The organism is Shewanella seohaensis, from assembly GCF_023283775.1.
Taxonomy (GTDB): Bacteria; Pseudomonadota; Gammaproteobacteria; order Enterobacterales; family Shewanellaceae; genus Shewanella; species Shewanella seohaensis.
Genome location: NZ_JAKILE010000007.1, coordinates 173015 through 230685 on the forward strand (window position 1 = coordinate 173015; position 57671 = coordinate 230685).

Annotated in this window: 54 protein-coding genes (2 of these 54 running past the window's edge); 30 read left to right on the top strand and 24 right to left on the bottom strand. The window is 49.5% G+C overall.

Annotation, left to right across the window (positions count from 1 at the left end; genetic code table 11):
- The 5 genes from L2713_RS10270 to L2713_RS10290 all read left to right on the top strand — a co-directional run.
- Window positions 1-241 carry the final stretch of a hypothetical protein gene (locus tag L2713_RS10270; protein WP_248967813.1) on the top strand. The gene continues 581 nt to the left of window position 1, outside the view, so only the last 241 of its 822 coding nucleotides appear in the window; the start codon falls outside the window, past its left edge; it ends in the stop codon at window positions 239-241.
- A gap of 274 nt (window positions 242-515) precedes the next feature.
- The gene (locus tag L2713_RS10275) at window positions 516-692 is read left to right on the top strand and encodes a hypothetical protein (RefSeq protein ID WP_248967814.1); all 177 of its coding nucleotides are present in this window, start codon (window positions 516-518) and stop codon (window positions 690-692) included.
- 3 nt (window positions 693-695) lie between these two features.
- Window positions 696-2192: a sodium/proline symporter PutP gene (putP, locus tag L2713_RS10280; RefSeq protein WP_011627647.1), complete on the top strand. Its 1497-nt coding sequence runs from the start codon at window positions 696-698 to the stop codon at window positions 2190-2192.
- 9 nt (window positions 2193-2201) lie between these two features.
- Window positions 2202-3308, top strand: a complete 1107-nt coding sequence (gene proB, locus L2713_RS10285; RefSeq protein WP_011624569.1) for a glutamate 5-kinase — start codon at window positions 2202-2204, stop codon at window positions 3306-3308.
- Between the two features lie 11 nt (window positions 3309-3319).
- Window positions 3320-4567 (top strand): glutamate-5-semialdehyde dehydrogenase, encoded by a 1248-nt coding sequence (locus tag L2713_RS10290; protein WP_248967815.1) that lies wholly within the window; start codon window positions 3320-3322, stop codon window positions 4565-4567.
- Window positions 4568-4690: 123 nt separating this feature from the next.
- Here L2713_RS10290 and L2713_RS10295 read toward each other — a convergent pair whose 3' ends face one another.
- Together L2713_RS10295 and L2713_RS10300 are read right to left on the bottom strand one after the other, a co-directional pair.
- Complete coding sequence (locus L2713_RS10295; RefSeq protein WP_248967816.1) at window positions 4691-5698, bottom strand: hypothetical protein; 1008 nt, start codon at window positions 5696-5698, stop codon at window positions 4691-4693.
- A gap of 55 nt (window positions 5699-5753) precedes the next feature.
- Window positions 5754-7283, bottom strand: a complete 1530-nt coding sequence (locus tag L2713_RS10300; RefSeq protein WP_248967817.1) for a DUF3612 domain-containing protein — start codon at window positions 7281-7283, stop codon at window positions 5754-5756.
- 208 nt (window positions 7284-7491) lie between these two features.
- On the opposite strand from L2713_RS10300, the gene L2713_RS10305 reads away from it, so the two are divergent.
- Together L2713_RS10305 and L2713_RS10310 are read left to right on the top strand one after the other, a co-directional pair.
- Entirely contained in the window at window positions 7492-8055 is a 564-nt protein-coding gene (locus L2713_RS10305; RefSeq protein ID WP_248967818.1) for an aldolase/citrate lyase/malate synthase family protein, read from the top strand.
- 265 nt (window positions 8056-8320) lie between these two features.
- Window positions 8321-9271, top strand: coding sequence for a YeiH family protein (locus tag L2713_RS10310; RefSeq protein ID WP_248967819.1), 951 nt, complete (start codon window positions 8321-8323; stop codon window positions 9269-9271).
- 49 nt (window positions 9272-9320) lie between these two features.
- Here L2713_RS10310 and L2713_RS10315 read toward each other — a convergent pair whose 3' ends face one another.
- On the bottom strand, window positions 9321-9467 hold the full coding sequence (locus L2713_RS10315; protein ID WP_083758005.1) for a hypothetical protein: 147 nt from the start codon (window positions 9465-9467) through the stop codon (window positions 9321-9323).
- A gap of 112 nt (window positions 9468-9579) precedes the next feature.
- Complete coding sequence (locus L2713_RS10320) at window positions 9580-10125, bottom strand: helix-turn-helix transcriptional regulator (protein WP_011627653.1); 546 nt, start codon at window positions 10123-10125, stop codon at window positions 9580-9582.
- 144 nt (window positions 10126-10269) lie between these two features.
- Here L2713_RS10320 and L2713_RS10325 point away from each other — a divergent pair, with 144 nt between their 5' ends.
- Genes L2713_RS10325 through L2713_RS10340 form a run of 4 tightly spaced genes read left to right on the top strand, consistent with a single transcriptional unit; the run spans window position 10270 to window position 15854 of the window.
- A complete protein-coding gene (locus L2713_RS10325; RefSeq protein WP_248967821.1) occupies window positions 10270-11472 on the top strand; it encodes a metal transporter in 1203 nt (400 codons plus the stop codon).
- Complete coding sequence (locus L2713_RS10330) at window positions 11469-12497, top strand: efflux RND transporter periplasmic adaptor subunit (RefSeq protein ID WP_248967822.1); 1029 nt, start codon at window positions 11469-11471, stop codon at window positions 12495-12497. The genes L2713_RS10325 and L2713_RS10330 overlap by 4 nt, the downstream gene beginning before the upstream one ends.
- A gap of 1 nt (window position 12498) precedes the next feature.
- Complete coding sequence (locus L2713_RS10335) at window positions 12499-15552, top strand: efflux RND transporter permease subunit (protein ID WP_248967823.1); 3054 nt, start codon at window positions 12499-12501, stop codon at window positions 15550-15552.
- Entirely contained in the window at window positions 15549-15854 is a 306-nt protein-coding gene (locus tag L2713_RS10340) for a DUF3240 family protein (RefSeq protein WP_248967824.1), read from the top strand. The genes L2713_RS10335 and L2713_RS10340 overlap by 4 nt, the downstream gene beginning before the upstream one ends.
- A gap of 300 nt (window positions 15855-16154) precedes the next feature.
- On the opposite strand, the gene L2713_RS10345 is transcribed toward L2713_RS10340, so the two are convergent.
- From L2713_RS10345 to L2713_RS10380, 8 genes are all read right to left on the bottom strand, one after another.
- Window positions 16155-16790, bottom strand: coding sequence for a paraquat-inducible protein A (locus L2713_RS10345; protein ID WP_248967825.1), 636 nt, complete (start codon window positions 16788-16790; stop codon window positions 16155-16157).
- A gap of 104 nt (window positions 16791-16894) precedes the next feature.
- Window positions 16895-18085, bottom strand: coding sequence for a cyclic di-GMP phosphodiesterase (locus L2713_RS10350; RefSeq protein ID WP_248967864.1), 1191 nt, complete (start codon window positions 18083-18085; stop codon window positions 16895-16897).
- Between the two features lie 219 nt (window positions 18086-18304).
- On the bottom strand, window positions 18305-18547 hold the full coding sequence (locus tag L2713_RS10355; RefSeq protein WP_248967826.1) for a hypothetical protein: 243 nt from the start codon (window positions 18545-18547) through the stop codon (window positions 18305-18307).
- 7 nt (window positions 18548-18554) lie between these two features.
- Window positions 18555-19292: a DNA-binding protein gene (locus tag L2713_RS10360; protein WP_248967827.1), complete on the bottom strand. Its 738-nt coding sequence runs from the start codon at window positions 19290-19292 to the stop codon at window positions 18555-18557.
- Window positions 19293-19307: 15 nt separating this feature from the next.
- The gene (locus L2713_RS10365; RefSeq protein ID WP_011624585.1) at window positions 19308-19850 is read right to left on the bottom strand and encodes a hypothetical protein; all 543 of its coding nucleotides are present in this window, start codon (window positions 19848-19850) and stop codon (window positions 19308-19310) included.
- A complete protein-coding gene (locus L2713_RS10370) occupies window positions 19847-20530 on the bottom strand; it encodes an energy-coupling factor transporter transmembrane component T (RefSeq protein ID WP_089068838.1) in 684 nt (227 codons plus the stop codon). The genes L2713_RS10365 and L2713_RS10370 overlap by 4 nt, the downstream gene beginning before the upstream one ends.
- On the bottom strand, window positions 20520-21887 hold the full coding sequence (locus tag L2713_RS10375) for an ATP-binding cassette domain-containing protein (RefSeq protein WP_248967828.1): 1368 nt from the start codon (window positions 21885-21887) through the stop codon (window positions 20520-20522). The genes L2713_RS10370 and L2713_RS10375 overlap by 11 nt, the downstream gene beginning before the upstream one ends.
- A 1-nt stretch (window position 21888) precedes the next feature.
- Window positions 21889-24072, bottom strand: a complete 2184-nt coding sequence (locus L2713_RS10380; protein ID WP_248967829.1) for a TonB-dependent receptor plug domain-containing protein — start codon at window positions 24070-24072, stop codon at window positions 21889-21891.
- Window positions 24073-24480: 408 nt separating this feature from the next.
- Here L2713_RS10380 and L2713_RS10385 point away from each other — a divergent pair, with 408 nt between their 5' ends.
- Window positions 24481-25839 carry an isochorismate synthase gene (locus L2713_RS10385; RefSeq protein ID WP_248967830.1) on the top strand — a complete coding sequence of 453 codons (1359 nt, stop codon included), beginning with the start codon at window positions 24481-24483 and terminating at the stop codon, window positions 25837-25839.
- An 8-nt stretch (window positions 25840-25847) separates the two neighbouring features.
- Here the strand turns inward: L2713_RS10385 and L2713_RS10390 are convergent, their stop codons facing one another.
- Window positions 25848-26573, bottom strand: coding sequence for a type 2 periplasmic-binding domain-containing protein (locus tag L2713_RS10390; RefSeq protein WP_248967831.1), 726 nt, complete (start codon window positions 26571-26573; stop codon window positions 25848-25850).
- A gap of 242 nt (window positions 26574-26815) precedes the next feature.
- Between L2713_RS10390 and L2713_RS10395 the strand changes: the two genes are divergently transcribed.
- Together L2713_RS10395 and L2713_RS10400 are read left to right on the top strand one after the other, a co-directional pair.
- Window positions 26816-27475 carry a 7-cyano-7-deazaguanine/7-aminomethyl-7-deazaguanine transporter gene (locus tag L2713_RS10395; protein ID WP_039977624.1) on the top strand — a complete coding sequence of 220 codons (660 nt, stop codon included), beginning with the start codon at window positions 26816-26818 and terminating at the stop codon, window positions 27473-27475.
- A 99-nt stretch (window positions 27476-27574) separates the two neighbouring features.
- Window positions 27575-28042 carry a GNAT family N-acetyltransferase gene (locus L2713_RS10400; RefSeq protein WP_248967832.1) on the top strand — a complete coding sequence of 156 codons (468 nt, stop codon included), beginning with the start codon at window positions 27575-27577 and terminating at the stop codon, window positions 28040-28042.
- 255 nt (window positions 28043-28297) lie between these two features.
- On the opposite strand, the gene L2713_RS10405 is transcribed toward L2713_RS10400, so the two are convergent.
- Both L2713_RS10405 and L2713_RS10410 read right to left on the bottom strand, forming a co-directional pair.
- Window positions 28298-30433 carry a sensor histidine kinase gene (locus tag L2713_RS10405; protein ID WP_248967833.1) on the bottom strand — a complete coding sequence of 712 codons (2136 nt, stop codon included), beginning with the start codon at window positions 30431-30433 and terminating at the stop codon, window positions 28298-28300.
- The gene (locus L2713_RS10410; RefSeq protein WP_011718787.1) at window positions 30434-31816 is read right to left on the bottom strand and encodes a sigma-54-dependent transcriptional regulator; all 1383 of its coding nucleotides are present in this window, start codon (window positions 31814-31816) and stop codon (window positions 30434-30436) included.
- 284 nt (window positions 31817-32100) lie between these two features.
- On the opposite strand from L2713_RS10410, the gene L2713_RS10415 reads away from it, so the two are divergent.
- From L2713_RS10415 to mutM, 8 genes are all read left to right on the top strand, one after another.
- The gene (locus tag L2713_RS10415) at window positions 32101-32925 is read left to right on the top strand and encodes an ABC transporter substrate-binding protein (RefSeq protein WP_011624595.1); all 825 of its coding nucleotides are present in this window, start codon (window positions 32101-32103) and stop codon (window positions 32923-32925) included.
- The gene (locus tag L2713_RS10420) at window positions 32922-33629 is read left to right on the top strand and encodes an ABC transporter permease (protein WP_011624596.1); all 708 of its coding nucleotides are present in this window, start codon (window positions 32922-32924) and stop codon (window positions 33627-33629) included. Before L2713_RS10415 ends, L2713_RS10420 begins: the two co-directional genes overlap by 4 nt.
- 3 nt (window positions 33630-33632) lie before the next feature.
- Window positions 33633-34340 (top strand): ABC transporter ATP-binding protein, encoded by a 708-nt coding sequence (locus tag L2713_RS10425; RefSeq protein WP_248967834.1) that lies wholly within the window; start codon window positions 33633-33635, stop codon window positions 34338-34340.
- Window positions 34324-34917, top strand: a complete 594-nt coding sequence (gene mobA / locus L2713_RS10430) for a molybdenum cofactor guanylyltransferase MobA (protein WP_023266178.1) — start codon at window positions 34324-34326, stop codon at window positions 34915-34917. Before L2713_RS10425 ends, mobA begins: the two co-directional genes overlap by 17 nt.
- 30 nt (window positions 34918-34947) lie before the next feature.
- Complete coding sequence (locus L2713_RS10435) at window positions 34948-36747, top strand: bifunctional molybdopterin-guanine dinucleotide biosynthesis adaptor protein MobB/molybdopterin molybdotransferase MoeA (RefSeq protein WP_248967835.1); 1800 nt, start codon at window positions 34948-34950, stop codon at window positions 36745-36747.
- A gap of 16 nt (window positions 36748-36763) precedes the next feature.
- Entirely contained in the window at window positions 36764-37747 is a 984-nt protein-coding gene (moaA, locus tag L2713_RS10440) for a GTP 3',8-cyclase MoaA (protein WP_248967837.1), read from the top strand.
- 81 nt (window positions 37748-37828) lie between these two features.
- Window positions 37829-38284 carry a hypothetical protein gene (locus L2713_RS10445; protein WP_248967838.1) on the top strand — a complete coding sequence of 152 codons (456 nt, stop codon included), beginning with the start codon at window positions 37829-37831 and terminating at the stop codon, window positions 38282-38284.
- Between the two features lie 24 nt (window positions 38285-38308).
- Window positions 38309-39124, top strand: coding sequence for a bifunctional DNA-formamidopyrimidine glycosylase/DNA-(apurinic or apyrimidinic site) lyase (mutM, locus tag L2713_RS10450; protein WP_011624602.1), 816 nt, complete (start codon window positions 38309-38311; stop codon window positions 39122-39124).
- A gap of 63 nt (window positions 39125-39187) precedes the next feature.
- Here mutM and L2713_RS10455 read toward each other — a convergent pair whose 3' ends face one another.
- From L2713_RS10455 to L2713_RS10465, 3 genes are read right to left on the bottom strand one after another with little or no spacing between them, the layout of a single operon-like run.
- Entirely contained in the window at window positions 39188-40912 is a 1725-nt protein-coding gene (locus L2713_RS10455) for an ArnT family glycosyltransferase (RefSeq protein WP_248967839.1), read from the bottom strand.
- Between the two features lie 13 nt (window positions 40913-40925).
- A complete protein-coding gene (locus L2713_RS10460) occupies window positions 40926-41585 on the bottom strand; it encodes a TVP38/TMEM64 family protein (protein WP_023266183.1) in 660 nt (219 codons plus the stop codon).
- Window position 41586: 1 nt separating this feature from the next.
- Entirely contained in the window at window positions 41587-42318 is a 732-nt protein-coding gene (locus L2713_RS10465; protein WP_248967840.1) for a glycosyltransferase family 2 protein, read from the bottom strand.
- A 232-nt stretch (window positions 42319-42550) separates the two neighbouring features.
- Between L2713_RS10465 and L2713_RS10470 the strand changes: the two genes are divergently transcribed.
- The gene (locus L2713_RS10470; protein WP_248967865.1) at window positions 42551-43714 is read left to right on the top strand and encodes a nucleotide sugar dehydrogenase; all 1164 of its coding nucleotides are present in this window, start codon (window positions 42551-42553) and stop codon (window positions 43712-43714) included.
- Between the two features lie 24 nt (window positions 43715-43738).
- Window positions 43739-44746, top strand: coding sequence for an NAD-dependent epimerase (locus L2713_RS10475; protein WP_248967841.1), 1008 nt, complete (start codon window positions 43739-43741; stop codon window positions 44744-44746).
- A gap of 57 nt (window positions 44747-44803) precedes the next feature.
- Here the strand turns inward: L2713_RS10475 and L2713_RS10480 are convergent, their stop codons facing one another.
- Together L2713_RS10480 and coaD are read right to left on the bottom strand one after the other, a co-directional pair.
- Window positions 44804-46276, bottom strand: coding sequence for a capsule assembly Wzi family protein (locus L2713_RS10480; RefSeq protein WP_248967842.1), 1473 nt, complete (start codon window positions 46274-46276; stop codon window positions 44804-44806).
- 66 nt (window positions 46277-46342) lie between these two features.
- A complete protein-coding gene (gene coaD, locus L2713_RS10485; RefSeq protein WP_011718800.1) occupies window positions 46343-46834 on the bottom strand; it encodes a pantetheine-phosphate adenylyltransferase in 492 nt (163 codons plus the stop codon).
- Between the two features lie 276 nt (window positions 46835-47110).
- On the opposite strand from coaD, the gene L2713_RS10490 reads away from it, so the two are divergent.
- Window positions 47111-48181 (top strand): glycosyltransferase, encoded by a 1071-nt coding sequence (locus L2713_RS10490; RefSeq protein ID WP_248967843.1) that lies wholly within the window; start codon window positions 47111-47113, stop codon window positions 48179-48181.
- A gap of 314 nt (window positions 48182-48495) precedes the next feature.
- Complete coding sequence (locus tag L2713_RS10495) at window positions 48496-49668, top strand: glycosyltransferase family 4 protein (RefSeq protein WP_248967844.1); 1173 nt, start codon at window positions 48496-48498, stop codon at window positions 49666-49668.
- 35 nt (window positions 49669-49703) lie between these two features.
- Here the strand turns inward: L2713_RS10495 and L2713_RS10500 are convergent, their stop codons facing one another.
- From L2713_RS10500 to L2713_RS10510, 3 genes are read right to left on the bottom strand one after another with little or no spacing between them, the layout of a single operon-like run.
- Window positions 49704-50780: a CDP-glycerol glycerophosphotransferase family protein gene (locus L2713_RS10500; RefSeq protein WP_248967845.1), complete on the bottom strand. Its 1077-nt coding sequence runs from the start codon at window positions 50778-50780 to the stop codon at window positions 49704-49706.
- A 19-nt stretch (window positions 50781-50799) separates the two neighbouring features.
- A complete protein-coding gene (locus L2713_RS10505; protein ID WP_248967846.1) occupies window positions 50800-51885 on the bottom strand; it encodes a glycosyltransferase in 1086 nt (361 codons plus the stop codon).
- A 52-nt stretch (window positions 51886-51937) separates the two neighbouring features.
- Window positions 51938-52981, bottom strand: coding sequence for a glycosyltransferase family 9 protein (locus tag L2713_RS10510; RefSeq protein WP_248967847.1), 1044 nt, complete (start codon window positions 52979-52981; stop codon window positions 51938-51940).
- Between the two features lie 88 nt (window positions 52982-53069).
- Here L2713_RS10510 and L2713_RS10515 point away from each other — a divergent pair, with 88 nt between their 5' ends.
- Window positions 53070-53822, top strand: coding sequence for a 3-deoxy-D-manno-octulosonic acid kinase (locus tag L2713_RS10515; RefSeq protein WP_248967848.1), 753 nt, complete (start codon window positions 53070-53072; stop codon window positions 53820-53822).
- A 14-nt stretch (window positions 53823-53836) separates the two neighbouring features.
- Here the strand turns inward: L2713_RS10515 and waaA are convergent, their stop codons facing one another.
- Window positions 53837-55111 carry a lipid IV(A) 3-deoxy-D-manno-octulosonic acid transferase gene (gene waaA / locus L2713_RS10520; protein WP_248967849.1) on the bottom strand — a complete coding sequence of 425 codons (1275 nt, stop codon included), beginning with the start codon at window positions 55109-55111 and terminating at the stop codon, window positions 53837-53839.
- A 245-nt stretch (window positions 55112-55356) separates the two neighbouring features.
- Here waaA and L2713_RS10525 point away from each other — a divergent pair, with 245 nt between their 5' ends.
- The 3 genes from L2713_RS10525 to tdh all read left to right on the top strand — a co-directional run.
- The gene (locus tag L2713_RS10525) at window positions 55357-56004 is read left to right on the top strand and encodes a TetR/AcrR family transcriptional regulator (RefSeq protein WP_011624620.1); all 648 of its coding nucleotides are present in this window, start codon (window positions 55357-55359) and stop codon (window positions 56002-56004) included.
- Window positions 56005-56274: 270 nt separating this feature from the next.
- The gene (locus L2713_RS10530; protein ID WP_248967851.1) at window positions 56275-57468 is read left to right on the top strand and encodes a glycine C-acetyltransferase; all 1194 of its coding nucleotides are present in this window, start codon (window positions 56275-56277) and stop codon (window positions 57466-57468) included.
- Between the two features lie 11 nt (window positions 57469-57479).
- Window positions 57480-57671, top strand: the 5' portion of a protein-coding gene (gene tdh / locus L2713_RS10535) for an L-threonine 3-dehydrogenase (protein ID WP_011624622.1). 834 nt of this gene lie beyond the right edge of the window; 192 of the gene's 1026 nt are visible here — the first part of the coding sequence; it begins with the start codon at window positions 57480-57482; its stop codon lies beyond the right edge, outside the window.

A 57671-nucleotide genomic window follows, 5' to 3' on the forward strand; every position in this document is an offset into this window, starting at 1 on the left:
GCTCAAGCTCACCGACAAAATCTGGTTGAATTACAATCCCTTCTGGTTGACGACTATTTCGGGTTCTGACAATTACACCGACAACTATTATGGCTTAGGCAAGAGCCATATCTTAACCCACGAGCTCGCGCTCAGTTACCAAATCAACCCACGAATGAACCTGCGCTACTTTGCCAACTTTAATGAAAACGTTAGCTTTATGGACGGCGATCATAGGATAGAGTTTAACTACCAGCTCTAGTGATCCTGCTCTGTAAGCCATCCCCAGTCGTTTGATGAAGAAGCCCCTTCGAAAGGGTTTCTTCCTCTTTCTGCCACGACCTTTCTCACGCTAAATCCTCAATTGCAAACGCAAAATTGCTATCAACTCAAACTATAAAAATCAGTCAAAAGCGCGAATTCGCCCTATTAAATTGTGATTTAAGCGGGAAAATTAGATTTATATATGTTACGGTAATTAGAGTACTAACTAAATCACACTCTCATTTTTGTTTGAGAAAAATCAAGGAGGCATTATGTCAGCTAAGCATACTACAGATGAAAACCCCATCTCACAGATCATCCGCTCCACCCGAGCACGTCTTCATGGAACACTACAATATTTCTGCCTGTTCGCCATTCTAAGTACCTATCTCTTTGTCATTTTGAAACCGAGCTTCATTCAAAATAACAAAGCGTTAGGAGGAAAATAATCGATGAATTCCCTCTCTTACGTTTCATTGGCAATTTACTTTATTGCCATGCTCGCTATTGGTTTGTTCGCCTATCGCAAGTCGACCGATGATGTCTCTGGCTACATTTTGGGTGGCCGCCAAGTGAGCCCACAAGTCACGGCACTCTCGGCTGGCGCCTCGGATATGAGTGGCTGGATGCTGATGGGCCTGCCCGGCGCTATGTTTCTGGTGGGGTTTGAAACCCTGTATATTGCCCTCGGATTATTAATTGGTGCTCTAATCAATTATCTGGTAGTCGCCCCTAAATTGCGGGTCTACACCGAGGTCGCCGATAACGCGCTGACTATTCCGGAGTTCTTCGCTAAACGCTTTGGTCAGGCCGATAACAGCATTCGTATTATTGCCGCCGCCATCATAGTGATCTTTTTCACCCTCTATACCTCGGCGGGATTAGTCGCGGGCGGCAAGTTGTTCGAATCCGCCTTTGGGTTGAACTACGATATTGGCCTAGTGGTCACCTTAGCCGTCGTGGTGTCGTACACTCTGCTGGGGGGATTTTTAGCCGTTAGCCTTACCGACTTTGTGCAGGGCTGCATTATGTTTGTCGCCTTGGTCTTAGTGCCTTTCGTGGCATATCAAGAATTTACCAGCGCAGATCGCATGATGAACTTTGCCTATCAGTCGATCCCGCATTTTACCGACGCGATGCAAAATGTGACTCTGCTTGGCTTAATTTCTAGCCTCTCATGGGGACTTGGGTATTTCGGCCAGCCGCATATTATTGTGCGTTTTATGGCGATCCGCTCGGTCGCCGACATTAAAACCGCACGCCGAATCGGCATCAGTTGGATGACAGTGACCATTATCGGCGCCTTAGCGACGGGCTTAGTCGGTATCGCCTACGCCAATAAATTTGGCATGAAGCTTTCGGATCCTGAAACCATCTTTATCGTGTTTTCAGAGTTGCTGTTCCATCCCTTAATCAGCGGCTTCCTGCTGGCAGCGATTCTCGCGGCCATTATGAGCACGATTTCATCGCAGTTATTAGTCTCGTCGAGTTCGCTGACCGAAGATATTTATCGCACGCTGTCGAAGAAACAAGCGAGCGAGCAAGAGATGGTAAAAATGGGTCGTTACGGGGTCGCAGGTGTCGCCATTGTCGCAACGCTGCTGGCACTCGACCGCTCGAACAGTATCCTCTCCCTCGTGAGTAATGCGTGGGCAGGCTTTGGTGCCGCGTTTGGCCCACTGGTGCTGTTTAGTTTGTATAAGGCTAACCTCACCCATAAAGCGGCGATTGCGGGGATTATTTCAGGCGCGCTCACGGTACTCTTTTGGATTTATGCCCCCGTGCTTGCCGATGGTAAGGCATTGAGTAGCTTAGTGTATGAGATGATCCCAGGCTTTGTTGTCAGCAGCACTGTGATTTATCTGGTGAGCAAATTCGATACCGATCCTTGTCCTAAAACCACTAAGCAATTCCATCAGGCTGGTCGTGTACTGGCCGAGGAAAGCTAAGGAGGCGTTATGACAGACTCTCCCCGTAAACGTATCGTCGTCAAAGTGGGGAGCGCCTTAATCGCGCCCCACAAGCAAGGTTGCAGTAGCCATTATCTCTTGGGTATCGCGCAGTTTATTACTTACTGTCGCGTCCAAGGTATCCAAGTGGTACTGGTTTCATCCGGCTCGGTTGCCGCTGGTTGGCATCATTTTGAGGGCCAAACTCAACCGAGTGTCACAGTGAAAAAGGCCATGGCGGCTGCGGGTCAGGCGGATATGATGGCGACGTGGAATAAGCTATTTGATTTTCCCACTGCCCAACTGCTGCTGACCCATGGCGACTTACGTAATCGCGAGCGTTATATCAGTATTCGAGACACGATTTTTAGCCTGCTCGAGCACGGTTTAATGCCGATCATCAATGAGAATGATGCCGTTACCGCCGACAAACTTAAGGTTGGCGATAACGATAATCTCTCGGCCATGGTGGCAGCAGCGGCCGATGCCGACACCTTAGTGATTTGCTCGGATGTGGATGGACTCTATGATCAAAATCCCCACGAACATCCCAATGCCAAGTTGATAAAGCAAGTCACTGAAATCAATGCCGATATCTATGCGATGGCGGGAGGCGCCAGCAGCGATGTGGGTACAGGAGGCATGCGCACTAAAATCCAAGCCGCCGAGAAAGCCATCTCCCACGGCATTGAGACCTTTATTATCAATGGCTTTAATGCCGACTCCTTTAGCCAACTGCTAAAGGGGCAAAATCCGGGCACCCTCTTTACCCCCTACGAAAAACCGATGCAGGAGCATTTGCATTGGATGACCCACACCTCGCAGGCGCAGGGCGAAGTGATCGTCGAGGATGATTTTGACCTCGCACTCGATCAGCACAGCGAGCAATTAACCAGCGATGATGTGGTTGAAGTCAAAGGGGATTTCTCAGTGGGCGACACCATTTTGGTGCGAAAAGGCGATGGCACTAAGTTGGCGAAAGCCAAATCTAACTACAGCAGTTGCCTACTGAGTTTTATTACCGAGCAGGATGATCAGGCGTTTGCCAGTGAATTCCAGCAAAAAACCGGCCCCATCATTTCCGATAAGAATATCGCCATTCTTAAATCCATTTGAGTGGAGAAACTATGAGCCTAATTAAACAAATATCTGCCGATGCCGCCCATGCGGCCCGCACACTCGCCCAACTCGATGAGTCGTTAAAAAACACCGTATTACTGGATATGGCGCGCTCATTAAGGGAAAAAAGCTATGAAATCCAAAGCGCGAACCTGATTGACGTGCACCGAGCGACTCAGGACAACTTAAGCCCTGCAATGGTCGATCGCCTCACGCTGAACCAGCATCGTATCGAGGCGATGGCGCAAGGAATCGAAACCATCGCCGCCCTGCCCGATCCCGTTGGGCGCGAGCGTTTTATTGGTAAACGGCCTAACGGCTTATCTATCAGTAAGATGCGTGTACCACTCGGCGTGGTGTGTATGATTTATGAGGCGCGCCCTAATGTCACCGCCGATGCTGGCGCATTGTGCTTTAAATCCGGCAATGCGGTGATCCTGCGTGGCGGTAAAGAAGCGCTACACACCAGCCAAGTGATCGCCAGCATTTTACAGGCGGTACTGACCGCCTATGGTTTACCTAAAGCACTTATCAGCGTGATCCCCGATCCTGACCGCGCCCTAATGCTCGAACTGATGCAGCAGCGGGAATTTATAGATGTGATCATCCCCCGCGGTGGTGAAGGATTGATTAACTACGTCACTGAAAACAGTAGCATTCCAGTTATTCAGCACTTTAAAGGTGTGTGCCATTTATATGTGGATAAAGACGCTAATCAAGATATCGCCTTGGATTTGCTGCTCAATGGCAAAACCCAACGCACAGGAGTGTGCAACGCCCTCGAAGGCTTGTTAGTACATAAGGATATCGCGCCACGATTCTTGCCCCGCGTCGCTAACGCACTGGCCGAGCATCAAGTAAAAATCAATGCATGCCCTCCGGCCGCCGCGTATTTCGACGCTTGCACTTATATGGCAGAAGAAGATTTTGGCCAAGAATACTTGGACTTAGAAATCGCCATTCGCCAAGTCGACAGTTTTGAAGTCGCCACCCAACATATCGCTAAGTTTGGCAGCCACCATACCGAGGTGATTTGCACCGGCAATGAACTCACCGCCGCCCGCTTTCAACGCGCAGTGGATGCCTCGGTCGTTATGGTGAATGCCTCATCACGCTTTTCCGATGGCAGTGAACTCGGCCTCGGCGCCGAAATCGGCATAGCCACCACTAAACTGCATGCCTACGGCCCCATGGGACTCGAAGCCTTAACCACTGAAAAATATCTGGTTTCAGGCACAGGACAAATTAGGGCTTAGCGATTACCTAGTGATGTGATTTACTAAATAATAAAGCCCCAAGGCATTCTCCCTTGGGGATTTTGATAGATAAATTATATTTATATTATCTACAAGCTATTATATTAATATAACAACTACCCCTTAACTAAATAGATAATTCTTTATGATGTCATACGCAGCATTTGTTGATAAACCAATTAATACCGTACCTACTATACCAGCTATAGCCCAAGCCGCAGAACTTTTATTTCTATCAGAATATTCTTTAATAGCCTTATTGTCACCTTTATTTATTTTCAGATAAGATAATGACAAGTAACTATCTATTGACATCTCAATCCTGCTCAAGAAAAGACCAGACAACATACCTACCATCAGAAAAACAACTGAGTACAAAATTAAAAATTGCATTAAAAATAAGTTTGTCACTTCTATAGAATCATTACGAAAAGATGATGTCATAAAAAATGCCAGTAATATATATATTATTATTTTCCCGAATATAGATAAAAGATGAGACCACTTCTTTACCGTACTAATGTACTTCAAACTTTTCGATTCATCACAGCCTTTTATCCATTCATCAAACATAGCCGTAAAGTGCCTAGCTTTGACATAATCACCATATAAAATAGTAATTTTAGCTGTTTGCGTAACTAAACTAGTTATTAATGCTTTAGATAAAAATGGAGGAGCTTCATTTTCAATTTGCTTTAACTCTGCAACCCTAGAGCGAACCTGAGCTATAACTCTATAATTTTCAAATTCACCAGTTTCGTTATCTAGAATAACAAATTTATAGTCTAAAGATATTTGTGCTGTAGGATTAGGGCTTGTAATATTATGCCTTTTAAAATCTTCAAATGAGTTAAATTTAGCAGCCTCACCTTCATTATGAAACACTGCAACCCTGATAACAATACTATTTCTAATAGGACAGAGTGACTTTATTGATTGAATAGTTTTCTCGTGTAACTCTTCTATGTCAGAAAATTCAACAAGAATATTATTAGTATAGGACTTAGAAATCTCTTCACTTTTCGCATGAACTCTTTGATGTATTTTGAAATACGAATCAAGCTGAGCATCTTCAGCTGTAATTATTTTTTTACCTTCTCCATCTTCCAGAATCTCAACTATTTCACCCATTTAATATCCTCCTTAAAATACATTTTTTAATTACATGCTTAAGTCAATTTTTTATTTAAGCCCCATCACACTGCGATTTCCCCGCTTGATAACAGCTGGGTTGCCGTGGGCAGACGGCGCCGCGGGAACAGATAAGCCGGGCATCATTTTTAATACCGCGTTCAATCCAGTTGATATTCAATATCTTAGCCACGCTGACTAGATCACTTTTAATATGTTTAGGAATCGCGACTGAGCCGCCGCCAGACACACAGGCGGCTTTTAAATCATGGGCGATAGAGAGTGCATCCTTACCTTGGGCTTCAATGGCCGGATTTAAATCGATACCGGCACAAAGCACATGGGGGTTGCCCGCCGAGTCTTCGACCTTAATCGACTCGCAGCAGTAAATCCGTGGTTCATTGCCCACATTTAAAATCGAAATTTGCGCCGAGGTGCCGACCTTGGGCTCGCTGATCATTCTAAACACCGCCCAGTGCTGACAAGGGTCTTCCACCAGCCGCATATTGCCCCAAGGCAGGGGAATGCCATTGCCACGGTAAACGGCCTTGAGTTTGCCCGGCGCATAGGCATCAAAATAATGCCAATGGGGATAAGGCGATACGACCGTCATCCGCCGCATGGCGACCGAAGCCGACACTTGCAGCTGTTTATGCACCTCAATTTCGTAACCGTGGCGGTCGAGCAATTGTCGATACGGCACCTTAGGACATAACAGGGCTCCGGCAAAAAAGCTGGACTCAAAGTCACGCCACGCATGTAAAATATCCTGTGCGTTCAGGGTATTAGACTGCATTGTCACTTCTTCATCCATCTCCAGTTTTCGGCCGGAGATCATCACACTCTTAAGCCCATCTTTGTTGTGCAATACGCAATGACCGATATGGGCGGCGAGATCGTACTTCAGTCGACTGGGGCGATTTTTAAGGACTTTATTGATGTAAATGGTGCTGGGCGGCTCGAAGAAAGAAGTCACTAACTGATGAGAGCTTACGCCGCGCTCGTCGATCACTTCCTGGGGTGTACTATCTATCCATTTGATTTTTAAGCCTACGCCCTTAGCAATATCCAGCATTTCCTCGAGGGATAAGGGCATACGTTTTAACCCAACCTCTTCCGCGGCACGTTCAAGATCGGGGAAATGGTTTTGATGATGTTCCTGATGGGCGCGAATTAATAAGTGGGCGAATTGTCGACCCGAAATCCCAGTCTGGGATAGCATTTCAGGGATGGCTATTTGCAAAATATCATTTGAAAACAAAAAGCTGGGTTCGAGCGCCATGCCGCTGATCCCACCACGGCGGCCTTTCTCCGGCGTGATGGCACTTTCCTCGGGCACATCGTCTAAAAACCAGTCAACATCCTTTTGAAAAACCGTGGCAATCACGGCCAACATTTCAGCACTGGGTACGCGTTTTCCACGCTCGATCATCGACAAATATGACACAGAGGGCGCACTGCCCGCATCGACGCGAATGCAACGTGCAGATAAATCTTCCATGGTTAAATTGTTACGTTTCCGTAGGTTACGTATTTTTGTTCCTAGGAAATGTGACTTTCTCATCAAGCTCTGGTCATTGCGCATTTTGTAAAATTCACATTGTAAAATTTTTATTGTGAAATTGTAGTCAAAAAAAGACTAGACTACAAATTAAGCAATCGAGGCAGGTTATCCACCTGACACTGCTTAACCATTAACTCTGTCGGACAAACCAAATTGAAGACAAACGTTGAACCATTAGAAGTGAAATCAAGGCCCTAATTTTTAATTTGAATGTGTAGAGGATACAGCGATGAATATGTCAATTATCAATAGCCACCAGATCCAACCGAATCTAAACAGCTTCATCGCAGAAGAAGTGCTTGCCGTCGCCCAAGTGAACGTGGCCGAGCATGAAAAACTAGCCCAGGCGAAGCAGTTCCTCGACCGTCATTTCCCGCTGGATGCGGGTTCGCACCAGGATGTGATCAGCTATGTGGTTTACTACCAACACCTACTGGCATTTTTTGCCGACGGCAGCCACAGCGGATTACGCCAAACCAAGCAGTTTGTTGCCTTCAACGGTACTAAAGATGCGCCAAGCGCCATAGTGTTACAGGATCAAGGCTGCCATGTTGAATTGTGTTTCGACCGCACTGGCATGATAGGCGCGCGGGATTTAGCAAATTTGGAAGATGTGCAAATCGAAGCGCCCGTTGAGTTAGCCACCGAACCCACGGAGACACACAACACCACCTCGCGCCACTGGTTAAGCCTGTTACATGCAGGAATGCCAAGCGCTAACGATATTCAAGACAAGCTGTTTACCGCTAAAGATGGCGGCGACTACAGCCTGCAACGTATCGTGAATCTCTAAATTCCGCGAATTATCACGGGAGAGTTGCCATCAGCGACTCTCCTTTTTAAGCCTCAAACCTACCTGCCCATTGAGACTCAATAAAATTGACTTACAAAATAAATTAAATTGATTTTATTGAAGCTGAACGCAATCGTTATAATGCCCGTCTTTGTCAGCGTCCCAATGCTTATTCGATTGGCTTATTCGAGTATCCATGCCTATGTGGATGAATACGACAATCCAAGATTGGAACGATAACACTCAGTCGCAAACCTAAGGCGTTATGAATTTTTCATCGATAGTCTCGCAACTTAAGCAACCCCATCGCCTTGTGTTTATCTGCGCCGCGCTACTGTGTCTCGCGCCTGTTATCTCATCTCCTATGGCGCTTGTGCTCGGTTTTACCTTGGCCAGCCTAGGTTGGGTGCCAAACGGCTGGAATATCGCCGCCCTCACCAAAAAACTACTGTCCTATTCGATTATCGGCTTAGGCTTTGGGATTAACTTCAATGCCGCGATTGAGGCCAGCAGTCATAACCTCGGATTAATTGTCGGCTCGATTATTTTTACGCTGATCTTGGGCTTTTTGGTGACTCGCGCTTTAAAGTTTGACCCGATTACAGGGCACTTAATCGCCTCTGGCACCGCCATCTGTGGCGGCAGCGCCATTGCCGCCGTATCGCCCGCCATTAATGCCAAACCAGACCAAACCGCCACCGCATTAGCCTGTGTATTTGTACTCAACTCGGTGGCTTTGTTTTTATTCCCCGCCCTCGGGCATTTGCTCGATATGAGCCAATACGATTTTGGCGTGTGGAGTGCCATCGCGATTCACGACACTTCCTCAGTCGTCGGTGCGGCCTCTGCCTATGGTGATGAAGCACTTAAAACCGCGACGACCATTAAACTGGCGCGCGCACTGTGGATTATCCCTATCGCCCTTGTCAGTGCGCTGATCTTTGGCGGCGATAAACGTAAGCTTAACCTACCGTATTTTATTGGATTTTACTGTTTAGCCATCGCAATCGCCCATTGGTTGCCACAGTTTCAGCCGCTCTACGACACGTTGTTTATAGTATCGAAACGTACCTTGGTCCTGTGTCTGTTCTTGATTGGTGCAGGGATTACGGTGCAAAAAATGCGGGCAAGCGGCCCTAAGCCTTTGCTGCTGGGTGTGGTTCTGTGGGCGGCGATAGGAATTACGTCTTTAGGTTATATTCTGTATTTTCAATAGATTGGATTTGAGCCTAGCGGCTCAAATTGACGTGCTAACGCGGGATGCATTATTCGGCGTTGGGTTTAATCCGCCAAGCCAACCCCAGTACGCCTAAAAAGGCGGAAAATTCGATCAGCGAGCGGAGTAATCCTGTGGTTTGCGTGGATGCAACCAAGGCAATAAGGCAAAACACAATCAGCAGCGAGTTTTTCAATTGCATCCTCCGACGAACTTAGGGGATGCTCATTATTGTTTAGAACCAAAAAGCCAGCCAATATCGATTTTCAATAACAAATAGCTATAACAACTAAGCCTGAGAGTTTAGCTTAAGCGGCTTTATGGGCGCTATCGGACTCGTTTGCCGCCAGTTCTTGGTTATGTTCTTGAATAAAATCCTCCATAAACCAAGCACAAAAGGTGTGGCGGCCATCCACATCGGCCTTGCCATAAATGGTCGATGCCTGTTGGCGCACGGTTTTCTCTTTTGTCTGTCTTACTTCGGCAATTTCTTTAAAACTCAGCCCTTTAAGCAATAAAAATGCGACTTGCTGCTCGCTCTTGGTAAAACCCCAAGTATCAAACTGGTTCGATACGGCTTGGCTGTATTCCTGTCTGGCGGAGCGCATTTGGGTCGACATATTGTCGATTTTTTTATCGGCGTACTCGAGGCGTTTTGCTAAGGCTTTAACCTCGCGCGAGCGGCGAATTAAATCGTAACTGAGGTAGATGGCCCCAACGGCGGTGAGCACTAAGAGTATGGCTTCCTGCACTAAATGCCATTGCGGGATGCCTAATTGAATGTCGGAACTAATGTCAAAAAGCTTAAAGCACATGATGAGTGCCAGCAGACCAATAATGACAATATCCTTCATCTAAAACTCCTAAATAAAAGCAAAATCAATCAATTATTTTATGGGACATATGTACCATAGGCGGATTTATGATACAGGTCCCCGACGACTTTCAGCCGTCAATCCCTACACTGACAGCATTGTTTAATACCACAGAATCATCTCATGTCTGTCAGTTCGTCTTGTATCAAGTTATGTCTGTTGACCAGCTTAGTCGGCAGTAGTTTCCTGTGTCTTGCGGCGGAAGCCGAACTTTCCCAAGCGCTTTCGAGCAGCCAAGCGAGGTTGACTCATCTCACTTCGTCGAATACCCAAGCGGCAAATTTATCCAGCTCGACCTGGCTCACCGGCCTGCCGAGCATTAGCTTAAGTCACCTCGGGAGCTTGGATAATAGTAACAGCTACGAGCAGGAACTCTCAGTCAATTTGCCATTTAAATCGCCCGCGCTACACAGCAGCGATAAACAAATAAAACAGCTCGCCGAGCAAATTCATCAACAACAAACGGCGTTGCAAGCCTTGTACCTCTCGGGATTATTAAGGCAGAGCCTGTGGGAATATCGCCAGAGCGAAGTCAAACTGGCGCAGCTTGAGCGCAAACAACAGTTGCTCGATAAACTCCATCGCCAGCAAAAACAACTGACCGATGCAGGAGAATTGCCACTGGCCAACACTCTGCTGCTGGAGCGGGAAAGTGTCGATATCGCCTTAAGCCGTGCCGACATTCTGCAGCAACAAGCCCAATCTTTAGCCCTATATCAACAGCTGACGGGCCAAGATCAGATGCCAAGCGCGATAGAAGAAACTGAGCGCCCGCTTGGCAAGGGCGCCGAGACCTTAGCCCAACATCCCCTATGGCAATTGCTAAAGCTGCAACAACAGCAACACCTGCTGCTGATCCAAACTCAGCAAGCGGGTGAGCGCGATCCTTGGACCGTCTCACTCACTGCAAAAAATACCGCGGATACTGGCGTGGATGATCAGCAGTTAGGCATAGCCGTGTCAGTGCCCTTAACCTTGGGCTCGGCGCTGTCCCAGAGCGATTTATCCCAATGGCAACAAGCGAATACCGAGCAAAGTCTCAATCTTGACCGCAGCGCACTCGAGCTTAAAAACCAGTGGGATCAATTAGTCCGCCAGCAAACTAACCTCGTCGAGCAACAGCGCCTACTCACCCAAGCGCTCGCCCTCAGTCGCACCATTACCGAGGAACTCGCCAAGGTAAAAGATCAAGATCAGGTGAGTTATGAAGTCTGGCTGCGCCGCTATATGGAGGCGCTCGACACCGAATCCCGCTTGGCGCTCAACCGCGTCAGCTTGCAACAACTGCATTCTCAACAACTCCAAGCCTTAGGAATTTCATTATGATGGCCAAGTACGGCGCATGCCTTCTCTGTTTATCCGCGAGTGTTGTAGGTTCGGCACAGGCCGAAAGCTTAGCCATTAGCGCCTTAGGCAATCTCGACCTCAGTTACACCCAACCACAAAGAGTCGCCAGTTATGAGGGCAGCCCATTGCCAGCGCAGGTTGAAATCCTCCCCGGCAATGATTACTGGATCAGCACGCCCGAGAATATCCAGCAGGTGCACTTTCTCGTTGGCCAAGGCCAGCGCGTCAGTAAAGGCCAAGCGATAGTCAAACTCACAGGGCCAGAAGTGTTCCACTACCTCGCCCAAGTCGAGGCCGCGGCGAGCCTGTATCAACTCGCCAAGAGTCGTTATGAGCGCAACAAACCTTTGCTCGCCAATGGCAGTATAAGCGCCGAAAAATGGCGTGAGATCAGTCAGGACTATTTCACGACCCACCTCGAATACGAGCATATGCAGCACTTTATGGAGCGCGTCCACAGCACGGATGCGGTTACCGACTCCTTAGTTGTCGCCGCGCCCGTTGACGGTATCGTTAAACTCAATGCCATCAGCGGCCCTTATATGGCCGGGGATCAGCTGTTTTCTCTGGTGCCCAATAACAGCATCCGCGTCAAAGTCAATGTACCGACGGGGCAGTCACATTCCCTATCGGCCATCAACATTAATCAATGCCATATCGCGATTGAGTCATTGTCGGCGATTGCCGAAGGCGCCTTTGTCACGGCTTGGTCATCGGCGGTGCCGCAGGAATGTAACCTGTTGTTAGGCCAGCAAATGACTGTGGTTCCCGAGTATCAAAAGGCCGTGTATCTACTCCCCAAAAACAGTGTGTTTAGTTGGGAGCAAGACAGCCAAGTGTTCACTCGGTCCGATAACCAGCTCAATGCGCTAACGGTCGATATCTTAGGCTCAACCCCGGAGCAATATATTGTCGCCAGCGATCAAGACTTGAGTCAGCTGCAAGTCCTATCCCAGTCGGTTGCCGCGGTGAAAGGCATCATGCTCGGTTTAGGAGGCGAATAAGATGCTCACCTCTGTGATCCGTTTTTCGCTCACTCAGCGACTCTTTGTGCTGATTGTGGCGCTGATCCTCATGTTGGCTGGCGCACGCGCTTGGTTTGCCATTCCCTTGGATGCCTTTCCGGATATTTCCCCAACCCAAGTGAAGATTATCCTCAAGGCTCCCGGCATGACGCCGGAGGAAATCGAGGCCCAGATTACCGTCCCGATTGAAACCGAACTGCTCGGCATTCCGCGGCAATCGATTCTGCGCTCGACCACTAAGTACGCCATTAGCGATATCACCCTCGATTTTGAAGAAGGCACGGATATCTATTGGGCGCGCCAACAGGTGAGCGAGCGCCTCTCGGCGGTCTGGGATAGTTTTCCCGAAGGTGTGAGTGGCGGTGTGGCGCCCATGAGCACGCCACTGAGTGAAATCTTTATGTTTTCACTCGAAAACCCCAATCTTTCCCTGCTGGAGCGGCGTCAATTACTCGAGTGGGAAATTCGGCCGCTGCTGCGCACAGTGCCCGGCGTTGCCGATGTGAATATCCTCGGCGGTTATGCCAAGAGTTTTAGCATCAGCCCCAATCCTGCGGCGATGGCGGCTGCGGGCGTGAGCTTTGCCGCGCTGCAACAGGCGATTGTGGAAAATAATCACAACGAAGGTGCTGGTAAGCTCACCATAGGTACAGACACCATCATAGTGCGCTCCGAGGGACGCATCGATGATATCGACGAGCTTAAACAGCTAGTGATCAAAGCCGATAATGCCAAGGTCTACCGCTTGCAGGATCTCGCCGATATCCAGATTGGCCACCTTGCGCGCTACGGCGCCGTCACTAAGGATGGCAACGAAACCGCCGAAGCCTTAATCATTGCCCTCAAGGACGCCAATACGGCACAAGTGGTTAACAACATTAAGGAAAAGCTGGCGCAAATCAGTCTGACTCTCCCCGAAGGCAGCCAGATAAACACCTTTTACGACCGCGCTAACCTGATCAACACCGCTATTGAGACTATTTCCAATGCGCTATTCGAGGCCGTTGTGTTGGTCATCGTATTGCTGGCACTGTTTTTAGGGAATGTGCGCGCCGCGCTAGTGGTGTCCCTATCACTGCCGCTAGCCGCACTGTTCACCTTTTTGATGATGGATCACTTCAATCTCTCCGCTAACTTGATGAGTCTTGGCGGCCTCGTTATCGCCATCGGCATGTTGGTGGACTCCTCCGTGGTCGTAGTTGAAAACATGGTGAATTTAATCGCCACTAAACAGCGTTTGCCGCGTTTGCACTTGATCTTTCGCGCCACCAAAGACGTCGCCATTCCGGTAGTATCGGGAACGGTTATCGTCATCATAGTGTTCTCACCACTGCTCACCCTCAGTGGTTTAGAAGGCAAACTCTTCACCCCAGTCGCCATCACCATAGTGTTTGCCATGCTGTCGGCGCTGGTGTTATCACTGACCGTAATCCCCGTGATTGCCTCGTACCTAGTCAACGAAAAGGCCGCGAAAGAACCTAAGGCCATCGAAAAGCTCAAGCATCTTTACCTTGGCAGCCTAAAAGCCTGCTTTGGTTGGCAAAAGCCTTTTATGCTCATTGCCTTTAGCTTGCTGATCGTCAGTCTCGGCCTGTTTAGTCTGGTGGGGAAAACCTTTATGCCGACCTTAGATGAGGGCGACATTATTCTCCAATTAGAGAAATCCCCTTCGATTTCCCTCGACGCTTCCATCGCTATCGATAAACAGATCCAGCAAACCCTGCTAAGCCAAATCCCCGAAATTAAGCAGATGGTGGCGCGCACCGGCGCCGATGAGATAGGTTTAGATCCCATGGGACTGAACGAAACCGATGTGTTTTTAGAGCTGGCGCCCCGCAGCGAATGGCGTTTTGCGACCAAAGAGCAGCTTATCGATGCCATCCGCACTGTGCTGCTCAAATATCCCGGCGTGAACTTTAACTTTACACAACCGATACAGATGCGCGTCTCCGAAATGCTCACAGGCAGTATTGGGGATGTCGCGATTAAAGTATTTGGTAATGATATCGAGACCTTAGGCAAACTCACCGGTGAGATAGAACAACTGGTCACCGCCACTCAGGGCAGTGTCGACGTTAAGATGGCGATGATTGAAGGCAGCCCCTTTATCAATCTCACCTTAGATAACGAGCTCGCCCGTGGGTTTGGGATGAGCACTATGGAGTTTGCCCGCTACCTCAAGAGCCAGCTCGAAGGCGTGGTCGTCACCGAAGTGCTGCAAGGGAAGAAGCGCACGCCCGTGCTTATAGCCAATAACCAAGAGCAGATCAGCAACATTAACGAACTGAAAAATCAGCTATTGGTGATGCCAGATCATTCCCTAAAACGCCTAAGTGATGTGGCGGTATTGAGCTATAAACAGGGCCCGATCCTGATCGAGCGGGAACAGGGAAATCGCTTTTCGGTGATCACCACCAACGTCCAAGGGCGGGATATTGTGGGCTTTGTGGAGGAGCTTAACAGCAAAATCGCTAAGGAAATCAAACTGCCCAGCGGCTATAGCGTTAGCTTCGGTGGCGAGTTTGAAAACCAGCAGCGCGCCACCAGCAATTTACTGCTGGTGATCCCCATAGCTATCGCACTGATCACTTTGATTTTATTCACCACCTTCGGCTCTCTAGCAAAATCGGGATTAATCCTCGCCAACGTCCCGTTTGCCATGATGGGCGGTATCGTCAGCTTGTATCTCTCGGGGGAATACCTCTCAGTGCCCGCCTCAGTAGGTTTTATTGCCCTGCTCGGTGTCGCCGTGCTTAACGGCGTAGTGATGGTCAGTTATTACGAACAAACCAAATACTTATTCGGTAGCCTCAGGGAGCGAGTCGAACAGGGCGCCGCGCGGCGACTCAGACCCATTCTGATGACGGCCACTACCGCCATGTTTGGTTTGATCCCCTTAGTGTTCGCCTCGGGCCCAGGTGCTGAAATCCAAAAACCCTTGGCCATTGTGGTGATCGGCGGATTGCTCACATCGACCATTACGACCTTGTATTTACTGCCCATGTTGTATTTTTGGCTGGAGAAACGCCGATGAGCACGGAACAACTGCTAGTCCTGATCGCCCAAAACGATATTAAGGACGATATAGTCGACACCCTGATTGAATTGGAGTTTTTATCCGGCTTTAGCTTGGGCAATATTTGCGGATTTAGCCGCGAGCACAGCCATTTCAATATCAAGGAACAGGTGGAAGGTTATCGGGAGTTTTGTAAGTTTGAGATTATGCACCCTGCAAGCCAGCAAAGCGCCCTGCTTGAAACACTAGCAAAGGTCTGTAAACACAACCCTTGCCGTTATTGGATTATGCCCATCTATCAAAACGGCACGCTTTCCTAACGATAAAGGGCATACGGAACCTGCTGTATGCTAATACCAATCACATCAAATATCTAATCAGTTCAGAGCACCACAGGCATCTCAATCCAAGGCGCATTGACGAAGAAATGGTTATTCCCTTTTAAGTCAATGTAACACGGGAGTGAAATGCCTGTGAGGCTCCCGAAGGGCGGGGTTGAACGGGCTTTATGCTGCGTTTAAGGCTTTCGACAGAGCGCCACTATGCCTTCAAGCCTTCGCCTTGTCTAAAGCCCGTTTAATTCCCGCTGAATGAACAGATATTTAATACGATTGGTATAACTACAGAATCGGTGTTGGACGACGCACTAAGTAACCACTGGCGATTGAGAGAATGCAGTAGGCGGTAAAGAAGTAGAATCCGTTCTCAAACTGCGCCTTGGTCTTGAGCATTTCGCCCATGCCACCCGAGGCATTGCCCGCCAAAAAGGTAATGATCAGGGCCACCACAAACACATCGGCCATCGACCATTTCGCCAGCGCAGAGACGATATGATGAATGCGCCACTGCAGCGCAACCGAACTCACGCTTTGTTGTACCAACATCAGACTGAGTTTCACTGCGGGGATAATGATACTAAACAGCATCACCAGACCGGCCACTAAGCCATTGCCAGAGGTGTATAATTCGGTGACAGTGCTCCAGATACTGCGGGTTTGCTGCAATACTTCGACCTCGCCCTTGAGGTTGTTCAGCCCCAACAGCCCACTGACCATATTCAACATGCCGCGGGCACTGTCGCGCCCCGAGTCCTCATCGAAACTTTGTGCGACCTGCTCAATCCCTTGTTCGGTGAGTTTGGCCTTATCTATGCTGCCATTGAGGCTCAAAATGGGTTGAGTCACGCCGGGAATTAACAGCGCTAAAGACAGCAGAATAACGAGAATCGGAAGGAGAGAGTTGCGTACACTATTCATAACAGGGCCCTAGAAAAACTTTGGCCCAGTGTACGGCCTTTCCCCTTATCGGGGCAATGAATGGCACCTGACAACTTGGCAGATATCAGGCGCAACGGCGCGCATTAGTAGAAGGGTTTAGGGTCGATATCCAGCGAGCTAGGTGAAACGCCGCGTTCAATATGCAGATCCGACTTGAGCAGATCTACCATAACCACCTCGGTGTAACGTTTTGCTTTTAAAGAATAAAAGCATTTTACGATCGGGTGTAATGCGTCCCGGTCCTTCGAAGTCCAGACGATACCCACTCGTCCATCGGACAATTCGACCAAAGAACCGACAGGATACACGCCGACGCAGCGAATAAACTCGTATACCAGTTCTTGATCGAGATGGAACGGTGTCAAACTCAGTAGGATCTTAAAGGCCGCCGCGGGGCTCATGGCCTCTTTGTAACAACGAGTGGCAGTGAGGGCGTCGAAGATATCAACGATACAACTCATGCGGCCATGGAGTGGGATTTCCTCGGCCTTTAATCCCCTTGGGTATCCACGGCCATCGAGCTTTTCATGGTGCATCAGGCAAACGTCTTTACTGACCTGAGATAAGCCTTTTGTTTCGTTCATAATTTCAAGTGCATACACTTGATGCAGCTTCATATGTTCGAATTCTTCTGGGGTCAGCTTACCCGGCTTATGCAGCACCTTGTTATCGACCTTGATCTTGCCGATATCGTGCAAGATACCACCGACCGCCATCTCCCGAAGAATCGAACGGTCGAGCTTTAAATACTTACCAAAGGTCACCAACAGGAAGGCCACATTCACTGAATGTTCAAGCAGATAAGCATCCTTTGAACGCAGTGCAGACATACATCTCAGCGCGTCTTCATCCAACAAGACAGATTCAATCATGCTGTCGGCTAAGGCTTCGAATGGGGCGACTTCTATCGCTTTGCCTTCAAAGGTTTCTGACAAGACTTTGCGGATCAAGTCTTTCGCTTCGGTCAAAATGACCTGTGCCTGCTTTTGTTGATTCTCGCGGGTCGCAAACGGTTTTTTCGGTTCTGGCGGAATGTTGTTGCTGGCTTTACGTTTAAAACCACAATGTTCGGCCGAACGTTCAGTGTCGACCCAAACAAATTTGATCCCATTCTTGGTTAATTTGGCAATCGCATCCTTGTGCTTGATTTGGCCAGCGTTTGCAATGGCGAGTCGACCTTGATCACTTTTGTCTATCGCACAGACAAACATACCCAATGTTAATTGCGACACGGGTAATTTGATTAGCTCAACTGATTCTGCCGACTCACTCATTTCTAGCAACCCCAAGGCATAGAGAAGATTACTGCTACTGACCACGCAACACGCCATGCTAATTTAGCACATTATGAAGCCATTTTTATCTTGGTAGTATAGGACAGTATAACTTGCATTCTAAGCTGGGGAGGTTAAAAGCACCATATGCTTTGATGACAAGCCTCAAAGAACAAGGCAAAAACCAAGCAAAATGATGGGACTCGATTCAAATATAAGCTAATTAGTTAATAATACGGTATTTTTTAGCATCAAACACTCGAAGCTTGTCATCATCCAACGACGATATTGGCAGTTATAACAGGAGCGAAGTTCATCATCGACCTGCTCATCTTCATCATCGGGAGCAAAACGAGAGCACAGTTGTGCCACCCGTCTCGCCTCGGAATATTGCTGTAAACCCGCCCGAAAAATCCAGCGCTCGGTCTCGTATTCAAACTGTTGAAGTAGCTCTTGCTCCATTCTCACCTCAATAGTCCTGTAAGGCTTGCTTACCCGCATTACGCCACAACTCACCGTCCTTCGCGACTAACAATACAAATTGATGCTCAAGGTAAACGGCCTTCACTTTGCCTTTGAGTTGAACCTTTTCATCCGCCGCTAAACGGGTTTTATCTGTGCTAATGACCGCATCGAGGCCAGTCTGCTCGAGAATCTCTGCCACAGTTAATTCGAGGGAGACTTCCTCAAGTTGACCGAGTTTGATTTGACCCTTAACTCGCCCATCGCTCCCCATTAAGCGCAGCCCTAATCCCGCCAAGGCACCGATCACGCCCTGTCCGGTGCCACCGTGCTCGGTGAGTTGGATCTGTAACTGCTCTGCAAGCTGATAGGCGGCTTCTTTGGTAATCACCTCACGCTTGGCGCTGAGTCCGAAGTCTATCAGCGCATGCACATCATAGTCGGAATCGACATCCAAAATCGCAATCCCAGGATCCGCCTTAGGCGCCGATTCGGCCACCAGATGCGCGACCGCAAGACGATGGATTTCCGCCTGCGATAGTGGCGACTGCAGCGCAAAACACATGGCACTGTTGTGTGAGGTGTAGGGAATGTCAGGGTGCACAAACAGTTGATGCCGCGTCACAAAGGAGGCCTTGCCCCGCGAGGTTTGCGCGAGTAAGAGTGCAATTTCCTCGGCAATCTCCCCCGTGCCCTTAGTGCCAATGTCGTCGGTATCGTCGATACAAATAAGCCAATTTTTCATCGGTATTCCTAGCAGTTAAAACTTGTCACGGTGAAGGAGATCATGGGCCTTAAGCCTATGCAGCACGGGAGGCACTAACAGGGCACCTAAGGTGGCAAAGAATCCGCCCTTAAGCACGCTTGCGCCCCATTGGATCAGCACGACATCGAGCGCCATGCCCGCCAGCGCATTGGTCAGTGCCACTTTGACCGCCCACGCCATACAACCAACAATGCCTAAAATCACGCAGCGCCAATGCAGGCTTAATGTGAGCGGTAACAACAAGGCCACCAGATCCATCGCTATAGCAGGTAAGATAAACTTCAATAAAATCATTGGGCCACCCTTACCAACACCGAGCGCCATGGCGACTAAGCCCGCAATGCCGCCGCAGGCAATCATGCTGCCGAAACGCCCAAGCACGCCGTAGCAAATCAAGTAGAAGAAGCTCATTAAAAACATGCTGTGACCAGAAAGCCCAAGCTTGAGCCTTAACATGCCCGTCAATGCCACCAGCAGGGTGGCACAAAAGCCGATAAACAAAGAATCCTGTAAGCTCAGGGGGAGTTTTTTATTCATTTTTTGTCTCTGGGTGAATGCCAATGGGTGGCACGTGAGCTCTTACCAAAGTGGCGGCTCTGGGCCGCAACCGCCATCTGGCGAGATAATTTAAGCAATTGGATTAACACAGGAAACAGCACGCAGTACACCAGTTCTGGCCAGTTTTTGGGATTCCGCAACGCCTTAGGGGTAATGCGTGCACCGCGCAGACACTGGATCTGGTAAATCTCGCGCACTTCGTCCGCCATATAGGGCAGCAAACTCAAAGATGCAGCCACCACAAAGGCCCATTTGCTCGGCAAGAATGCACTTAAGACTTCGCCGATACGCTCAGGCGCCGCCGTGATGCACAACCACCATCCGGGGATAGTCGCTAAAATAATGCGTCCCACCACCACGGCGCCTTGGGCAAGGTGATCAACACCATAGAGCAGCAGATAAAGACTTAAGGTAATCGTCAGTTGGATCACGCCGAGTTTCACCACGCCCATAATACTGCCTCGGCGCGCTAACCCATGGAGTACAAGCAAGCCATTCACGGCCGCCAGCGGTAGCAGTAAATCGGCGGGCAATACAAAAGCGCAGGCGGAAAGTACGCAGACTAAAAACAGCGACAGCGCGCACAGGGTGGTTTCTTGTTTCTCGCGACTCCAACGCCGGCGGGCACGTAGTCGCCATCGACGACAACTAACCCACATAGCGCTCCTCCATCCCCATGGCTTCTTCTGCCAACAGCCCTTGGCGCAGGCTTAACTGCCGCGACACCGCACTGTGTTCCACCAGCCTATGGCTGGTCATCAGAATCGCACAGCCTTGGGCACTGAGACGCTTGAGCAGGAACCATACTTTGCGATAGTACTCTTTATCCATACCCGCGAGCGGGTCATCGAGTAGCAGCACCTTAGGCTGCAAGCAGGCTAGGGATGCCAAGGCAATCAGGTGTTGCTGACCATAGGACAGCTTATGGGGCGACTGTTCGGCCAGAGCGCTCAACTCGAGATCGAGCAACATTTGCTCGGCACGCGCAGTCGGAAGTTCGAAACGATTCAAACTAAACTGCATTTCGGCCAGCACATTGGTTTCAAACAGTTGTCGACTCGGCCTTTGCAGCAATAGCCCTAACTCCGCGCCATACACACCGAGTTTAGGTTTACGGCCTAGCACCTTGAGTGGCAAACGTAGCTTTAAGTGCAGCATGCCCGCGAGGGATTTTAAGAGGCTGGTTTTACCCGCGCCATTATCCCCCACTAAGGTCACTATCTCGCCCGCATGCAGTTGAAACCCTTGCGGACAACTAAACAGGGGCTGACAACCATCGAAGCAAAAATCAAACGCCTCGGCGCTGACCAGCACTTTGCCTAAGTGATGGGCGCCTCCCCAAGCTCTCACTGGCACATCCTGCACTGGGGCATCGCTAACGGTGTATATTCCCTCGGATAAACGGCCAGCCTCTAATTGCCAATAGTGCTGGATAATCTCGGCAAAGGCCGCCGCATTATGTTCCACCAGCACCAATGCCATACCTTCGGCAATCAGATTACGCAGCACAGCCAATAGCTCGCTTACACCGTGATCATCGAGCTGCGCCCATGGCTCATCGAGCAAGAGTAAATGCGGCTCGCACACCAACTGGGCGGCAATCATCAAGCGGTATTTTTGGCCGAGGGAAAGGGTGCTGACAGGGGTATCGAGCCGTAAAAACAGCCCGACGCGTCGCAGCGCTAACTGCACCTTAGGCAACATATTCTCGGCGGGGATGCCGAGATTCTCTAAGGCGAAGGCGACTTCGGCACCCACGGTTTGCCTCAGTAGCTGGGTTTGAGGATCCTGCATCACTAAGCCAGTCACCAGCTCTGGATGACGCCAAATATCGCCCTCATGGGGACGCGACAGCACGCCCGCCAGTAGATTTAATAAACTCGATTTCCCCGAGCCCGTTGGCCCGCTCACACAATGGCATTGGCCTGCGCCAATCGAGAGCTTAAGCTCCTGTAAAACCGGGGCTAATTGGCTGCCATAGTTAAAGCTGACACCGTCGAGCTCGAGTAATTTCATCTTAAATCTGCCAGTTCACACCAACGAAGAACTGACGGCCAGCCTGAGGCAATGCTTCACTCTGGTAGTAGTTCTCATCCAATAGGTTAGTGGCGCGCAGATACACTTCTAACTTATCGGCGATCAGCGGCTGCACTAAGTTGATATCCACTAAGGTGTAGTTATCCAGCGACTGCTGTTGATACTGGTTCTGACCGTTCACTTTCACCTGAGTCGCATAAACCTGATCGAGGATTCGCTCCACATTGAGGTGGACTTGCGTCTCGAATGGGAATTCGTAGCTCATTTGCCAGCGCAGCTGGTGACGAGGACGGTATTGCAGCGCATCTAAGGTATCGTCGCCTTCCATTTCTTTCGAGTCTAGGAAGCTGTAAGAGAAGCTCAGATCTAAATGCTCAATCGCATGGTTGTTAATCTGGAAATCAACCCCTTTGAACTCATAGCGCCCCATATTTTGGTAGAAACCATCGGTATCTTTGGCGATATAGTTCTTCGCATCGGTGTAAAAACCATAGAGCGAGAAGTCGGTGCTGGCTGGTAGGTTTTGATCCAGACCCAGCTCAACATGTTTAGACTCTTCCGCTTCTAACTCACTATTACCCGATGATTGCGAGTACAAATTCACCATAGAAGGGAAACGTACTTTGCGTGCCACACTCAGGCTCAAACGAGAGTCAGGCACAATCTGCCAATAACTAGAGGCCATCGCCGAGTAGTTATCATCCGTACCGTCTGAAGTATCGAGTGAATGGAAAGCCCCGCCCAAGGTGAAGCCATAGTTATGTTCTGACTGATACTGATATTCGGCCGCAGCAGTATACAACCATGCAGAATCATTTAGGTTTTCAGCGCCGCCAGAACCGCCACCGCTACCATTGCCAGAACCTGTTCCACTGCCACTACCAGTACCACCGCCAGAACCTGTTCCGCCGCCGCTACCCGTGCCTCCGCCAGAGCCTGTGCCGCCACCGCTACCCGTGCCACCGCCAGAGCCTGTTCCACTGCCGCTACCTGAGCCGCTGCCAGAACCTGAACCAGTGCCTGTACCCGAGTTATTGCCAGTACCGCTGCCAGCGTTACTGGAGTAAGTGTCCACGACAGACTTCCAGCTCTGCTCTTCAGCAATCACAGAGGTGGTTAACAGCCCTGCTTTATGAAAATCGGTGATTAACTGTAAATTGACCCCTTGCACCACGGAACGGCCATCTTGGGTTTGCGTCAATGCTTGATAGGTTTCATCCGCATAGGCTGCTTCTAAGGTATCGCTTTGATTGTGATAACCAAATCCGCGCAGGGTAAAGGTATCGTCAAACTGATGGGCTAAGCCGAGTTGGAAGGTATGTGAATCATAGTCGTCGGTACGCTCATACTTGAGCTTACCGCTGCCAGTACCATCACGTGAGGGTTTACCCCACTCACCATTACGCAGTGCCATATTGGCGATCAGCTGTGTCTTATCCGATAACCAATAACTGCCTTGGGCATAGACGTTGGTGACTTCTTTATCTGAATTAACTCTCAGCTCACCGTCTTGATATTGGGTCGGCTCGAAATCGTTCGACATCGGGAAACCATCGGTCTGTTGACGGCTCACACTCACCAATCCCTGCCAATCATCACCCGAGCCAGCGGCGCTGATATCGCCATTAAAGGTATTGTCTTTACCCGCTTCTAAACGTCCAGACAAGGCGGGCGCTGTGCTGCCTTGCTTAGTAATAATATTGATCACACCGCCGGCGCCGCTTGGGCCGTACAGTACTGAAGTCGGGCCAACTGACACTTCAACCGAGGCAATTTGGCTGGTTGGGATCACGCTTGGGTCGAACTGGCCATCGTCGGCACTGCTCATAGGCACGCCGTTCACCAACAGAGTGACATGACGGGTCTTAAAACCACGGATATCGACCCTAGGGGTGCCATCGCCACCCACACGGATATAAACCCCGGGTACATTCTTCAGCACTTGATCTAAAGTCTGTGCACCCAGAGCACGAATTTCGGCTTCGTCGATGCTCCAATGGGTGGTTGCCAATTGCTCCGCATCGGCACCTTCACCATGGACGACAATCACTTCATTCACATTCAACAGGGGATCGCGGGCGATTTCATCGGCTGAGGCGGTAAAACTCAGCCCAATTGCCAGCGCTAAGGACGACACTCTAAAGGCGGTATTTCTGGTAATCATATTATTGTTGTCATACAGGAAATTTAAGATGTGCCCCCTATTGTGGTCTGAGGAATTTCCGTCTCAACTGAAATAAAATCAAAAACCAACCCAGATCGACTAATCACAACAAATAGAAAATGCGACGCATCACAAAGAGACAAAATGTCCAACATAGACAACGGTATCGACAAAAAGACCCATCTTGGTCACGTTTTTTAGCGCCGCAAAATGAGACTATGGCAAAAGTCACACACTCGTGGGTTGCATCTTGACACTGACGGCCTCGGCCTTTAATTTGAGCGAAAGATTCTTATTTACACGCTCTCACCCACTCGGTGTAAATAGCTTTAAAAAGAATGGATTAACTTACCGCTGACTGCCGGAACTTCAGCCACCACCTTCATCTCGTTACCTTTGGAGTTTTATTTGCCCGCTCACGCCCTGTCTGAAGACCTTAAGTCTCTCATCGACAAACTCATTCAATTGAAGCAGGTTCCACCGACGGAGCCGATAGTGCAGTTATCCTTAACCACTGTTTCTATCCCTTTGATTTCATGGCTGGCATCCCAAAACCAATACCCGCGCATCTACTGGCATGGACGTGACAAGGTTGAAGAAGTGGCGGCGATTGGTGCCTGTAAAGACTTTAAGTTTGAAACCGGCGTCGATGATGACACCTTAGCGGAAATTTACCAACAGCAACGCGCCTTAACCACGAATCCCGAGATCCGTTACTACGGCGGCGTGGCGTTTGACCGCAGCATAGAGTCCTGGCCAGAGTTTGGTAATAGTCGCTTTGTGCTACCGCGTATCGAATTTAGACGCAGCGCGAACCAGTTCAGTTTGCGGGTCAATCTGAACTTTGCCGATCGGCATCCCGAAGAGGAAATCGACCTCGCCATTGCCGCGATAGAAGCCGTGCTACCGGCTCGTCCGCTCGCACCGCCCAATAAACTTGCGCTGTTGAGCCGCACCGATATTCCCGATTTTCCGCGCTGGAAGACCTTAATCGAGCAAGTGGTTGAGCCCAAGTTTAACCAAGAGACGCCCAAGGTGGTGCTGTCGCGCCACACTGAGCTTGAGGTCAATGCACAGGTCGATCCTTGGATGGTGTTAGCCTGCTGGCAGGGGCGTAATCCGAATAGTTTCCAATTTGGCTTCCAATTTAGCCCTGAGCGCACTTATATCTCCTGCTCGCCAGAGCGGTTATTTCGCCGTCGTCAGCAGGAATTGTTTACCGAGGCGCTTGCAGGCACCACAGTACGTGGCTTAAACCAAGAAGAAGACACGGCACTGGCCAACGCGCTGCTCGAAGACAACAAAAACAGCATAGAAAACCAGCTGGTTCGCCGCCATATCGTCAGTATGCTCTCCCCCTTGAGCCAACATGTGGGCGCCGAAGAAACCGCGACGATTTTTAAGCTAAACCATATTCAGCATCTCCACCGCGCCATTCGCGCCGAGTTAAAGCAGGGCGTGAATGACTTCCAATTGCTACAGGCTCTGCACCCAACTCCTGCTGTGGGTGGCCTTCCCCGCGAGTCTGCCATGCGCTTTATTCGCGAACGCGAAGGCTACATGCGCGGCTGGTACGCCGGTGCCTGTGGTTATTTCAATAAGTACGAGAGTGAATTTTCGGTGGCGATTCGTAGCGCCTTGATTGAACCAGGCAAGATCAATCTGTTTGCCGGAGCGGGGATTATTGCGGGTTCGGATCCCGAGGCGGAATGGCAGGAGCTGGAGAATAAGCTGGCGACGATTATGTCAATTTTGATCGAACTGTAACGGCAAACTCAATAGCCATTGGCCTTAGTCTCTGTGTAGAGTCGTTCTTGCTCACCGGAATCAATCAGCTTTTTATGTTCAATATCAAAATGTTGCTTTAGCATCCGCCCTTTTTCCGTATTGGCAAAGGCGAAATAAGTTTCGGCGGTGAGCACCCCAGGAATAATCACAAACTGCTGCGGCGCCTTCAATTGAGGGACGAGAGTCTCCATATTCTTTCTGTAATCCAGCACGGCATCGGTTCGCCCCGCATTCACGCTATTTAGCATGCTTAAGATATCGCTGCCTTCCTCATAAAACATCGGGGTCGTCGTCAGCATGTTATAGCGATAGGCCAACATGGCCTGCACTTTCTTGTGGGATAGGCTCTCCATCCCCGACCAAGTCGCCGCAATTTGCGGGGTAACGGCGGCATCGATAGAGTCGAGTTCAACGGGGTTTTCACTCAGTAGGCTGTTTTTCACATCCCCCTTGTAAACACTGAGGATCATATCCACTCTGCTGGTTTCAACCATATAAAGCGTGCGGGCAAAGGGCATAAACTGCACATCGAGTTGCCAATCGGGAGCAGGAAAAGCCTTGCGGAGAATATCGAAGTAATAACCCGTCTCATCAGGATTGGAGAAACCCTGCCACGAAGCAGTGACCAGATGGATCACTACGGGCTTAGCCGGTGTCGCGTAGGAACACAAACTCAATAAACTAAAACACAAGGCCGCAAGAAATGATCGCATCGCGTTCTCCTCCCATTTCTTAACAGTGTAGGATAATTTCCCTGCCAGTGCTGTGACCTTATCTACCACTCCTCCTCGAAACTCAAGGCTAAATTGCTTGGAATATAAACAGTAAGCTTGCATCTTCGAACCTGGTCACTATAATGGCGACCCCGATTTCCGCACGCTGATATTGGGTAAAATAACAACAGATCATTTAGCGGGTTCCCTCACCCCGCCCTACACAACTAAAAAGGCCACATATGTTAATGTTAACCCCAGCGCAGCTTCGCCGCGCACTCCTGCTATTAGTGGGATTTCACATACTGATTATTTGCGTCAGCAACTACTTGGTACAACTACCGTTTCAATTGTTTGGTTTTCACACCACTTGGGGCGCGTTTAGTTTTCCCTTTGTCTATCTGGCGACCGATCTCACCGTGCGCATCTTTGGACAAACACCTGCCCGTAGCATCATTCTCAAGGCCATGGTGCCCGCGTTGATGATTTCCTATGTCATGGGTGTGGTATTCCATCAAGGCAGCTTCCAAGGGATTGATTCCTTAAGCCAATGGAACACTTTTGTGTTTCGCATTGCCTTCGCCAGCTTCGCGGCTTATTTGATTGGTCAGCTGATGGATATCACAGTCTTCGCTCGCCTACGCCAAAGCCGTTCTTGGTGGGTCGCGCCTGCGGCATCGACCATTGTCGGTAACTTAGTCGACACCTTAGTGTTCTTCAGTGTCGCTTTTTATGCCTCAACAGACAGCTTTATGGCGGCCAACTGGCCCGAAATCGCGGCCGTGGATTACAGCTTCAAATTACTCGTGAGCTTAGGGTTATTCCTGCCCGCCTACGGCGTCCTGCTGAAGGTCTTACAAGACAAGATCTTGCAAACCAGTCCACAAAAATCATTTTCCTGATTAACTCAACTGGCCAGACCTGTTATAATTTGAGCAGTTTTTAGTTCAGCCCCACTGTGTTTATGCGCATTTGGGGCTGATTTTCTGTGAGAGAAAATTATGTATTCAATTGAAATCAAAGCTCTGACAGCTCTGACACCTGAGTTGACCACACAGCTTATCGAACTGAGCAAGCAAATCCCTGAACTCGACCGCCCGCTGACCAGCGAAACACTGGCAGAACGTCTCTCGGATAAGACTTGCTTGATTCTCTTAGCCTATGTGGAAGGTGAATTTGCAGGCTTTAAGCTGGGATACGAACAGGCTGATGCCGTGTTTTACAGTTGGTTAGGCGGTGTTGCGACCGACTTTAGACGTTTAGGTCTGGCACAAAGCCTATTGGAATACCAAGAAACATGGGCAAGCCGCCAAGGTTATAACTTCATCCAGGTTAAGACCATGAACCGCTTCCCCGCCATGCTCAATCTGTTGATTAGAAACCAGTACTTGATTACTGAACTGAAGGCCGATCCGCAAAGCCTGATCGACCATAAACTGCATTTAAGCAAGTCGATTGCGACTGCTTAAAGGCGATTTACATAAAAATGTGCATTTTTTGCGAGAAATAGCTTGCAAACCTAATTGAGAATGATTATCGTTAACTTGCGTTCCAAAACTCATCTTTAACACGGATGACTGGTAATCTGACGTTGTTAAAGTGCTCCTGAGTTTGCAAGCACGACATTGCTCACACACACTCTTTTGTGGCCGGATTCATCATCCGGCTTTTTTTTGCTTTTTATTCAGTGAATCAATCCTATAGCGTTGTGTGCAGAGTCGCTTCTAAGATGACATTTCGGTGCTTTGGCCGGAAAAATGTAAACCATCGTAGGGGTTGTTTTGCTGATCTTCCTTCGCCTCATGGTACAAACCAATGGTGAAGATAGAGCCCTTACCCAGTACAGAACTCACTTCTATGGTGCCGCCGATGCGCTTGATAATGCCGTAACTTAAGGATAATCCAAGGCCTGTGCCGTCTTTACGCGTGGTGTAGAAGGGATCAAAAATCCGCCCTAGCTGCTCAGGCGCAATCCCCGAACCTTCGTCCTCAACCTCAATTTTCACCCCAATCGGCATATCTTGCTGCAGCCAATCATAGGTTCGCACCCAAATCCTGCCCTTACCGTCCATCGCATGAGCGGCGTTAACCACAAGGTTAATCAGCACTTGCAGCAACTGCGGGCGATTAACCTGCACTGGGCAGCTGGCGTTCAGTTCAGTGATCAGCACCACTTCTTGTTTCTGAATCGAGTGCCGCACTAATACCAGCATTTCCTCGATGATAGGCGTAATAGGATGCATCTCTAAGGGAGCGTTAAACTCACCAGGACGGCTGTATTGCAGCAGGCTGCGGATAATAGTGCTAATGCGGCCAACCTGTTGGATAACAAGGTCGATTTCTTCTTTTACCGACTCGGCATTATCTCCAAGCTCATAACGCAGCAGCTCCATATTGCCGAGGATCACCGCCGTTGGATTATTGATCTCATGGGCAATCCCTGCGGTTAGCTCACCCAGCGCGGTTAACTTTTCATTGGTCACTAACTGCTGGCGAGTCTCATTGAGTAACGCCACGTTGCGCTGCAATTCCAAAGTCTTATCCTGCAGGCTACGAGTCCGCTCCTCGACCTTCATCTCGAGTTGTTCGGCCGCGGATTGGATTTGCGCGTTGCGCCGCTGCAATAAGTCGAGCATACGGTCGAACTGCTCGGCAAGATTCGACAATTCGTTATCCCTGTCCAGCCCCAAGGCGCCAATACGTACATTGCGACCAGACTGCACCGCTTGCACCACATGGTGAATACGCTCAATCGGTTGCAACAAGCTGTAAGCACCGCGGTACACCAACAAGCCGGAGATCAGCAGCACCAGCATCAAAATAGTGCCTAACTCGATGATATTAAGCAGGTAGTTATGGATAAAGGGCGACTCTGAGAATCCGGTATAGATCATGCCAACACGTTGCCCACGGATATCTTCTAAGGGCGCATAGGCGGAAATAAACCAATCGTTAAACACAAAGGCGCGATCGACCCATAACTCGCCGTGATTCAGCACTTTTTCGCGCACTTCCTCCGACACTAAACTGCCGAGCGCCCGCCCTTGGGGTTCATTCGATTGTGGGAAAAAATGCAAAGGCACGTTGGTTGAGACACGAATATTGTCAAGGAAAATGGTCACAGTACCGATGGAACGCTCCGGCAACGTGCCCTTGTCGTACACGAGGTCGCGGATATGGTCGACGATGCGCGTATCCCGATTAAACAGCACGCCGCCATCGAGATACCAAGCCACTTTGCCCTCAAAATCGGGGATCGGCAGCAAGCTGCGGCTCAGTAGACCACGGTCTTCCACTTGTTTATTCGGGCTTTGCGCCCGCAGTGTCGCTAGTAAGGGAATCGCCGCCCTTTGGGCTAAATCCGGATCAACCCGCGCCAAACGTTCAGGTGATAACACCATCAGCCCCGAATAGGGTAAAAGACCACCCATTTTCGGTAAAATTTGTCGCAAATCCGGGTCTGACGCGGCCTCGGCCACACTGACAAGCCTTAGAAAATCCAGATCGAGTTGCTTTTTTTGCTCATTTAAAAAGGCATCGATGCTCGCCCTGTGGGCCAATTCGCCGCTGAGAATGGGCCGAAAATCATTTTGAAAAGTCCATGAGGTCATCACTCTCTCGAGCTGTTTCTCCTGACGAACTTGCACCTGTTGCAGGGTATTTTCCGCCACAGCCAGATCGGCTTTTACCTTCATAAACAGTTGCTTGCCTGTGTAACTGATATTCCAGTAAATCGTGATAAACACTAAACTCACCAAGGTGAGCAAAATCGGCAGCAAGGTGAGGATCAGAATGCGATAACGCACTTTGGCCTGCATTTGCTGCCAACTGACACCAAAAAAGTGAGTAAAAAACGACACTTAGAACTCCTGCTCGTCGCTAACGTCAAACCACTCTTTATATTTGCGATCTAAGGTCTTACGGGAAACGCCTAAGTCCCTCGCCGCCGCCGATTTATTGCCAGAGTGCAGATCCACCACGCTGGTCACATGGTGTTTTTCCACTTCTTTCAACGGCCAATCTAAGGGATAACCTTGGGAGGCCGAAGACTCTGTCTTGACCTGCTGCTTCCAGTATTCCGCAGGCGGCTTGCCAAGCAGAATGCAGCGTTCAATCATATTGCGCAGTTCACGGATATTGCCTGGCCACTCGTGCTGTTGCAGCTTCACCATATCCTCATGGCTCCACACGACTTCGCGCACACCCAATTCGGCCGCTAATTGGCGAGTAAAGTGGTGGGTCAATTCGACCACATCTTCCGGACGCTCACGCAGCGGAGGAATTAAAATATCCAGCACATTCAATCGATAATAAAGATCACGACGGAAGTTACCCGCCTCGACTTCATCCACCAGTGTGCGGTTAGTGGCCGCAATCACCCGGACATCGATATTCACTTCCTTCTCACTGCCGACGGGGCGAATCGCCTTTTGCTCTAATACCCTGAGCAGTGCCGTCTGCATCTTGAGGGGCATCTCACCAATTTCATCGAGGAAAATGGTGCCGCCGGAGGCAAAACTGAATAAGCCTTCGCGATTTCCCTTAGCACCGGTAAATGCCCCCGCGGTATGGCCAAAGAGTTCACTCTCCAGTAGTTCGGGCGCGATAGAGCCGCAGTTAACGGGCACAAATGGCCCTTGGCGGCCGCTGAGTAAGTGTAATTGGCGCGCGACAAGCTCTTTACCCGTACCCGATTCGCCTTGAATTAACACCACGGCATTGGTCGGTGCCACGCGCTCAATCACTTGCTTGACCGACTTCATGGCCTCGCTGCTACCGATAATGGTGGAGGAATAGCCAATAGAGACTTCACGGCGCAGCATTAAGTTTTCGCGGCGCAGCAAACGGCGTTCAATACAACGGTCAACCGCCGACATCATCTGCTCGAGGTGGAAGGGCTTCATAATAAAGTCTGAGGCACCAGCCCGCAGCGCCTTAATCGCGACTTCTAAATCCGCATAGCCGGTCATAAAAATCACATCGGAGCGGCGGCCTTGTTCATCTAAGGCTTCGTGCCACTCAATGCCCGAGCGCCCCGGTAAACGGATATCGACAATCAATAGGTCGAAGTGGCAGCGACTACGTAACTGCTCAGCATCTTCAATACTGCCCGCCGTTTCGACTAAGGCGAATTTCTTCGAGAGCGCCTTATTCAAAAAGCTACGCATCCCGGGCTCGTCATCGACGATCAGGACAGACACAGCGGAAGGAAGGGGCTTGAGGTTATTATCTATCTGGCTCATAGTGCTCACTTCTGGACATTTTGACTCAATTGCGACCAATTCTAGCATTGAAACTAGACAAATAGGTCACTATGAACCATAAGAAGCATGCGCTGAGACAATTTGTCTGCAAACTATTTGTTGAGCCTGAGATCAGGGTCACAATTTAGATCAAGCTGTGAACGTAAATGCGTCATTGTTGGTTTGGCATCCTATTTGCTTTCAATCGAACGCATTACAATTTACGGAACCTCCCACTCAGTAGGCAATTGAGTCGGAACCCTATTTTTCGCCAAGGAGTATCCATGCTAAACGTGAAATCCCATATGAAGTCATTACTGGGCCTGGTTGTTGCAGCCAGCATGCTCACAGTGTTACCCGCTCAATCGGCTGAAGTGATCAAGTTAGCCACCACCACCAGTACTGAAAACTCAGGTCTGTTAAAAGAATTACTGCCTAAGTTTGAAAGTGAATCAGGCTACAAAGTACAAGTTATCGCAACGGGTACGGGTAAAGCCCTGAAACTGGGCGAGCAAGGCGATGTGGATTTAGTGATGACCCACGCCCCAAGTGCTGAAGCAAAATTTGTTGCCGACGGTTTTGGTGTTGAGCCACGTGGCATTATGGAAAACGATTTCGTGGTGTTAGGTCCTAAAAACGACCCAGCAAAACTACGTGAAAGCAAAACCGCCGAAGAAGCCTTCGCAAAAATCGCCAAATCTGGCTTACCTTTCGTCTCTCGTGGTGACAACTCTGGCACCCACATCAAAGAGTTAGAAGTATGGAAAGCCGCAGGCGTAACTCCTGACTTCAAAGGTTACACTTCAGTAGGTCAAGGCATGGGTAAAACCCTGCTGATGGCAAACGAATTACAAGGTTACACTCTGTCTGACCGTGGTACTTTCGTGGCGTACAAAACTAAGTTGGACTTAGGTGTCGATTTCGATGGCGGTAAAACGCTGGCGAACCCATACCAAGTGATTCTGATCAACCCAGCTAAATACCCAGATCTGAACCACAAAGGCGCTAAAGCCTTCAGTGACTGGCTGATCAGCAAAGAAGGTCAAGCCATGATCAACAACTTCAAAGTTGAAGGCGAGCAACTGTTCAAGGCAACCTATAGCGAATGAGCGAAGGCTGGCTAGCACTGTTACAGCAGGCGTTAAGCCTGCTGTTTTCATTGGACCCCGACGTTTGGTCCATCATCTCTGTCTCGTTTTCGGTTTCTTTCGCGGCGCTGCTCATCACCTTAGTCCCCTCTATGGTGCTCGGTTTTGTGTTGGCGTTTGCCCATTTCCCCGGAAAGTGGTTTGTCACTAACTTAGTACAAACATTGCAATCGATCCCCACGGTCGTCATCGGCCTGTTGGTGTATCTCATCTTGACCCGCAACGGCCCGCTTGGGGATTTAAAGTGGTTGTTCACTCAAGAAGGGATGATCCTCGGCCAAATGATGATTTGCGCCCCCGTGATGATCGCCATGAGTCAAGCGGCCTTCACCAGTGTCGATCGCCGGGCATGGGAAACCTCTCGCACCTTAGGCGCCTCTTGGTTTAGCGCGGTCTGGACAGTGTGCCGCGAACTGCGTATGCCATTATTGCTGGCAATTGTCGCAGCCTTTAGCCGTATTCTCACCGAAGTCGGCTGTTCTATGATGGTCGGCGGCAACATTTTAAACGTAACACGTAATATCCCGACGGCTATCGCACTGGAAACCAGTAAAGGCGATTTCGCCCAAGCTATCGCCCTCGGATTAGTGCTGCTAATCTTGGCCTTGATCCTCAACTTTGCCTTAGGTAGTTTACGCGGCAAAGAAACGCCAAGGAGCCATTAACTTATGACCCAAGCCAAACTGATCGCCCGTGACTTGGAAATGTCCTTTGGCTCGCGCTTATTATTCAAAGCCCATAGCCTAGAGTTGTGCCAAGGGAACGTCATTTATTTGCAGGGTGACAACGGCTCGGGCAAGTCGACCCTAATGAAGATCCTCGCGGGTCTACAGCCGCCATCTAAGGGCAAGATTGAAGTCAGCAGCTTTAAAAAGGACCCATGGTGGACACGCAACCCTTTGCTGGGCAAAGCCGTTTACCTCCACCAGCATCCCTATCTATTCGATGGTACAGTCAATTACAACCTGACCTACGGGCTTCCCTTTGCGGCCTCAAAAACCGAAGCCAAACGTAGAATTGGTCAAGCAATTGAGATGGCACAACTGGGCTCGCTATTGCAAGCCAGAGCCAGCAATTTATCCGGCGGCGAAAGACAACGCCTCGCCATCGCCCGCGCTTGGATTTTGCAGCCAAAGTTACTGATGCTCGATGAGCCGACCTCCAATATGGATAAGGACTCCCAAGCCTTAGTGCTGCAAATGATCCAACAGCTCAAACAGCAAGGAACGGGAATGCTATTAAGCAGCCACCAAAACTGTGCGCTCACCGCCATTTGCGAGCAGCAGTGGCACATTGAAGACCAACAGGTGATAACCTCCCGTCAGCAAACGCCCACAAACTCCACACAGGGATCTTTATATGTCGTTGCAAATTGATGCCGTAATTCTTGCCGGAGGTATGGCGCGCCGTATGGGCGGGGACGATAAAGGCCTCGTCGAGCTAAACGGCAAGGCCATGATTGAACACACTATCGAGCGGATAAAACCTCAGGTTAAGGAGATCCTGATCAACGCAAATCGTAACCAAACACGTTATGCTGAGTTCGGTTTTACGGTGTTGAGCGATGAGCATACTGGGTTTCTCGGCCCCTTGGCGGGCATGATCACTGCTATGGGTCACACCCAAGCAGACTATCTGCTCGTGGTGCCCTGCGATTGTCCGCTGCTGCCGCGGGATTTAGTCGCCCGCTTATTGGCCGCCATTGAGGCAAACGATGCTGAACTTGCCGTTGCCAGTGATGGGGAACGTGAGCAACCCGTGGTGATGTTATTAAAGCCGAGCCTGCGCGAGTCGATGACCGCCTTTCTCGAAGCGGGTGAGCGTAAAATTGATTTTTGGTATGCCAAACATCGCTTTGCGGTGGCGGCCTTTGCCGATCAACCCAATGCCTTCGTCAATGTGAACACGCCAGAACAAAAACAACGACTGGCTGCAGAGATAAACCAAAGCTAAGGCTTCAAATTTCCTAGATTAGAGGTGCAAATGAGTACTCCCTTCGTCAATCCGCTATCTATTCCCGTTCTCGGATTTTGTGCCTATAGCGGCACGGGGAAAACCACACTACTCAAGCAATTGATCCCCGAATTAAATCAGCGCGGCCTGCGTCTGGCGGTGATCAAACATGCTCACCACAATTTCGATGTCGATATTCCCGGTAAAGACAGTTACGAGATGCGCAAAGCCGGTGCGCGGCAAATGCTAGTCGCCTCCCATGTGCGTTGGGCGCTAATGACCGAAGATGCCCGCGATGGCGACCCAGAGTTAGTCCACCTGCTCAAGCAAATTGAAGCCGATAAAGTCGATATCGTCTTAGTCGAAGGCTTTAAAAAACTCACGCTACCGAAAATTGAGCTGCACCGCGCCGCCCACGGTAAGCCGTTTATCTATACCCAAGACGACAATATTCTCGCCATCGCTTGCTGTGATGACACAGCGCTGCCGAGCGAGCTAAGAAGACTCGACCTTAACAATGTCGCGCAAATTGCTGACTTTGTGATGGAATATGCCAATAGCTGGCAAGCACCCAACCCCGCATTACCAATAGCGACTGTCGATGCCTGCACCTTGGGCAGCGATAAAAACCTGAGCGTGAGCCAAGGCTTGGCGCAGATTTTATCCCATGTCGCCCCAGTCGCTGAGGTGGAAGAGGTTGGTTTAGATGCATTAGATAACCGCGTGCTTGCGCGCGACAGCATTTCGCCCGTGGATGTTCCGCAGCAAACCAACTCGGCGATGGATGGTTATGCCTTCGCCTATCAAGATCCGCTGCCTGCAAGCTTTACCTTAGTCGGCGAAGTCCTCGCCGGACATCAATATTCGGGCACACTCAAAGCGGGTGAAACCGTGCGCATTATGACGGGCGCGCCCGTGCCCGCTGGCGCAGATACAGTTCAACCTCGAGAGCTGGCTAACGAGGCCAATGCCAAGGTCAGTTTCGATGGCCGCATTCAACAGGGCCAACACGTTCGCCTTGCGGGTGAAGACATAGGCCAAGGCCAAGTCGCCCTCACCCAAGCCACACGCCTAAGCGCCGCCGAACAGGGCTTATTAGCCTCCCTCGGCCTTGACCGAGTGACGGTTTATCGTCGCCCGACCGTGGCCGTGTTCTCCACAGGTGATGAAGTCAGCCAACCCGGCGAGGCTCTGAATCCAAACTGCATCTATGACTCGAACCGTTACACCATCAAGGCGATGGCAAAACGTTTAGGTTGTGAAGTCATTGACTTAGGTATTATTGAAGATTCCGAAAGCGCACTCGAAGCGACCTTAACCAAAGCCGCGGCGCAGGCCGATGTGGTGATCAGCTCAGGCGGCGTTTCCGTTGGCGACGCCGACTACATCAAGGCCGTGCTAGCGCGCCTTGGCAATATCGACTTCTGGCGGATCAATATGCGCCCCGGTCGCCCACTCGCCTTTGGTAAGGTCGGCGATAGCCTATTCTTCGGCTTACCCGGCAATCCGGTGGCTGTGATGGTGTCGTTCCTGCAATTTGTGCAACCTGCGCTGCGTAAACTCGGCGGTGAAACAAACTGGCAGGCGCCGTTATTCCCGGCGATTACCGATGAAACCCTGCGTAGCCGCACGGGCCGCACTGAGTTTATCCGCGGAATTTATCGCCTCGGTAATGATGGCAGACTGCACGTAACCAGCACAGGCAACCAAGGTTCGGGCATGCTCAGCTCTATGGTCAAAGGCAATTGCCTTATCATCATTGGAGATGATGCTGAGGCGGTGAATGCGGGTGAAACCGTGTTTATTCAACCTTTTGCCGATCTTCTATAAGAGCCACTGAATCCCTATGAGCCAACTCGTGGATGCCTTTGGCCGTCAGGTCGAATATTTACGACTCTCAGTGACGGATCGCTGCGACTTCCGTTGTGTCTACTGCATGACGGAAGATCCCTGCTTCTTGCCCAAAGACCATGTTATGCATCTCGAAGAGTTGGCTTGGATTGCCCAAGCCTTTACGGAACTGGGGGTGACTAAAATTCGCCTCACCGGCGGCGAGCCCTTGGTGCGTAGCGATTGCGATCAACTGGTGCGCTTACTGGGCAAGCTACCAGGGCTTAAAGATTTATCGATGACCACGAATGGTTCTAGGCTCAGTAAGTTTGCCAAGCCTATGTTTGATGCGGGTCTTAAGCGCTTAAACATCAGCCTAGATACCCTTAACCCCGAGCTCTTTACCCAACTGACACGTAACGGTAAATTAGCACGTGTGATCGAAGGGATTGATGCGGCCATCGCCGCAGGTTTTGAGCGCATTAAAATCAATGCGGTGATCCTTAAGCAGCAAAATGAACATGAAGTGATTGATCTGGTTAATTTTTGCCGTGACCGAAACCTAGATATCGCCTTTATTGAAGAAATGCCGCTGGGTGAAATGGACGAGCGTAAAGACGCGCGTCATTGCAGCAGTGATGAAGTTAAGGCCATGATTAACGAGCATTATCCCCTGCAACTTTCCAATAAGCGCACAGGCGGCCCAGCGCGTTACTACACCATGGCGGATAGTCCGATTCATATCGGGTTTATCTCACCCCATAGCCACAACTTTTGCCACGAATGTAATAGAGTGCGCGTAACCGTAGAGGGGCAATTATTACTCTGCCTAGGTAATGAACACTCCATTGATTTAAAAAGCATTGTGCGAGAATATCCCGGGGACATTGAGCGCCTTAAAACCGCGATTCTCCAAGGTATCAAGCTCAAGCCTAAGCAACATGTTTTCGATAATAGTGGCGTGCAAATCCTGCGCTTTATGAATAGCACTGGCGGTTAACCCCTCCGACCTAGGGCTAGCATCTCTATTTTGCCGTGATACACTCATGGCATCAGTCCCATTTTTTGTGTCACTCTACCTATGGCGCTTACTCGTAAACAGTGGAATAACATCATTATTCTTGCCTGCATTTTTATCATTGCGGTACTGACGTTTATGGACAAGAAAACCCATAATGTGCCGAGTGATGCCCAGCTGTTGTTTGATGATAATGCGCCGCTGGCACAGTTGCAGCTAGATGGTGTGTGGCTGCATAAACAAGCCTCAGGTTGGGAATGCGATCCGCTGGTGCTCAACTGCGCCCAATGGGCCAAGGCTTGGCAAGGCCTAAGAGTCTCGCCCCTCAGCGAGGCACCACAGCCCACTGGCAAACCGCAGGAACTGGTGATCCAAATTGCCGAGATCCGCCAATCGCAACGTTGGATTTATTTCTCCGAGGACGGTGTGCTCAAATCACCCGCTGGCAACTGGTATTTAGTACCCCCCAGCCTAAGGGCCGATTTACAGCCAATCCTCGATGCAAAATCCACCAGCTAATCTATTACCGAAAAGAACTCAATCATGCCGGAATTACCAGAAGTCGAAGTCACCCGTCAGGGCATAGCCCCACATCTTGTCGAACAAACCGTGGTTGACCTCGTAATCCGTAACGCCTCACTGCGTTGGCCCGTCCCCGAACTTGCCAAACAGATCATCGGCCAAACCATACGCCAAGTGCGCCGCCGCGCTAAATACCTGTTAATCGATACCGATGCTGGCACCAGCATAGTGCATCTGGGGATGTCGGGCAGCTTGCGGATCCTGCCCCATGACACGCCAGTGGAGAAGCACGATCATATCGATCTTGTCCTTGCCAATGGCCGAATTCTGCGCTTTAACGATCCGAGACGTTTCGGCGCTTGGTTATGGTGCCAATTGCCAGAGGAAGCCCATCCGCTACTGGAAAAACTCGGGCCAGAACCTTTAACCGACGCCTTTAACGTCAATCAGTTAGCTGCCGCACTGGCGGGCAAGAAGAAGGCTATCAAACTCTGCCTGATGGATAACCATATTGTGGTAGGTGTGGGGAATATTTACGCCAACGAAGCACTGTTTGCCGCAGGGATACACCCCGAGGCGGAGGCCGGCAAGATAGATATTGAACGCTTAACGGTACTAGTTGCCGAGGTCAAACAAATCCTCGCCCACGCCATCAAGCAGGGCGGCACTACGCTTAAAGACTTCACCAATGCCGAGGGTAAACCCGGCTATTTCGCGCAAAAGCTGCATGTTTACGGCCGCGGCGGCGAAACCTGCACTCAGTGCGGCAATCTACTCAGCGAAATCCGCCTGGGTCAACGCACCACAGTATTTTGCGGCATCTGCCAGACGCGTTAACCTCGCCGATAAAAATGCCTGCAATTGCAGGCATTTTTTTAGCTTCTTCGATATGACTGTTGATTACTCTTTTAACCAACGGCCAGGATGATCGGTAAAGTAACGGTACTCACGCTCTGGCGCTTGGCACTGAGGCTTAAGCTCTGACGCAGATAACAAAATCCATTCGTCACGGTGGGCAATCCCCATGCTCTTACCGCCTTTAATATCGAAACAACTCAGCTCGGCACCGCTAGGCACTAACACATAACGCTGTTTGTTCTCCTGCATCCATTGCCACGCGTTACGCTCCTGCTCTTCTACCGGCGCGAGATAACTAAAGTGCGTCACACTCATGGGCGAGAACAGAATAAATTGCTCTTTAAAGTTTACTAAGCCAAGTTCGGCATCTTCACCTATCACTTCGGCTGTGTGTAGCATCAGGCTTCTCGGGGTGCGCATTTCATCGAGCATAGCGTAACCCCAAGTGCTCACCAGCACCCAGCCCAAGGCGGAAACTAACCCCACCTTAACCAAGGCAAACTGACGACGCGCCAGCCACAGCAAGGCACACCAAAGCACCCCGAGCAAAATAAATAAATAACCAATGCCAGTGAGATCATCGGTATAGTCCGCCAGCGCTTTGACAAGTGCAGGGTGATGAATAAATGCCAGCACGCCGGCCACTAACACGAGTGCGCCCAAGAACCACAGCACACCAGTGACTAGTTTTTCAAACCAAGCTTTGGGTGAAACACCCGTTAATACCGCCGATGCCGCCAAGGCCAACATAGGTAATGCGGGTAGAATATACACGTTGCGCTTGCCCGGGCTGATACTGAAAAACAGCACCACGAGCCCGACCCAAATCAGCAGAATCGCAATGGTGGGATCGGCTTTTACCTTTTGCAGCCACTGTTTCCAATAGGCGACCACCAGCAACGAAATCGGGAACCACATCCAAGGGATCACGCTCAGCACGAAGAAATACCAAGGCTTGATATGGTGCCAAGCATTGACGTAACGCTCGCCCGTTTGCTTAAACAAAATATTATTTTGATAGGCCACCATCTCGGGCGTGCCATGGGCTTGAACCGTCATCACCATTGGCACTAACCAACAGGCAATCACGGCCAACATGGCCAACGGCCCCGCGAGGCAAAGCCAAGTTAAGCGGCCCTCAAAACGGGCCTTATCTTTGAAGGCGTAAACCCCAATCGGAATGAGCAACAATAGGGGCAAGAAACCAACCCCCTTAGTGATCACCCCAAGCCCCATAAATGCCCAGCCAATAAAATACCAATGCCACTTAGGCCCAAGCATAAAATGTCTGATTAATCCGTAACATCCTACGGTTATCCAACACATCACCATGGCATCTATCTGGGCATTTTTCGCCTGCATCAAAAACTGCGGCACGATAAGGAGCAATAGTGCAGCGTTGCGGCCAACCCGCACATTCCACAATCTGGCACCCAGATCATAGACAAGGAATACCGTCAGCAAGCCGCAGAGGGCATTGGGGAGTAAGAAAGAGAGTTTTAACGACCCCGTGAGTTGATAAAACAGGGCGATCGCCCACATAAATACTGGCGGCTTATCGGGATAATATTCCCCGCCTCGGGTAGGGAATAACCATTGACCCGAGGCCACCATCTCCCGCGCGACCTCAACAAACCGCGGCTCGTCGGCGGGCCAAGGGGAACGAAAACCTATGCCAACCAACAAGATCAGCAAACTCATCAACAGCAGCGGCCAGAGTACTTGGTAATAATCTTCGCTATTGAAACGACGATTCAATGCATCCATTCCTAATCCCTATTTAGTTTTCCAATTCATCCACCTGCTTTCGCAGGCTAGAACGGTAAAGGTAAGCACCGATGAGACTCGAGATAATAAACAGCCCGATACTGATCCCCAGTTGGTTATGATCGGACAAGCCAATGCCCGCGCCCGCAAAACTGAATATCAGCATCTGCGGCAAATAACCCAGCACGCTGCCAAACATAAATCCCCCTGCGGGGATATGTGTCGCCCCCGCAAACAGATTCGTCAGCAGATTACTCCCCACGGGCAACAAACGGATCATTAAGACTTTTAACCAAGTCCGATGAATGATCAACGCCTCAAACTTTTGTAAACGATTGCCAAAACGTCGTTGCAGACTGCTTCGAATGGTTAATCTCGCGGTATAAAACGCCAGCACGCAACCCAGCAATGCCGCTAAGGTGGAAAATAAACCACCATAGATGCCACCGAGGGCAAAGCCGAATACAAAGGCGATCACCTGCCTCGGCCCACCGACAGCGGTAAACAAGGCGCCAACCATCAGCAATACCGCCAGCGCATAAGCCCCTTGAGCGGCAATAAAGTGTGCCACCCAATTGCTATCGGTCACATGCTCGAATAACCCTTGCTGGGCCGCAAACATTAACACCAGCAAAATAAAGACGATAAAAATCGCCTTATAGAGTCGCTTCATCTTAATCGTGCCAGCTGGTTTCGCTACGGGCGACCTTAGCGATTTTTGCCCTACGACCGAGCCACATGACGCCCATGATGTCGACAATTCCGACCCAGACCCGATTCCAAGCGGTATATTTAGACACGCCTACTTGGCGATCCCTATGATTAACCACAGAAATAAACACTTCGCCCCCCATGCGGCGCACGAGTGCAGGGATATATCTGTGCATATGGTCGAAGTAAGGCATGCGCAGGAAGGTTTCGCGGGGGAAGAGTTTTAAGCCACATCCGGTATCGGGTATGCCATCGTGTAACAGTGCATCACGCACTTTATTCGCAAAGCGGGACTGGAATCGCTTCCACGCCGTGTCTTTACGGTTTTTGCGATAACCAGCAATACAAAAGTGTTCGGCATGAATTTGCGGCAATTGAGCCAGCATGGCGGGAATATCCGCAGGGTCGTTTTGTCCATCGGCATCTAAGGTGACAATGTATTTACCGCGGGCGTGTAAAACGCCAGTGGAAATAGCGGTACTTTGGCCCGTACTGCGCTCGTGACGAATAGCTTTAGCATCGCATTGCATCACCTCTGCGGTGTGCATAACTTCACCAAAAGTGTCATCCTGACTACCGTCGTCGACAACAAGAATTTCAAACTCAGTCAACCCTTGCAGGGCTTGGCATATCTCTTTCATTAATGGGCCAATATTGCCCACTTCATCTTTTGCGGGGATCACGACTGAAATCACGTTAAGGCTCCAAGCTTAATAACCATGAGTACGGTAACATAGGATTGTGGCAAAAAAAATCTGCATAGATAGGATGTTATAAATTAAACGGAACGCGAGCCCAGCATTGTATACGGGTGAAAATCGAGAAAAGAGCACTTAATTTGGAACTGTGAATTTCATCGAAATGACATATTCTAATGCCGCAGAAAATGCTAGTTTGGGAAACAAAATGCCAAACTGTATAAAACCTATGAACATAGTTGTAGTTGGAATGGGCTATGTTGGCCTATCGAACGCGGTTTTACTCGCCCAGCAAAACCATGTAGTAGCGATTGATTTGATGCCCGAGCGCATCGCGTTAGTTAATGCGCGTAAACCAACGGTCGCCGACAGTCTGATTGAAGAATACCTGCAGCATAAAGCCTTAAATCTCAGTGCCACGAGCGACAAAAACGTCGTTAAAGAAGCCGATTTTGTCATCATAGCCACTCCTACGGATTACGACCCACAAACCAACTACTTTAATACTCAGTCGGTCGAACGGGTCGCCAAGGAAGTACTTGCCCTGAATCCCGACACAACCATTGTCATCAAATCGACTGTGCCAGTGGGTTTTACCGAAGGGCTGAGAAGTAAACTCAACAGTGACAATATCTTATTTTCGCCAGAGTTTTTGCGCGAAGGTAAGGCGCTTTACGATAACCTTCACCCCTCCCGGATCATAGTAGGTGAACGTTCAGAGCGCGCCCAAACCTTTGCCGATCTGCTTGCTCGCGCCGCCATTAAGCAAGATATTCCGATTTTACTCACAGACAGCACAGAGGCCGAGGCGATTAAGTTATTTGCCAACACTTTTTTAGCCATGCGCGTCGCCTACTTTAATGAGTTGGACACCTATGCGGAGAGCCGAGGGCTCAACACCCGCCAGATTATCGAAGGCGTATGTTTAGATCCGCGCATCGGCGATTACTATAACAATCCTTCCTTCGGTTATGGCGGTTACTGCCTGCCCAAGGACACTAAGCAATTGCTGGCCAACTATAACGATGTACCTAACAATCTCATCAGCGCCATTGTCGACTCCAACACGACCCGCAAAGATTTTATCGCCAACGCGATTATCAATAAGCAACCGAAGCGAGTGGGGATCTATCGCTTAATCATGAAATCCGACTCAGACAACTTCCGCGCCTCGGCGGTACAAGGTGTGATGAAACGTATTAAGGCCAAGGGCATCGAAGTCGTGGTCTATGAGCCCGTACTCAAGGAAGACGAGTTTTTTAACTCTAAGGTGATCCGTGATTTACATGAGTTTAAAACCATGTGCGATGTGATTATTTCTAACCGTATGGCCAATGAACTCGAAGATGTCGCCGCTAAGGTGTACACCCGGGATCTGTTCCATCACGACTAAGCGTCAAAAATATAAAGGTTTACTATGAAATACTTAGTCACAGGCGCCGCCGGATTTATCGGCGCTAAAGTCAGTGAGCGCCTCTGCGCACAGGGCCATGAGGTTGTCGGTATCGATAACCTCAATGACTATTATGATGTTGGGCTAAAGCTAGCTCGACTGGCACCGCTCGAGGCCTTAAGCAATTTCCGTTTTATCAAACTGGACTTAGCCGACAGAGACGGCATAGCAGCATTATTTGCAGAACAAGGTTTTCAACGGGTTATCCATCTCGCCGCGCAGGCTGGGGTGCGCTACTCCCTCGATAATCCCCTCGCCTATGCCGATAGCAATTTAGTTGGGCATCTCACCATTTTAGAGGGCTGTCGCCACCATAAGATTGAGCATCTAGTGTATGCCTCTTCATCCTCTGTGTATGGCTTGAATCAAAAGATGCCATTTTCGACCGAGGACAGTGTCGATCATCCGATATCCCTGTATGCAGCGACCAAGAAAGCCAACGAGTTAATGTCGCACACTTACTCACATCTCTATCAGTTACCCACCACTGGCTTGCGCTTTTTTACCGTGTATGGCCCCTGGGGACGACCCGATATGGCCTTGTTTAAATTCACAAAAGCCATTCTCGCGGGCGACACTATCGATGTGTATAACCATGGCGATCTCAGCCGTGATTTCACCTATATCGACGATATCGTTGAGGGCATCATCAGAGTGCAAGACAAACCACCTCGTCCAACACCGGACTGGCGTGTAGAAACTGGTACACCGGCTAATAGCAGCGCCCCTTATCGCGTATTCAACATAGGCAATGGCAGCCCAGTGCAATTGCTGGATTTTATTACCGCACTCGAAAGTGCACTCGGCATTGAGGCTAACAAACAATTCTTACCCATGCAGCCAGGTGATGTGCATTCCACTTGGGCCGATACCGAAGACCTGTTTAAGGCGGTGGGTTATAAACCCCAAGTGGATATCAATACCGGAGTGGGCAGATTTGTCGAGTGGTACCGCGCGTTTTATGCGAAGTAAGCTCTCTGAGAAAACAAAAAGGCCTGCTGATTAGCAGGCCTTTTATTGGATTAGCGCTTAAAAACGGTATTCAAAACTGCTGAAGAAAGTCGCATTAGTATCATTTTCTTGTACATCAAATTCCGATCTCGATACTGTACCGCCCAGACTCCACATGCCCTTCCACACCGGCATACGGTAAGAAAGTTCCAGCATCAGCAAGTCTTCCTTCGGTGGCTGTGGCGCCCATGTGGTCGCCACGTTGGTGCCGTCTTTATTCAACTTGGCATAACGCAGTAGCGAGGTAAAACCACGGCTGTTATGGAACTGACCAACCAAACCAAACACAAAGACTTGGGCATCGCTATCATAGGTCGAGCCTAAAGCTCTGCCGTAGTAACGCGCTCCACTGAGGTAAACAGGATCTTCATAGAAGCAGTTAGGCTTGCCATCACACTCGACAAAGGTATCCGAGTATTCCATGAATAGCTTGAATTGCTTACCCGATGTGCCGAAATGGGTATCTATCCCCCAGAGTGAGCCGCAATCGCTGCCGTTTTCACAGCTATGCTCAAGGTACAAACCAACGGGGATATCCTGCCAAGTGTCGGCATAACGTAAATCGATGCTCTGGGTTCTATGGCCCGCGTCACGGCGTTGATCGGCTAGGCAAGAATCCGAACCGTCTATGCACACCGCATTGCTTGCCACTGAGTCCCACCAAGAATCGAAGTCGCAATTCTGCCCTTCACCACAAAAGAGTGTTGACCAAGACAAGCCAATTTCTAGCTGCTGAAGGGGTTTGGCGGTGAAACGCATATCCCATTCAGCCGTTTTAGGCACAGCACGCTCTTTTTCAGCCATGCTAAAACCGGTCTTGAAGGTCCAAGGACCAATCCAAGATAACCATGGCGTTTCGAAGGCGGCGGCATTATTACGGCTGAGCGACAGTGACTGCATTGGGCGCGCATTGTTAGAGCGATGCAATGCCGAATCAAATCCCGGCCCCCACCATTGCTCAACCGTACCTAAGGTCGCAATCCAGTTACCCATGATTACAGCAAAATAAGACTCATCGAGACGGAAGTTTTTGTTATCTTGCGGATCGTACGTCTCAGCAACTGTGGTTTTATAGGCCACACGTGAGCCTAAATATTCGTAGGAGGCTTTAGCCTCACCCTTTTCACGGTAGTCGGAGCCATAATGCTGGAAGCGAGCGGGATCGGTCGCACCCGAGAGTTTAACCCTAGCATTGCCGCGATTATCGACGGCATTTTGATAGTAAAAGTTAACTCGGGCAAAGGCTTGCACTAATCGGGGAGACAATAGCTCGGGTTCGACTTTCGCTAAGTCACCACCAATACCAGACCACATCAAGGGAAAGGTATTCACTGGCACACGGATCACGCCCGCATCGGCCAGTGCTTGAATATCGGCTCTTAAATAAATATCCGAGGCATCCACCCAAGGGGCGGCAGCAACGGAAGCAGAAAACAGTAAACCAGATGCAACGCTAGCAGCGAGGATAGAGGGGGTCAAAAAAGCCTTCATAACATCCTTTTCATTATCATCGCGAGGCCTGATGCCTCAAAGGTTTTATGGAAATACTCAGCCTTATCAGGCTTTTGCGAGGTTAAGCTTGGCGGTCAACGCGCTTGCCACCTCAGGGTGTACAAATTGACTCACATCGCCGCCATGCAGCGCGACTTCCTTCACTAAAGTGGAAGAAATAAAAGAGTTTTCTTCGGCCGGCGTTAAAAACACGCTCTCAAGATCAGGGCTTAATCTGCGATTCATGTTGGCCAATTGGAATTCATACTCAAAGTCGGAAACCGCACGCAAACCACGCACCAGCACGCTCGCACGCTGTTCCTTGGCAAAATCCACCAGCAGGCCCGAAAAACCAACCACTTCCACATTATCCAAATGGGCTGTGACGCGGTTTACCAACTCAACGCGCTCCTCAAGGGTAAACCTTGGCTGCTTAGATGGATTGGCCGCAATGCCTATAATCACATGCTTAAACAACTTAGCCGCACGCTCAATCAAATCGGCATGACCATTGGTAATGGGATCGAATGTCCCAGGATAAATCGCTCTTGTATGCACTTTGCTGACTCGACTCAGATAGATACCCAAAAATCATTGCCGCCAGTCTACTCGTTTTAGCCACTTGAGTGAATCATCCCGATAAAAACCGCTGAAAATCCCGTTAAAAATTGAAATACTGGCAAGAATTCCTCGGATTAAGCCCATGTAAAGGCATGAACTGATATAATGCCGACTCGCTATATATTGGATTAAGTAGGCAGCGGCTTTTCGTCCAACCTAGATGGATTGAAACCACACCACAACCGATTAAGTCCACGTAATCAGAGCACTTATATGAAAAAAATCGCCATTTTTTGCCATAACTTTTTCTCGAACGGCACAGTCAAAATCGCCTTATCCCAGGCCGAAGTGCTGCAGGAAGCCGGGCAAGATGTTCACCTCTTTGTGTTCCATAAAGAGGGGGATTTTATGCCGCCAGAAAATGTGACGATTCATTATCTTTATGAAGCTGGCCAAAAGCCAAGCCTACAGGAGCAAAGACAACGCCTGCAGGCCAAGGTGGCCGAAGCGGAACAATCGGGTAAGTTCTCGCTATTTTTAAGTAACTCGACCGATTGCGATGTCGTTGTTTCCGGCTGCGATTTCGATCCCTGCTATTACTTTTGCCACTGCGCCCTCAAGCAAGAACTCTTGATGGAATTAAAGCGTGGTCCAGTGCATTTCTGGCGTCGCTGGAAAAAGGCCAAGGCGCTGATAGGCAAAAAGATCATTACAGTTTCCAATGGCATCGCCGATGAGCTCAGAGCCACTTCCTGGCTCAAACCACAAAGCGTTCAGACAATCTATAATCCCTTTAGATTGGAGGAAATCCGCAAGAAGACTCAGGAAGAAATTGCCGAGATCCCAAGCGAGCCTTATATGATCCATGTAGGCCGCGTGACACGGCAAAAACGCCACGATATTTTGTTTAAGGCACTCAGGGATATGCCAACGGCCCCTAAGCTTGTCCTGCTGTGCAACCGCCCCAAGAAGGCACGCAAACTCGCTAAGAAATACGGTGTCGAACACAGAATCATCACTCCAGGGTTTCAACACAATCCCTACGCTTGGATTGCCAAGGCCGAGTTGATGCTACTCAGCTCAGATTTTGAAGGCTTACCGACCGTGGTGATTGAGTCTTTAGCCTGTGGCACACCTGTCGTCAGTACTGATTGCCCACACGGGCCCAATGAAATTCTCACAGGGCATTTAGCACAATATCTCGTCCCCGTTCGCCAACCCGCGCTGTTGGCACAAAAGGCACTGGAATGTTTGGCCTCACCACCAGCTTTAGACAATCTAGAAATATTAAAGGCCGTAGACAGCCAATATATTGCCGCTCAATATATTAACTTAGCGCAATAAACTATCACTTTTAATTAGAACGCCATTTCTTATATTGGCGTTCTCATTAAAATTGCAACAAACTGATACAACATGATGCCCGTTAAAATAATTATCAATATAACAAATGTATCAATAAGGCATTAATACCTTCATACTTTTTGATTAAAGCGATACAATTTAAAAACATTTATTGAACACTTGATTATATAAAACTGCGTTCCGTATTAATTAGATCATTATTTAATTGATCGCCAGAATTAAAAACCTCAAAATATTCCGCTTGGAATAAATTTATCTCACAAACGGAACTGGTGAGTATTTTTGGGGTGGTTATGAGTAAGCTAAAGGTCGCTTTATTAGTCGATGAATATTTTGGTGGTACAGGTACAGTGTACGGTGGATACGGCTTTCTTGCCCGTCATCTGATCGCCAAACACTTGCCCAATGAGAACATTGAAGTAGAAGTACTGATAAAAAAAGATTGCAGCAAACAGCGATTAATTCCCCGTCGTTATATGATCGATGGTATCAAAGTGTATCGTCTTGCCGCTAAGTTTATGGATTTTCTTAATATTAGATTCTTAAAAAAGAAAAACTATGATCTTTTCTTATCCATCGAAATGACGACCCATTCCTATCGTATTCTTAAAACAATCCCCAATATCGATAAAAAGTTGTTGTTCTGGGTTCAAGATCCACGCCCCGATTATGAATGGGACGAAATTAATACCGTAAAACTCTTTCCTGAGAAAAGTTATTGGGATAGCAACATTTATCAGTTTGTCCACGATTTGTGGGCTGCAGGTAAAGTCTCGTTTATTTCTCAGGCGCGTTTTCTCGATAGAAAAGCGCGGGATCTCTACAACCTCGACGATAAAACCGAGATCAAATACTTACCTAATCCTATCGAAATCGATCACAGCTTCGATGTCGAAACCCATCCGAAGAAAAACCACATTATCTTCCTCGGCCGCATCGAGTCGGTTAAGCGTGGTTGGTTGTTCTGTGAGATTGCCAAACTGATGCCAGAATATGAATTTTTCATGCTTGGTCAATCCTTTAGACAGTCGAAGAAAAACCAATCCATCATGAATAACTACCTCGACATCCCTAACTTACACTTTGTGGGGCATGTTGAAGGGGAGAAAAAGGCGCAGTTGATTAAGGACGCTAAGATTTTAGTGAATACCTCAATCCACGAGGCGCTACCGATTTCGTTTTTGGAAGCCTTATCCTACGGAACGCTGCTCGTAAGCTGTCGTGATCCCGATGAACTCACCAGCCAATTTGGGGTATTTACCGGCACTGTATTAGGGGATGGTTTCGATAAAGTCCCACTCTTTGTCGACGGTATCCGCCATTTGATGGAAAACGAGCTACTCCGCCAAGAGCTGGCGCTAAAAGCGGTGAACTACATCAAAGCGACGCACAGCATTGAAGATTTTCAGAAAAATATGCAAGAGATTATTTTTAAGCTGGTCGAAGAGACTAAAGCGCAAAGCTAAAAACAAGGCCGACACTGTGTCGGCCTTACTTTTTCTTAAAACAATTTCCAATAGCCTAACTTGCGGCGCATTTTAAAGTGTCGCAGTAAGTTCAATGGCTTAGGTTTCAGCCAAGCGGTTCCCTTATCAATCAAGGCATCGGTTGCCGCGAGTACACGCTGGCTAGACTGACCATCTCCCGTGGGGTGGATTTGATTACAATAATCATGGATATGCGCCATCAAATCATCGGGGCGGCTAAGCGCTCTAGTGAGTGCAGGTTCAATCTCTTCGACTCGGTTAATATCGATTAAATGTGCCTTCGGTGACTGATTTTTAAAGGTCACTACTGGCTTACGCTGCATTAAAAACATCAATAAAATCGAGGATGTATCACAGAGCATCACATCTCCCGCCTGCAGAAGCGGGATCACATTGTCGGTTTCCACAAACTGCAGATTCTCATTTTCGAGAGTCTTGTATTGCTCAACAATACTTGGCTTCATCTTAGGGTGGAATTGTACCAACCAGCGCCACTGGCTCTTTTGCGACAGGGCTTTAATCTGCTCAAATACCGCCGGAGCACAGGTCAGGCTGGGGGAGAATGTCGAGCAAAACAGCACTACGGGCCGAGGATCGTCGGGCTTAATGTAAGGATTATCTTTATTTTCAATAAATAAAGGATCGAGCGCTGGCCAGCCCGTTTCAGCCACGGTAAAGGTGCCGATTTTTTTCTCTAGCTCAAGGAAAGGCAGTGTCGTCGCAGGCCCTTGAGTGCAATACAAGTCAAAGCAATCGCGGATTTCGAAGTGATCTTCTCGCCCCTTATGATTCATTTTGCCCGCATTAAAACCGTGGAACACCCCCACTTTTACCCCAGGGATAAAGCTTGGCACTACGTTACCCGGCACGAACACGGCATCGGGTTTCCATGCCTTAACGGCATCGATATCGGGTAAGCGTTTTTCATCCGCTTTAAGGAATTGGGGGTCGACCTCACGGCCTTCGAGGAACCAACACGCCTCATCGCCACGCGCCAGAATCACTTGCTGCAGCGGCCTTAGCATCGCATAGGAATAATTCTGTGCTATGTAGAACAAATAACGTCTTTTATTTGATTTACGCGCTTCCACCGCTTTCTCCTCGGGTAAATTATTTCGCTAGCGCGAGATATTGTTCGGCAATTGCAGTCGCATCCACCTTAGTTAAAATCTCCACGTTTTCGAGGGATGGCGGCTGCGCGACCACGGCGTCAATCATCTTGGCCAAGGCAGCAGGATTACGACGGGGAACAAGATAGGGAGCCAAATTTCCAGTCAAAATCTCATTCGGCCCGTGTGGGCAATCGGTGCTGACCACTGGTGTGCCGCAGGCTAAGGATTCGATTAATACCGTCGGCAATCCTTCGAAATCGGAACTCAGCACCAGTGCTTTCGCACGTTTGATCCAAGGAAAAGGATTACTCTGGAATCCAGGAATGATTAAGCGCTTCTCGATGCCGTATTTCTTCGCCGCTTTAATCGCCTTCTTGTGGTTATGGCATAACAGCACCACGGGTAACTGATTTTGGGTCTGCTTAAGGGCCTCAAATAACACATCGTGGCGCTTCTGCTTAGCAAAACGCCCCACGTGGATCAGATAGTCACCCTGAGGGATTTGCGGATTATCTTGCTGTGACTGAGCAACAATCTCATTAAATTCAAATGGATTGTAGATAGTTCGCATTGATGCAGGCTGCAAACGTCCCTTAGCTTGAATCTCTTTGGCGATGCCGTTGGACACAGTGATCAAATGCTGGCCATTGAGGGCTTTTTTCGCCCGCAGTTTCTTATAGTAGGCGAAGGGGCCTAACTTAAACTGACGACTCAACTCTTCTTCAACCGATGAGTGCACAATCACATAGAGTGGTGTCACCCCGGTTTTGGTCATCATCAAGTTGGTTTTATCAAGATTGGATAAAAACAGATCGAACTTACCGACTCGGGACTCAATCTCGGCAATCTTGGCCCGTAACTTATCGACCGACGCCCCTAGGCGCCCGAAGTGGTCATAATCTTTATCTTTGTCGACAAAGCATTGATGTACAGGTAAATTTTCAGGGGTTTCGTAATAACGATTATCTTCCATGACCAAAAAATGCGGCTCATGCCCTAGGCTAATAAACTGCTTTGCCAAGGTAATCATGACCTTCTCGGCTCCACCACCCGCTAAACTGTCGATGGCTATGGCTATCCGCATGATTTTTCTCCTAAACGATAATCTAAAACTCGGGGTGACAGGCTAACAGTGGTTAACTGTGTGTCTGCTGAATAACCTGATCAAATTTCTCTATCACGGCTTCGACACTAATTAGCGCCATAAGGTGCTCACCCTTAGCACGGGTGCCCCATTTCACCTCACCGCTTTGCTGTGAGGCGATGGCCTCTTGGTAGGCACTCACCACATATTGCTGCGATAAATAAGGCCCAGTGCGGCCTGGGTTGGAATGGGCATATAAACCTATGACAGGCGTCCCTTGTGTGACCGCCATGTGTGCAGGGCCAGTATCGGGCGCTAGCACTAGGCTGGCGCGTTTCAGCAGAGCCAGCAATTGAGTCAAACTGGTTTTGCCGACTAAGTTATCGAGTTTCGCAGAGCATGCATTGGCAATATCGTCGGCCAATGTCTTTTCAAGTGCTGTTGGGCCACCGCAGAGAATGACTCGGTAACCCTTATTCACCGCATGTTGCGCCACGGCGGCATAACGCTCGGGTAGCCAATTACGCTCGGCTTTACTGGCGGCCGCGCAAATAACCAATACCTTCTCGCCATCGGCAATCTGGCGCTGGGCAAATTCAGTATCCGCCTGAGGGACTGGAATATTCCAACTCGGGGTGATGTCGCTAACGCCAATCGCCTTGGCGAATCCCATAAAGCCGTCCAGCACATGGGGCTCTGCTAAAGGTTCGACTCTATGATTGGTGACCAGCCATTGACCTTCTTTGGCGCGGGCACGGTCGAATCCGACCCTAACCTTTGCCGAAATCGCGAGGGAGGCTAAGGTCGCACGTAGCGCCACTTGCATGTGCAACAAGACATCGAAGCGACGGCCTTTCAGCGCCTTATGCAGATTAAAGTAACTGCGCCAGCCCTGGGATTTATCGAAAATCACAAACTCAATACCGGGCAAGTGCTTTAATAGTTGGTATTCGAGCTTGCCTATCACCCAAGTGATTTTGAGCTGGGGATATTGGCGTTGAATCGCCTGCACCATAGCCACGGCATGACAAACGTCACCGATAGCCGATAGCCTAAGCAGGCAGAGAGAATTCATGGTGTTAGGATTTAAACTCAAGCGAATAGCTCTTAAGGTTATTTGGCGCAAGCTAAGGATCTTAATGTAGAATGGCCGCAGGTGCCACGCTTAAGTCAACAAATCTCCCATGAACGCACAAATCAAAATCATAAATACCGCCGATGGCTATATGGCACTTTGCCAAGATACGCCTGAAGACATTACTCCAGCTTGGTTTTCGGTGGATTTCTGGCGTGAACAAGCCGCGGTAGTGGGATCATCCAAGGGACGTTACACCACTTGGTTTGTGGCCTTTAGCGAGCGTCATTGGGTGTTGCGACATTACTGGCGTGGTGGCCTGATGGAGAAATTCAGTAAGGATGCCTACTTCTATACCGGGCTTGAAAACACCCGCGCCATGGGCGAATTAAGGCTGCTCGAGCTGCTCTACCGCGAGCAATTTGCGGTGCCTAAACCTATTGCCGCCAATATTGTGCGCGATGGCTTGTTCTACCGTGCAGACATTATCATCGAGCGGGTCGATGGCGCCGAAGACTTGGTTGCTAAGTTAACCAAAGGCACTATGACTCCAGAGCAGTGGCAAGCACTCGGCGCCACCATTGCTCAATTTCATCGTCGCGGCGTTTACCATGCCGACTTAAACGCGAAAAATATTTTGTGGCAACCACAGCAAGCAGATGGCGTACAAGAACGTTTCTATCTGATTGATTTTGACCGGGGTGAGATCAAAACGCCCCATGCCCAATGGCAGAAGGCGAACCTTGATAGGTTGCTACGCTCCTTCAATAAAGAACAAGGCAAACAGCCTACGCTCGCCTTTACGCCCGCCGACTGGACGGCTCTGCTCTCGGGCTATCACTCAGTTATTCCCCAAGCCTAGTGACCTGAATAGTGTTAGGCTGTTTGGCGCGAGAGTAAGGATTCGGCGAGAGCAAACTGGCGCTGCAAGGCGCCACGATTAGCCTCTACTACGGCAAGGCCTGCCTCAGCGGCTTGTTGGCGTAATGCAGGCAGCTCAAAATACTGAATTAAATACTCACCCAACTCTTGGCCTGAACTCACAATCCGCAGGCCGCCCGCGTCAGCCAACATTTGGGTAATTTGGGCAAAATCCCAATGATTTGGCCCCACCATCACTGGCACACCCATGGCCACGGGCTCTAAGGGATTATGGCCACCATTTTCAATTAACGTCCCGCCCACAAAGGCTTGATCGGCAGCGCCATAGAAGGTTAGCAATTCACCCATGGTATCGCCCACCAGCACCTGCGTCGTGGCGGTAATAGCTTGAGCATCACTGCGGCGTACAAATTCAAAACCTTGGCTGGCGACGACATCGGCCATCGCCGCAAACTGCTCAGGATGACGCGGCGCAATCACCAATAACGCATCTGGCCATTTCGCGAGCAGCTGCTTATGGGCGCTCAGCACGGCATCAAACTCACCGGGATGAACACTCCCAGCCACCCACACGGGCGCAGCCTCTTTCCCCCAAGTCAGCCTTAGCTCTCGCGCTAGGGTTAATCGTTCAGGGGTGATAGTTAAATCAAACTTCAAACTGCCGCAGACAGTGACTCTATCAGCAGGCACCCCAAGGTCGATAAACCTCTGCGCCTCGGCTTGCGTCTGCACCGCGATGACATTTAAACGTTGCAACATGGGGCGACTCAACTGTGGACGCTTGGCATATTGCGCCGCCGATTTAGCCGACAACCTAGCATTAGCGAGCATCAAGCGCACGCCGCGCTTAGCCGCCAGCGCCACGAGATTCGGCCACAGCTCAGTCTCCATAATGATGCACCATTTAGGGGATAACTGGCGCAGAAAGCGGTTCACACACATGGGTAAATCGAAGGGCAAATAGCAATGCTGCACTTGATCACCAAAGGCTTTACGCACCTCAGCAGAACCCGTGGGGCTTGAGGTTGTGACCGTAATCTTAAGCTGTGGATGCGCCTGTTGGATCTGGCGGATTAACGGAATTGCCGCCAGCGTTTCGCCCATAGAAACCGAGTGGATCAGTAAATCCGTTGGCGCCAGTTGTGTTAATCCGAAACGTTCGCCCCAGCGGCCACGGTAATCAGGGCTTTTAATGGCACGGAACGCCAAATAGACAATGAGCAGAGGGGATAATAGATAAAGCAGCACACTGTAAAAAAATCGATTCATAAAAATCGTGCTTATGAGTTTTTGCCTGATGAATAGTGGCAATGTTAGCATAATATCCCCAAGCGTCCTCAAGATACGAGTTTCAGCCTCTTGAGATCGCTTGGGGATATCAATCGTATTGAATTTTTGTTCATTGGGATGAATCCATACGATTTTAAATTAGGGATAATTTACCAGCAGTGTAGCGGTCGTTGGTTAGCCTTCTTTAATCAATTTGTAGCGTTCACTAGCCACTTGGAAAATATATGAAAACCCGCGACAAAATCATCTATGCCAGCCTTGAGCTATTCAATGAGCACGGCGAACGAAATATCACCACCAATCATATTGCCGCTCACCTGAATATGAGTCCCGGGAATCTTTATTATCACTTCCGTAATAAGGAAGACATTATCCGCTCGATCTTCAGTCTCTACGAGGCGCACCTCGAATCGGGATTCCAACCCTATGAAGGCGAGCAAGTCAATGTGGAGCAATTGATCGGCTATTTCGACGCGATGTTTTATACCCTGTGGCAATTCCGTTTTATGTACGCCAATCTGGCCGATATTCTCGCCCGCGATGAAGAATTAAAAAGCCGTTATCTGCAGGCGCAGCAGCAAGTATTAACGCGTTCGAGCCACGTGCTGGATAAACTCAAGCAGGACGGTTTTTTAAATATCGACAATGACAAAATCACCCAACTTGCCGACACCATTAAGATGATTGTGAGTTTTTGGATTGGTTATCAACTCACCCAATCCAGCACCTCAACCATCACTAAAGGCATTCTGTACGAAGGTGTATTGCGGGTATTGATGATTTTTAAGGCCTACGCCACCCCAACATCTCAAGCGACCTTCAGCCGTTTAGAGCAGCACTACCACGAGCTAGCGACCCAAGATTCGCTCTAATCGCCCCAAGCCGTCGCATTTAGCACTAAACTCAACAGGTTAAAGGTGCTAAATGCGGGCTCAATTTATACCCTCTGCGGTGATGCAACCCTCAAAGTGCAGCGTAGCCGACCATGTTGCACATTAGTTTTTATAATGTAACAACCCCTTTAGCCCTAAACTAATTTATCTAGCTAACCTGCATGAAAAAAAGGCTGTAGGCCGATAGGGTTTAGCGTTAAAATGCCGCAACTCCCAGAATCAGAATAAAGTTAACTAAGGAGATATCAGGTGGCCTCTACCTCATTCTACGCACAGATTAATCAACAGCTTGCCGATGTTAAAGCCGAAGGTTTATATAAAAGCGAGCGTGTTATTGCCTCACCGCAACAGACAGCCATTCAAGTTAATCACCAAGAAGTTGTTAACTTTTGCGCCAACAACTACTTAGGCCTAGCCAACCATCCAGAACTGATCAAAGCCGCACAGCAAGGCTTAGACAGCCACGGCTTTGGTATGGCGTCGGTCCGTTTTATTTGTGGTACCCAAGACATCCACAAGCAACTCGAAGCCAGCCTGAGTGAGTTCCTCGGCATGGAAGACACGATTCTGTATTCTTCTTGCTTCGACGCCAACGCAGGTCTATTCGAAACCCTGTTAGATGCCGAAGATGCCATTATCTCCGACGCCCTAAACCATGCCTCTATTATCGATGGCGTGCGCTTATGTAAGGCCAAACGTTTCCGTTACGCCAACAACGATATGGCGGATTTAGAGACGCAATTGATCGCCGCAAAAGCCGCTGGCGTGCGCAATATTCTGATCGCCACCGACGGCGTATTCTCAATGGACGGCGTGATCGCCAATCTGCAAGGCGTGTGTGATTTAGCCGATAAATACGGCGCATTAGTCATGGTTGATGACTCACATGCCGTGGGCTTTGTTGGTCAAAACGGCCGTGGTTCGCACGAACACTGTGGCGTGATGGGCCGTGTCGATATTATCACTGGCACCCTAGGCAAGGCCTTAGGCGGCGCATCGGGCGGTTTCACTTCAGGTAAAAAAGAAGTCATCGACTGGTTACGTCAACGCTCTCGTCCTTACCTATTCTCTAACTCATTGGCGCCTTCGATTGTAACGGCCTCTATCCATGTATTAGAGATGCTCAAATCGGGCCAAGCACTGCGTGAAGCGGTATGGGAAAACAGCCGTTATTTCCGCGAAAAAATGTCAGCGGCAGGCTTTACCTTAGGCGGCGCCGACCACGCGATTATCCCAGTGATGATTGGCGATGCCAAACTGGCGAGCGATTTCGCTAACCGTTTATTAGCAGAACATATTTACGTTATCGGCTTCTCATTCCCTGTCGTACCAAAGGGACAAGCCCGTATTCGTACTCAAATGTCGGCGGCCCACACCCGTGAGCAACTCGACAAAGCGATTGAAGCCTTTACCCGTATCGCTAAAGAAATGGCGATTATTTAGGACCCTACAAAATGAAAGCACTAAGCAAGTTAAAAGCCGAAAAAGGCATTTGGTTAGTCGATGCGCCTAAGCCTGAAATGGGCCACAACGATCTGCTGATCAAGATTAAAAAGACCGCCATTTGTGGCACCGACATGCACATCTACAACTGGGACGAATGGTCACAAAAAACCATTCCTGTACCTATGGTGGTAGGTCACGAA

What these genes read in the sequence shown, in the direction of transcription:
- L2713_RS10330 (WP_248967822.1), top strand. Translation starts at nt 11,469, where the DNA reads ATGATGGCCAAGTACGGCGCATGCCTTCTCTGTTTATCCGCGAGTGTT.
- L2713_RS10445 (WP_248967838.1), top strand. Translation starts at nt 37,829, where the DNA reads ATGGCGCTTACTCGTAAACAGTGGAATAACATCATTATTCTTGCCTGC.
- L2713_RS10355 (WP_248967826.1), bottom strand. Translation starts at nt 18,547, where the DNA reads ATGGAGCAAGAGCTACTTCAACAGTTTGAATACGAGACCGAGCGCTGG.
- L2713_RS10360 (WP_248967827.1), bottom strand. Translation starts at nt 19,292, where the DNA reads ATGAAAAATTGGCTTATTTGTATCGACGATACCGACGACATTGGCACT.
- L2713_RS10375 (WP_248967828.1), bottom strand. Translation starts at nt 21,887, where the DNA reads ATGAAATTACTCGAGCTCGACGGTGTCAGCTTTAACTATGGCAGCCAA.
- L2713_RS10410 (WP_011718787.1), bottom strand. Translation starts at nt 31,816, where the DNA reads ATGAGCCAGATAGATAATAACCTCAAGCCCCTTCCTTCCGCTGTGTCT.
- L2713_RS10340 (WP_248967824.1), top strand. Translation starts at nt 15,549, where the DNA reads ATGAGCACGGAACAACTGCTAGTCCTGATCGCCCAAAACGATATTAAG.
- L2713_RS10290 (WP_248967815.1), top strand. Translation starts at nt 3,320, where the DNA reads ATGAGCCTAATTAAACAAATATCTGCCGATGCCGCCCATGCGGCCCGC.
- L2713_RS10275 (WP_248967814.1), top strand. Translation starts at nt 516, where the DNA reads ATGTCAGCTAAGCATACTACAGATGAAAACCCCATCTCACAGATCATC.
- proB (WP_011624569.1), top strand. Translation starts at nt 2,202, where the DNA reads ATGACAGACTCTCCCCGTAAACGTATCGTCGTCAAAGTGGGGAGCGCC.
- L2713_RS10460 (WP_023266183.1), bottom strand. Translation starts at nt 41,585, where the DNA reads ATGAAGCGACTCTATAAGGCGATTTTTATCGTCTTTATTTTGCTGGTG.
- L2713_RS10390 (WP_248967831.1), bottom strand. Translation starts at nt 26,573, where the DNA reads ATGCGATCATTTCTTGCGGCCTTGTGTTTTAGTTTATTGAGTTTGTGT.
- L2713_RS10335 (WP_248967823.1), top strand. Translation starts at nt 12,499, where the DNA reads ATGCTCACCTCTGTGATCCGTTTTTCGCTCACTCAGCGACTCTTTGTG.
- moaA (WP_248967837.1), top strand. Translation starts at nt 36,764, where the DNA reads ATGAGCCAACTCGTGGATGCCTTTGGCCGTCAGGTCGAATATTTACGA.
- L2713_RS10320 (WP_011627653.1), bottom strand. Translation starts at nt 10,125, where the DNA reads ATGAAGGATATTGTCATTATTGGTCTGCTGGCACTCATCATGTGCTTT.
- mobA (WP_023266178.1), top strand. Translation starts at nt 34,324, where the DNA reads ATGTCGTTGCAAATTGATGCCGTAATTCTTGCCGGAGGTATGGCGCGC.
- L2713_RS10505 (WP_248967846.1), bottom strand. Translation starts at nt 51,885, where the DNA reads ATGCGGATAGCCATAGCCATCGACAGTTTAGCGGGTGGTGGAGCCGAG.
- L2713_RS10380 (WP_248967829.1), bottom strand. Translation starts at nt 24,072, where the DNA reads ATGATTACCAGAAATACCGCCTTTAGAGTGTCGTCCTTAGCGCTGGCA.
- L2713_RS10515 (WP_248967848.1), top strand. Translation starts at nt 53,070, where the DNA reads ATGAACGCACAAATCAAAATCATAAATACCGCCGATGGCTATATGGCA.
- L2713_RS10325 (WP_248967821.1), top strand. Translation starts at nt 10,270, where the DNA reads ATGTCTGTCAGTTCGTCTTGTATCAAGTTATGTCTGTTGACCAGCTTA.
- L2713_RS10300 (WP_248967817.1), bottom strand. Translation starts at nt 7,283, where the DNA reads ATGCGCAATGACCAGAGCTTGATGAGAAAGTCACATTTCCTAGGAACA.
- L2713_RS10525 (WP_011624620.1), top strand. Translation starts at nt 55,357, where the DNA reads ATGAAAACCCGCGACAAAATCATCTATGCCAGCCTTGAGCTATTCAAT.
- waaA (WP_248967849.1), bottom strand. Translation starts at nt 55,111, where the DNA reads ATGAATCGATTTTTTTACAGTGTGCTGCTTTATCTATTATCCCCTCTG.
- L2713_RS10395 (WP_039977624.1), top strand. Translation starts at nt 26,816, where the DNA reads ATGTTAATGTTAACCCCAGCGCAGCTTCGCCGCGCACTCCTGCTATTA.
- L2713_RS10350 (WP_248967864.1), bottom strand. Translation starts at nt 18,085, where the DNA reads ATGAGTGAGTCGGCAGAATCAGTTGAGCTAATCAAATTACCCGTGTCG.
- L2713_RS10425 (WP_248967834.1), top strand. Translation starts at nt 33,633, where the DNA reads ATGACCCAAGCCAAACTGATCGCCCGTGACTTGGAAATGTCCTTTGGC.
- L2713_RS10495 (WP_248967844.1), top strand. Translation starts at nt 48,496, where the DNA reads ATGAGTAAGCTAAAGGTCGCTTTATTAGTCGATGAATATTTTGGTGGT.
- L2713_RS10365 (WP_011624585.1), bottom strand. Translation starts at nt 19,850, where the DNA reads ATGAATAAAAAACTCCCCCTGAGCTTACAGGATTCTTTGTTTATCGGC.
- L2713_RS10475 (WP_248967841.1), top strand. Translation starts at nt 43,739, where the DNA reads ATGAAATACTTAGTCACAGGCGCCGCCGGATTTATCGGCGCTAAAGTC.
- L2713_RS10480 (WP_248967842.1), bottom strand. Translation starts at nt 46,276, where the DNA reads ATGAAGGCTTTTTTGACCCCCTCTATCCTCGCTGCTAGCGTTGCATCT.
- L2713_RS10345 (WP_248967825.1), bottom strand. Translation starts at nt 16,790, where the DNA reads ATGAATAGTGTACGCAACTCTCTCCTTCCGATTCTCGTTATTCTGCTG.
- L2713_RS10400 (WP_248967832.1), top strand. Translation starts at nt 27,575, where the DNA reads ATGTATTCAATTGAAATCAAAGCTCTGACAGCTCTGACACCTGAGTTG.
- L2713_RS10370 (WP_089068838.1), bottom strand. Translation starts at nt 20,530, where the DNA reads ATGTGGGTTAGTTGTCGTCGATGGCGACTACGTGCCCGCCGGCGTTGG.
- L2713_RS10420 (WP_011624596.1), top strand. Translation starts at nt 32,922, where the DNA reads ATGAGCGAAGGCTGGCTAGCACTGTTACAGCAGGCGTTAAGCCTGCTG.
- L2713_RS10470 (WP_248967865.1), top strand. Translation starts at nt 42,551, where the DNA reads ATGAACATAGTTGTAGTTGGAATGGGCTATGTTGGCCTATCGAACGCG.
- L2713_RS10490 (WP_248967843.1), top strand. Translation starts at nt 47,111, where the DNA reads ATGAAAAAAATCGCCATTTTTTGCCATAACTTTTTCTCGAACGGCACA.
- L2713_RS10455 (WP_248967839.1), bottom strand. Translation starts at nt 40,912, where the DNA reads ATGGATGCATTGAATCGTCGTTTCAATAGCGAAGATTATTACCAAGTA.
- L2713_RS10305 (WP_248967818.1), top strand. Translation starts at nt 7,492, where the DNA reads ATGAATATGTCAATTATCAATAGCCACCAGATCCAACCGAATCTAAAC.
- mutM (WP_011624602.1), top strand. Translation starts at nt 38,309, where the DNA reads ATGCCGGAATTACCAGAAGTCGAAGTCACCCGTCAGGGCATAGCCCCA.
- L2713_RS10415 (WP_011624595.1), top strand. Translation starts at nt 32,101, where the DNA reads ATGCTAAACGTGAAATCCCATATGAAGTCATTACTGGGCCTGGTTGTT.
- L2713_RS10310 (WP_248967819.1), top strand. Translation starts at nt 8,321, where the DNA reads ATGAATTTTTCATCGATAGTCTCGCAACTTAAGCAACCCCATCGCCTT.
- putP (WP_011627647.1), top strand. Translation starts at nt 696, where the DNA reads ATGAATTCCCTCTCTTACGTTTCATTGGCAATTTACTTTATTGCCATG.
- L2713_RS10435 (WP_248967835.1), top strand. Translation starts at nt 34,948, where the DNA reads ATGAGTACTCCCTTCGTCAATCCGCTATCTATTCCCGTTCTCGGATTT.
- L2713_RS10295 (WP_248967816.1), bottom strand. Translation starts at nt 5,698, where the DNA reads ATGGGTGAAATAGTTGAGATTCTGGAAGATGGAGAAGGTAAAAAAATA.